This is a genomic window from Haloarcula rubra, assembly GCF_019599465.1.
GTDB classification, from domain to species: Archaea; Halobacteriota; Halobacteria; order Halobacteriales; family Haloarculaceae; genus Haloarcula; species Haloarcula rubra.
This window is the reverse complement of record NZ_RKLR01000002.1, coordinates 390,140-441,986: the sequence shown is the minus strand read 5'-3', so window position 1 is coordinate 441,986 and position 51,847 is coordinate 390,140. Positions and strand designations below refer to the sequence as shown.

Here is a 51,847-nt window from a genome sequence, read left to right as displayed (position 1 = left end):
CGGCCTCGCGGAACGCCTCGCGGTACTCGGCGGCGCTCCAGCGAGTCATCGGCACCTCGACCAGTTCGTCCCACGCGTGGGAGTGGACGTTCTCCTCGTAGTAGTTCACGGCGCAGTGGAACGTGCCCCCGGGGCGGAGGACGCGGGCCACCTCGTCGAGGACGGCGTGGGGGTCGCCGGCGTAGTAGAACGCCTCCATCGAGAAGCAGTGGTCGACGCTGTCGGACTCGAACGGGAGGTGTTCGAAGTCCCCGACGAGGAAGCCGACGTCGGCGTCGTCGGTGTACGACCGTGCGTTCTCGGCCATCGCCGGCGAGGCGTCGATGCCGTAGGTCCGGCCCGCGTCCTTCGTCTCCTTGAGAGCGCGGCCGGCGTAGCCGCTCCCACACCCCAAATCGAGGACGGTGTCGCCCGCTTCGACGGGCATCCGGGCCAGTACGTGTTTGGCGGTGTGCCAGTGGCGGTCCTCCATCCCGCGGTCCTTCCCGCGGGCCGCCCAGTCGTCGAACTCGTCGCTGACGCTCATGGCCCAGTGTGGGAGTGGCCCGGCCAAACACCCTTCGACTCGGCCGCCGACTCCGAGACAGTTATCCGACAGGACCGTGCACGGACGGGTATGCGCCGGCGTCGCCCCCGTTACCGTGTCGCGGACACCGCCCAGCAAGTCGTGGGTGGGTTCCTGCTGGCCGGCCCGTTCGTCGTCACCGAGGAGGTGTGGGTGCTGGCCGCGAACATGACGACGGTCCACGCCGCACTGGTGGCCGGCATCGTCTTCGCCATCGGGTACGGCGCCCTCTACAAGGCCGACGCGGACCGCGACATCGACCGGGAGGCCGAGGTCGCCGGTATCCCGATACGGTTCGTCTCGTTGATGGTTGTCGCCTTCGGGTCCGTCGCCGTCCTCGCACTCGTCTTCACCGCCCCCGACACCTTCCTCGTCGAGGGCGGCATCCTCCCGGACCCGACGCCGGCGGCCGTCGCCGTGACGACGCTGAAGGCGACCACCGTCGGCGCCATCTTCAGCGTGGTCGGCGCGGCGACGGCCGACAGCGTGTTCTGAGCGGGACCCGCAGACTTAATGACTGTCGCCCCGCTTTCTCGGCTACATGGAGTATACGCTGGCCATCGACAACACGCCGGACGCCGTCGAGGGCGGGACGGGTATCCTTCTCCTGCACCCCAGCACCGGCGAGACGGACCGACTCGACACGGACTTTCTGTCGACGGACACCGACGCGATGCTGGTCATCTCGACGCGGACCACCGCTCGCGAGGTCAAGCAGAAACTGGAGTACTACGAGGTCGACGAGGACAGCGCGACCATCCTCGACACGCTGTCCGTCGAACGCGGCTACACCCGTCGACAGTCGGAGAACGTCCGCTACGCCTCCGCACCCGACGACCTAGAAGGCATCGTCGCCGAGACGGAGACGTTCCTGCAGGACCACGACGGCAAACTGCGCGTGAGTTTCGACTCGCTGACCGAACTCATCTACTACGCCGACGAGGACCAGGCCAAGGAGGCCGTCGAAGACATCCTCGAACTGCTGGCGGAGTACGACGCCGTCGGGATGTTCCACCTCGCGGAGGGGGTCCACGACGACGAGACAGTCGACGAGTTCCGCGCCCTGTTCGACGGCGTCGTCGAACTCGGCGAGGACGGCACGGTCACGAGCGAGTTCTGAGCGCGTCGTCGACACCCAATCGCCGGGTGTGCCACGAACTACCAAGGCACCAACAATTAAGACGCTATAGACCGTCGTTCGTACCTGTATGCCGGAATGCCAGAACTGCGGCAATTTTGTAACGGCCGACTACGCGCGTGTCTTCACGCCGAATGGGGTCGAGAAACCGCGGGTCTGCCCGCAGTGTGAAGACAAGATTCGCGACGGGGCCGACGTCCGCGAGGCCCGGTCGACCCGACGCGGGTAATCGAACTGGGGGTCGAGCGCTCGATTCGTTCGCCCGGGCCGTCTCTCTCCGGGCGTTCTCCGCCGGCCGCGAGTCCCGACAGCGTCAGGCCCGCGCGTCGGCCAACAGGTCCCGCGCCGTCGTCAGCACTTCGTCGGCCCGGTCGGCGTCGCGGGCCTCGGCGGTGACCCGGACGAGGGGCTGGGTCCCGCTGGCCCGGAGGAGGAACCACGCGTCCCCGAGGTCGACGCGCACGCCGTCTAACGTGGTCACGTCGTCGAACTCGTCGAGCACGCGGTCGCGGACCCGGTCCATCACCGCGCCCTTGTCGTCGACCTCGACGTTGTCCCGCCGGATGGGGTACTCCGGCACCTCGGCGGCCCGGTCGGCCAGCGGTCGGTCGGCGTCCAGCGTCACCGCGGTACAGGCCGCCAGCGGGCCGTCGGGACAGAGCGTGTGGTCGGGCCATATCCACGCACCGCTGGGTTCCCCGCCGAAGGCGACGCCGTCCTCGCTGGCGGCCTCCGCGACGTAGACGTCGCCGACCGGCGTGTACTCCACGTCGACGTCGATTTCGGCGAGGTGGTCGGCGACGGCGAGACTCGTGTCCACCGGGACGGCGACCCGTTCGCCGGGACTGGCGGCCGCCCGCGCGAACAGTGCGAGCAGGACGTCCCCGGAGAGGTAGGTGCCGTCGCCGGCCACCGCGCGCATCCGGTCGGCGTCGCCGTCGTGGGCGATACCCACGTCCGCGTCGGACTCGGCGACCAGCGTCGCTAGCGACTGGCAGTTCTCGGGGGTCGGTTCGCTCGGACGACCGGGGAACGCGCCGTCGGGTTGGCCGTTCAGCGTCTCGACGTGACAGCCCATCGCCTGCAAGACGTCGACGGTGACGCCGCCGGCACCGTTGCCCACGTCGACGACGACGTGACTGGCGAGGGTCTCGCGGTCGAGTTCCGAGCGAATCGCCTCGGCGTGGCGGGTGCGAGCACCCCGCTCCCACGAGTCGATGGTCCCGCCCTCGTCCCAGTCGGCCGGGTCGAACGCACCGTCTTCGAGGCGCTCCTCGATGGTCTCGCGCCGCGCCGTGTCGAACGCCTGCCCGGACGGTTGCCAGAGTTTGATGCCGTTGTCCTCGGCCGGGTTGTGACTCGCCGTGATGGAGACGCCGGCGTCGGCGTCGCGCCACCCGACGGCCCGCCCGACCGTCGGCGTCGACGCCAGTCCCACGTCGACCACGTCCGTCCCGCTCTCGCGCAGGCCCGCGACGAGCGCCGACCGGAGGAACTCGCCGCTCTCACGCGGGTCCCGGCCGACGACCACGCGGTCGCTGTCGACGCCCAGTGCTCGCCCGACAGAGAGCGCGAGGTCGGCGGTCACGGTGTCGCCGACCGGTCCTCGAATGCCACTCGTCCCGAATAGTGTCATACCGGGTGCGCGAGGGGAGACGGAAAAAGAATGTCGGCACGGGAACCGACGGTCACTCCGGCGACCACTCGCAGGCCGCACCCGTCGTCAGGCCCGCCTCGTCGACGTGGGCCGACAGACAGCCGTAGTTGCAGAACTGCGCCGTCGGCGCGCCACTCGGCTCGTCCGAGAGGTACACCGGGTCGTGGTCTTCGACCGGACTGCCGCAGTACGTACACTCCATGTCCGAGCCGAGCGCTCGGAGCAACAAACGTTTTGTCCGCGTCTGCGGCATCTCCGCACATGAAACAGGGCGGCTCCGACGCGGCGAAGCGCGCGGCCGGCGAGGCGGCGGCCGAGACAGTCGAGGACGGCGACGTAGTGGGCCTCGGGACTGGCAGCACCGCGGCCCACGCCATCCGGGCCGTCGGCCGGCAGGTCGACGCCGGACTGGACGTGGTCGGCGTCCCGACCTCCTTCCAGTCCCGCGAACTCGCCCGCGAGGCGGGGATTCCGCTCGCCGACTTAGACGCGGTGCGCGTCGACCTCGCCATCGACGGCGCCGACGAGGTGGCCGGCGGCGACCTCGTGAAAGGCGGCGGGGCAGCCCACGCCCGCGAGAAGATAGTCGACGCGAGCGCCGACCGCTTCCTCGTCGTCGCTGATCCCACGAAGGAGGCCGAGACGCTGTCGTACCCGGTGCCGCTCGAGGTCCTCCCGGCGGCCCGGACCACCGTCGCCGATTCGGTCCGAGAGCTCGGCGGCGACCCCGACCTGCGGCGGGCCGAACGGAAGGACGGCCCGGTCGTCACCGACAACGGCAACCTCGTGCTGGACTGTGCGTTCGGCGAGATAGCCGACCCGGAGGCGCTTGCGACGTCACTGTCGGCACTCCCGGGCGTCGTCGAACACGGCCTGTTCGTCGGCGTGGCCGACGCCGTCTACGTCGGGAGCGAGGACGGCGTCACGGTCAGAGACCTGTAGCTGTCGCTGGCGGAGAGCGTCGAAAGAAAGACTGCTCGGAGACGACCTTACAGGTCGCGCGGCTGAACGGTCTTGCGGTCGTTCTCCTCGGCTCGGCGAGCTGCGTCGGCGAGCAGCTCCTCGACCTCGGCGTCGAGGGCATCGTAGAAGTCCGAGGCCACGTTCATGTCATCGAGCTCTTCCTTGACGGCGGCTTTGACGATTAGGTCTGCCATACAAGCCGTTGTAGCGTAGGGGTTGCTTATATACTTTCCCCAATGCGATTGCTCTCGCCGGTATTCACGGGGGTTTGAGAGGTTTTTGGCCGTTGGCCCCTATATAAATAGCCCCGCGAGCGGATATATCAGGGTCGACGGACCCGTCTCCGGCGGGAATCGGACCGAGATACGCCGAGCGTCGGCGTCTGGGGCGCTCGCGCGCGCTCACCGCGGACCGACGGATAGGAGTAGCCGGCCCCCCGAGAGGCGGGCATGCGCGACCTACTCGAAGCAGTCGCGGCGGGCGAGGTCACCCCCGCCGAAGCGGAGGCGGAACTCGCCGGCTACGCCACCAGCGGCGCGGGACGGTTCGACGCGGCCCGGGAGACTCGCTCCGGCGTCCCCGAGGCGGTGCTCGGCGACGGCAAGACGCCCGCCGAGATAGCCGACCTCACGGCGACGGCCGTCGAGACGACGGGCAGGGGTATCGTCACCCGAATCGACCCGCCGGCGGCGACGGCCGTCCGACGGGAACTGGCCGCACAGGAACCCGAGGCCACGGTCCGGTGGTCCGAGCGGTCGAACTGGCTGGTGGCGACGGCACCGGGCTTCGAGCGCCCGGAGTTGGACGCCGGTGTGGGCGTCGTCACCGCCGGCACCTCCGACGCCGTCCCGGCCGGCGAGGCGGCGATGATTGCCACGGAGATGGGAGCGACGGTGACCCGCATCTCCGACGTGGGCGTCGCCAGCATCGCCCGGACCATCGACGCCGTCGACCGTCTGCGCGACCAGGACGTACTGGTCGTCGCCGCGGGCCGGGAGGGGGCGCTCCCCACCGTCGTCGCCGGCCTCGTCGACACCCCGGTCATCGGCCTCCCCGTCTCGACTGGCTACGGGCACGACGGCGAGGGTGAGGCGGCCCTCTCGGGGATGATTCAGTCCTGTACCACCCTCTCGGTCGTGAACATCGACGCGGGCTTCACGGCGGGCGCACAGGCGGGCCTCGTCGCCAGACAGGTCGACGACGCACGGGCCGAGGATGCGTAGGGCCGAACGTGTAGTTGGGCGAGAATACCCACACATTTGGGTAAACGAATATCCCTCAGGCACCCCTCGGAACATACGTCGGCGGTGGTGTCGCCGACGAACACGATGCCTGAATGTGACCATTGCGGCGCGCACGTCTCAGACCAGTTCGCCCGTGTGTTCGCTGACGAGCGCGGACACATCAGGGCCTGCCCGAACTGCTCGGCGAACGCTGGCATCGCCGAGGTATCGAGAGAGCGCGCCCACGAAGTGTGAGGCCCACTGGGCCGCCCGCATCGTGCGATGACCACCACGCGGAGCCCTGTTCACTACGCCTACGTGCTGCGGTGTAGTGACGGAAGCTTTTACACCGGCTACACGACGGACGTCGAGCGCCGGGTGCGTGAACACGACGCCGGCGACGGGGCGAAGTACACCCGTGGCCGGACGCCAGTCGAACTCGTCCACGTCGAGGAGTTCGAGTCCAGATCCGCGGCGATGAGCCGCGAGTACGACATCAAACAGCTCTCCCGGGCCGAGAAGGAACGGCTCGTGGAATCCTCGGACGCCGAGGCGGCGTTCGACCCGTGAGACGACGCGAGAATTTTTCACATCTCGCCGAGAGGTATCCAGCATGGACGAGGACGACGCCGCGGCGATAGCGTTCGGGACCGACGGGTGGCGAGCGACGTTAGACGAGTTCACCGCACCGCGCGTGCGGATGGTCGGGCAGGCAGTCGCGACGGCGCTCCGGGAGCGAGGCGAGAGCGGGACGGTGGCCGTCGGCTACGACGCCCGCGAGACGTCGCGCGGGTTCGCCGAGGAACTGGCCCGCGTGCTGTGTGCCAACGGGTTCGACGTGCTCGTCCCGGACCGTGACACGCCCACGCCCGTCGTCGCGTGGACGGTCAGAGAGCGCGGCCTCGTCGGGGCGCTCCAGATAACGGCCAGTCACAACCCGCCGGAGTACAACGGCGTGAAGTTCGTCCCCGGGTCGGGTGCGCCCGCGCTCCCGGATGCGACCGAGGATATCGTCAAGAACCTCGGCGACCCGGACCCCCTCCCCGAGGACGAGTGGGGGTCGGTCACCGAGGGCGACCTCGTCGCCGACTACGCCGACCACGCAATCGACTACGCCGACACCGACCTCTCGGGCCTCTCGGTGGCCTACGACGCGATGCACGGGAGCGGTCGGGGCGTCACCGACGCGCTCCTCGAACGTGCCGGGGCCGACGTGACCGCCCTGCGGGACGAGCAGGACCCCGAGTTCGGCGGCGGGTCGCCGGAGCCAGCGGCCGAGAACGTCAAGGAACTGATTTCACGCGTGCGCGAGGGCGACGCCGCCCTCGGCATCGTCAACGACGGCGACGCCGACCGCATCGGTATCGTGACGCCGGAGCGCGGCTATCTGGACGCGAACCTCTTCTTCGCGGCGCTGTACGACTACCTGCTGGAGTCGCGGTCCGGCGACGTCGTGCGGACCGTCTCCACCTCCAGCATCGTCGACCGGGTGGCCGAGGCCCACGGCCAGTCTGCCCACGAGGTGGCGGTCGGGTTCAAGTGGGTCGCCGAGGCGATGGCCGACCACGACGCCCTGATGGGTGGCGAGGAATCGGGTGGGTTCGGTCTGACCGACCACCTCCGCAACAAGGACGGCGTGTTGCTGGCGCTCGTGGCCGCCGCCGCCGAGGCCGAGGAATCGCTGGACGCCCGCGTCGACCGCTTGCTCGACGAACACGGCGAGATTCATCAGGGCCGGGTCAGCGTCGACTGCCCGGACGAGCGCAAGGGCCCGGTGCTGGACGCGCTGGAGGACGAACTCCCCGACTCGGTGGCCGGCGTCGACGTGGCCGGCGTCAACACCGTCGACGGGTTCAAGATTCGGCTGGCCGACGACACGTGGGTACTGGTCCGCCCCTCGGGGACGGAACCGAAACTCCGGGTCTACGCAGAGGCCGGCAGCGACCAGCGCGTGACGGAACTCCTGCGCGCCGGCCGCGAACTGGTCGTCCCGCTGGTTTAACTCGCCGGGCCGCGTTGGTCCGGCATGGACCCCGACGTCGAGTTCGCCTACACCGAGGGGCTGACCGAGGCCGAAGTCGAGAGCAGACTGCGCGACGCCACGAGCGGCGTCCTCGCGCTGGCCGACGACGGCGACGCCTACGCGATTCCGGTGTTTCACCACTACGAGGACGGGTCGCTGTACGTCCGACTGGGCGAGACGCCCGACAGCAGGAAGGCCGCCTACGTCGAGACGACGGACACCGCGACGTACGTCGTCTACGAGGCCGAAGCCACGGGCGACGACGCCGAACAGCACGGCTGGAGCGTCCTCGCCCGTGGGCCGATTCGAGTGGTTCCGCCCGACGACCCGGCCTACGACGCCGTCAGTATCAACGACCGGTTCGCCCCCATCCGGGTGTTCGACGAGGCACTGGACGAACTCGAGTTGACGCTCTACGAGTTGCGTATCGAGGAGTTGGCGGGCCGGGCGAACTGAGCGGGCGCCGTCGCGCTACCGGCGGTTACACCTACCGCTCGCCCCGCCAGCGGCCGGGTTCCTCGACGGGTTCGACCGTGAACCCGAGGCCCTCGTAGAACGGTTTCACGTCGGCGTCGAACGTGGCGGTGAGTCGTTCCCGCCGGTCTGCGGCGGCCTCGACCAGCGCCGTCCCGATGCCCTGTCCGCGGCGACGACGGCGGACCGCGACGGCCGCGACGTGTTCGCCGTCGAGGACGAGCGAACCCAGCACTCGCTCGCCGTCCTCGGAGACGACCACGAGAACGCCGTCCTCGGCGATGCTCTCTCGGACCGTCGCGACGTCGATAGAGAGCGCCGCGCCGTCGAGCACGTTCATCACGTCCGGCAGGTCGGCGACCGTGGCCTCGCGCACGAACATCGTCAGCGAGTCCGGGCGTCGTCGATGGCGTCCAGCAGGTCGTCGACGCCGGGCCGGTCGAACGTCGACTTGCTCCGGTAGGACCACACTACCTCGGGGCCGTCCCGCAGGTCGACGAGGACGGCCTCGGGCATCCGGCCGAGGAAGTCGCTCCAGTCACCCAGAAAGCCGAAGCGGACCGGCTGGTCGTACGCATCGCCGGCCGTCGCATCGGGGTCGGCGACGAGCGGATACGGTAGGTCGTAGCTGTCCTGCCACTCCCGTACGCGGTCTTCGGGTTCCGGCACGATGGAGACGACTTCGGCGTCCCGGTCGACGAACTCGTCGTACCGCCCGGCGACGGTCTGGACCTGCTCCCGGCAGTTCGTACAGTAGTGGTCCCGCTGGAACAGGAGGAGGGCGAACTCGTGGTCTGCGGCGAGCGCCGACAGCGAGAGCGGGTCCGGGCCGGGGCCGACGTTGGGCAGGGAGAAGTCGGTCGCCTCGAGAGACATACCGTAGCGTGGGGTTCGACGGGCAAAAACGGGCGGTTCCGACCGCCGGGTCAGCCGCCCTTGATGAGACGGACCACGCGCACGTGGTCGTCCTCGACTGGCTGGTTCGTCGGGACCGTCCGGTCGTCGACGAGCACCGACACCGCGTGCGGCGAGAGGTCCAGCGGCTTCAGCAGGTCGGCGTAGGTGGCGTCGTCCTCGACCGTGAGGTCGTGGGTCTCCTCGCCGGCCACCTCCACGGTGACGTCCATACCTCCGTGTATCGGGATGGACGGCTTGAGTGTGTCGGCTGGGGAGACGCGAAACCGGACCGCATATCGCTCGGAGTTCGGCTACGTACGGCCAGAGAGCCCCGGGCGTCTCGGCTCGCGCGCCCCGTGGACCAACCGAGCGGGCGGGACCGAAGAGGGGCGGCCGGCTACGCGAACCCCGGCGAAGTAAGGACCGCAGGAACGAACGCAGTGAGTGACGAGGACCACAGCGAGCCGCGGAAGCGTAGCCGGCCGAGGCTTTCTGGCGGTTCGCAGGCGATACTACTCCGTCACTGACGCCGAGTCCGAACACTGCTAGCGGGGCGTTTAAGGCTAGCCCGCGCCTCCGACCGACCATGAGTGAGGCCGAGTCCGAGTCGCGGGCGGGACGCGAAGAGGTGTGGATAGAGAAGTACCGTCCGGACTCTCTGGACGACGTGATGGGCCACGAGGACATCGTGGGCCGACTACAGAGCTACGTCCGGCGCAACGACCTCTCGCACATGTTGTTCTCGGGGCCGGCGGGCACCGGCAAGACCACCTGTGCGACGGCCATCGCCCGCGAGTTGTACGGTGAGAACTGGCGCGAGCACTTCCTCGAACTGAACGCCTCCGACGAGCGGGGTATCGACGTGGTCCGGGACCGCATCAAGAACTTCGCGCGGACCAGTTTCGGGGGTCACGAGTACCGCATCATCTTCCTGGACGAGGCCGACGCGCTGACCAGCGACGCCCAGTCCGCGCTGCGCCGGACGATGGAGCAGTTCTCGAACAACGTCCGCTTCATCCTCTCGTGTAACTACTCCAGTCAGATCATCGACCCCATCCAGTCCCGCTGTGCCGTCTTCCGGTTCTCGCCGCTGTCGGACGACGCCGTCGAACAGGAGATTCGCCACATCGCCGCCGAGGAGGACATCGAACTCACCGACGACGGCGTGGACGCACTCGTCTACGCCGCCGCCGGCGACATGCGCAAGGCCATCAACGGCCTGCAGGCGGCGTCGGTCAGCGGCGACGTGGTCGACGAGTCGGCGGTGTACGCCATCACCTCCACGGCCCGGCCCGAGGAGATTCACGACATGGTCCAGTCGGCGCTCGACGGCGACTTCACCGCCGCCCGTGCGACCCTCGACAGACTGCTCACCGAGGAAGGCATCGCCGGCGGCGACGTCATCGACCAGTTACACCGGTCGGTGTGGGAGTTCGACGTCGACGACGAGGCGGCGGTGCGCATCCTCGAACGCGTCGGGGAGACGGACTACCGCATCACGCAGGGGGCCAACGAGACGGTGCAGTTGGAGGCGATGCTGGCCACCCTCGCGAAAGGCCAGTAGCTAGTCCCGACCCGAAACCGTCGTTTTCACCCGCGATAATTGCTCACGCAGGTTTATACGAGAGTAGTCGGCTAGCTATCAGTAACTGAATGAACAGTTCGAGCAACCGACGCCGGGGTGAGCGCGGGCAGGTGGGTATCGGGACACTCATCGTCTTCATCGCGATGGTGCTGGTCGCGGCCATCGCCGCCGGCGTCCTCATCAACACGTCGGGCTACCTGCAGAGCTCGGCGGAGGCGACCGGACAGGGGGCGAGCGACTCGACGACGAACCGGGTACAGGTGGTCAGTACGACCGGGAGTCACTTCGAGAACAACGCGGTCGGCGTGGTGAACATCACGGTGAAGAAGGCCCCCGGAGCGGGCAACGTCGACCTCGGGCAGGCGACGGTGCAGTGGGTCGGGCCGAGCGGGTCGTACTACCAACTGGCCGAGAACGGGGCCTCGGGGAACCCCGACGGCCGGTTCGGCGTCTCGGTGGTTCAGGACGACGACTCACCCGCGTCGTCGCCGGTGCTGGACTCGACGGAGGACCGCTTCACCATCACGCTGGACTTAGAGAGCGCCGACGTCCTCGACAGCGAGGACGTGTTCGGCCAGCGACTGTCCGAGGGCGAGACGGCGACGGTCCGCATCACGACCGCCTCGGGTGCGACGACGGTGAAGCGAATCGTCGTCCCGAAGACGCTCTCCGGCGAGTCGGCCGTCACGGTGTAGCCCCCCTTCGGAACTGTTTTACCCGCTGCTGGGCCAACACTACGCCAATGAGTGACCTCGACGAGGCCTACCAACTCGACTACTTCGACGAGGCCGGATTCCGTCGACAGGAGTGCGCGGAGTGTGGCGACATGTTCTGGTCGCGCGCGGACCGCGACACCTGTGGCGAACCGCCCTGTGCGGAGTACGGCTTCATCGACAACCCCGGATTCGACGAGGAGTTCACCCTCTCGGAGATGCGCGAGGAGTTCCTCTCTTTCTTCGAAGCGCGCGACCACACCCGCATCGACCCGTATCCGGTCGCCGCGAACCGCTGGCGCGACGACGTCCTGTTGACCCAAGCCTCGATTTACGACTTTCAGCCGCTCGTCACGAGCGGGACGACGCCCCCGCCGGCGAACCCGCTGTGTATCTCCCAACCCTGTATCCGGATGCAGGACATCGACAACGTCGGCAAGACGGGCCGGCACACGATGGCCTTCGAGATGATGGCCCACCACGCGTTCAACGCGAAGGAGGACATCGAGGACCCCGAGGAGTACGCCTACGAGGGTGAAGTCTACTGGAAGGAAGAGACGGTCGCGTACTGCGTCGACCTGTTCGAGGAACTGGGCGCCGACGTGGACGAACTCACCCTCATCGAGGACCCGTGGGTCGGCGGCGGCAACGCCGGGCCGGCCTTCGAGGTCATCTACGAGGGCGCGGAACTGGCGACGCTCGTCTTCATGTCCCTGGAGCAGGACCCCGACGGCGAGTACGAGATGAAGGACGGCAACCGCTACTCGGAGATGGACACCTACGTCGTCGACACCGGCTACGGGCTGGAGCGGTGGACGTGGGTCTCACAGGGCACGCCCACCGTCTACGAGGCCGTCTACCCCGACATGATACAGTTCCTCAAGGACAACGCCGGGGTCGAACTCACCGACGAGGAGGAGGCCATCGTCCACGACGCCGCGAAACTCGCGGGCCGGATGGACATCGACGAGGCCGAGGACATCGAGGCCGAACGTGACACCATCGCCGACCACGTCGGCGTCAGCGTCGAGGAACTGCGCGACCTGACGGGGCCACTTGAGGACATCTACGCCATCGCCGACCACTGCCGCACGCTGGCGTACATGCTCGGCGACGGCATCGTCCCCTCGAACGTCGGGACGGGCTATCTGGCTCGGATGGTCCTCCGCCGCACCAAGCGACTGGTCGACGGCGTGGGCGTCGACGCCCCGCTGGACGAACTGGTCGACATGCAGGCCGAGCGGCTAGACTACGAGAACCGCGACACCATCCGCGACATCGTCCGCACGGAGGTCGAGAAGTACCGCGAGACGCTCGACAGGGGCGGCCGCCGCGTCCGCCAACTCGCCGACGAGTACGCCGAGACGGGCGAGCCGATTCCGACCGACGAACTGGTCGAACTGTACGACTCCCACGGCATCCAGCCAGACATGGTCGAGGAGATAGCCGAGGAGCGCGGCGTCGCCGTCGACGTGCCCGACGACTTCTACTCCGTCGTCGCGGACCGCCACGGCGGCGAGACGGCCGCGACCGACGAGACCGGCGTCCCCTACGCCGACCGACTGACCGAACTGCCCGACACCGACCGACTCTACTACGAGGACCAGCAGCGCACCGAGTTCGAGGCGGTCGTGCTGGAGGTGTTCGACCGCGACGACGGCAAGTTCGACGTGGTGCTCGACCAGACCATGTTCTACCCCGAGGGCGGTGGCCAACCGCCGGACCACGGGACCCTCTCGACGGACGACGTGACCGCCGAAGTCGAGGACGTCCAGCGCCACGACGGCGTCGTCCTCCACACCTGCGACACCGACCCCGGGAAGGGTGAGTTCGTCCGCGGGCAGATAGACGCGACCCGCCGCAAGCGCCTGATGCAACACCACACGGCGACGCACATCGTCGTCCACAGCGCCCGGCAGGTGCTGGGCGAGCACGTCCGGCAGGCCGGTGCCCAGAAGGGCGTCGACTCCTCGCGCATCGACGTCCGGCACTACGAGTCGGTGACCCGCGAGCAGGTCAAGGAGATAGAGCGGTACGCGAACGACCTCGTCCAGGACAACGTCCCGGTCACCCAGCAGTGGCCCGACCGCAACGAGGCCGAGGAGAAGCACGGCTTCGACCTGTATCAGGGCGGTATCCCGGCCGGCGAGCAGATTCGACTCATCCAAGTCGCCGACGACATCCAGGCGTGTGGCGGCACCCACGTCGCCCGTACCGGCGACATCGGGAGCATCAAACTGCTGGGCACCGAGCGGATTCAGGACGGCGTCATCCGCCTGACCTTCGCGGCCGGCGACGCGGCCGTCGAGGCGACCCAGCGCACCGAGGACGCCCTCTACGAGGCCGCCGACGTCCTCGACGTCGCGCCCGAAGAGGTCCCCGACACCGCGGCCCGGTTCTTCGACGAGTGGAAGGCCCGCGGCAAGGAGATAGAGGACCTCAAGGAGCAACTCGCCGAGGCGCGAGCGTCCGGCGGCGCCGACACCGAGGAGGTGGACGTCGACGGGACCACCGCCGTCGTCCAGCGCATCGACGCCGACATGGACGAGTTGCGCGCACAGGCCAACGCCCTCGTAGAGAAGGGCCAGATAGCCGTCCTCGGGTCCGGCCGCGACGGCGCACAGTTCGTCGTCGCCGTCCCCGACGGCGTCGACGTGGACGCCGGCGAAGTCGTCGGCGAACTCGCCGGCCGCGTCGGCGGCGGTGGCGGCGGCCCCTCGGACTTCGCACAGGGCGGCGGCCCCGACGGCGACGCGCTGGACGACGCCCTGGACGACGCGGCGGAGATTCTCCAGTCCGTCGCGAACGTCTGAGCGGCGCCGTCCGACACGGTCCGGGGTTAGTACCACGGTCCGTCAGCGGGGAAAGAACGATACCCCTGCCCGCTAGACAGTATCGCATATGCCGTACTGTACGGCCTGCGGGGCCACCGTCCGGACCGCCGACGCCTTCTGTCCCGAGTGTGGCACGAAGCGCCACGACCCCGGCAGCGAGTCGGCGGCGACGCCACCCGACGAGCGAGTGGAGCGGACGGCCACGGAGACTGCCGAGTCGGCCCACGAGTCGGTGGCCGAGGCCTCCGACGAGACGGACCCGTTCGAGCGTAGACGCCTCTCTTTTGCCCTCTCGTACCCCGCTCGGGACGGCTACGAACCGTTCCTGCTGGGGAGCATCTTCGCGCTCGTCGGGTCGGTGGTGCCGCTTCTGGCCCTGTTCACGTACGGCTACACGTTCCGGGTGACCGGGGCCGCCGCGGACGGGCGGACCGACCCGCCGGAGTTCGACGACTTCCTCGGCCTGTTCGTCGACGGCCTCAGAGCCACCGTCGCCCTCCTCGTCCTCGGCGGCGTGACCGTCGCCGTCGGGGCCTCCGTCGCGGCGGTGGCCGAACAGGTCGGCCTCGCCGGAGGCGTCCGTGCCCTCGCCGTGGCGCTCGTCGCGTTCGGCGGTCTGTATCTCACGCCGGCCGTGCTGACCGCCTACGCCGCGACCCGGCGGTTCCCCCGGGCGTTCTCCAGTCGCTACGCCGGGGCCTTCGCCACCTCGACGCGGTATCTGGAGGCGTTCGCCGCGTGGGTCCTCATGCTGTTCGGGGCGGCGGTCCTGTGGCTGGTGTCGATACTCACGCTGGTCGGGCCGGCGTTCGTCTCGACGTACGCGGGCTACGTCTGCGGGGCGTTCTGGGGCTATCAGTACCGCGAAGCGGCCGACGCGGGTGTCGTCCCCGCCGTCGACCGGGCGGCGGACGAGGAGACGGCGGCAGACGAGACGGACGTACCGCCGACCGCGCGGCCGCCCTGACGCCGACCGAAAGAGCCACCGGCGGGCCGGGCGAACCTCGCCCGATGCCGACTGCAACGAACCGCGACGTGTCGCTGCACTACGAGACCGACGGCGACGGGCCGACCGTCGTCTTCGTCGGCGACGTGGGCTACGGCGCGTGGCTCTGGGGCTGGCACTACGACGCGCTGGCCGGCCCCTACGAGACGGTGGTCTGGGACCTGCGCGGCACCGGAGACTCCGACACACCGGCGGGGCCGTACGACGTGGCGACGCTGGCGGCCGACCTCGAGGCCGTCCTCGCCGACCACGGCGTCGGCAGCGCACACCTCGTCGGCGCGGGCCTCGGCGGCATGATAGCGCTCCGGTACGCCCACGAGTACGCCCGGGCACGGACGCTGACGCTGTACTGTACGGCGGCCTCGGGCGACGCCGTCGACGGCGACGCGCTCCGCTCGCTCTCGCTGGACGCCGGCGACACGGCGTCGCTCGACGGCGCGTTCTCCCCGGCGTTTCGCGAGGCCGACCCCGACCTCCTCGACCGCATCACCGAGTGGCGGCGGGCCGACGACGCGACGGGCGAAGCGTTCGGGGCACAGGCCGCCGCAGCGACCGGATTCGAGGCCCCGCCGCTGTACGAGGTGACCCAACCGGCGGAGGTGTACTACGGCGTCGACGACCCCGTCGTCCCCGTCGCGGCGGCCGAGTCACTCGCGGACGACCTGCCCCGTGGGACCGCCGAGGCCGTCGAGGGACGGCACTGCTGTTACGTCGAACACGCACGGGCGGTCACCGACCGTCTGACGGCGTTCCTCGACGAGCACACCGACCACGAGTTTTAACCCGTGCGCTGTCGATTGCGGTAGATATGTCCCCTGCCGACGACGCTCCCTCCGACGACGAGGACCCGGCGGACGAGACGCCGGACGAGAGAGCGACCGCCCCCGACCCCGAGGAGCGCGAATCGGCCGACGAGACGGCGGACACCGCCTCGATGGCCGAGTACGACCCCGAAACCGAAGAGCGACTCGACGAACCGGCGGGCGACGACTCGAAGTACTGCCACGCCTGCGGGACCGAGATCGCCGCGAGCGCGGCGTACTGCCCGGACTGTGGCGCCCGACAGGACGACGTGACCGACGCGGGGGAGTCGGGCGACGGACGCGACGTGGACCGAGTCACCGCGGGCATCTTCGCCATCCTGCTCGGCGGCCTCGGCGTCCACCACTTCTACCTCGGGAACGTCGGGTTGGGAGTCCTCTACCTCTGTTTCTCGTGGACCTTCATCCCGGCGCTCGTCGGCGTCATCGAGGGCATCGTCTACCTCACGAAGACCGACGAGGAGTTTCAGCGCCAGTACGGCGGCGACTGAGGCGGCGAGCGTGGACCGCCGTCGCGAACTCCGTCGCGGACTGGCCGCGACGCTCCCGTTCCTCCTCTCGCATCACACCCCCGCGGAGCGGCATCGCTGTCACCGGCTCTCGGTCGGTGGACGGACGCTCCACCTCTGTGCCCGCTGTTCGGGCATCTACCCCGGTATCGCGCTCGGGGTCGGCGTCTTGCTGCTCGGTGTCGGCCGCGGAGCGTGGCTCCCGGTCGTCGCGTTCGGACCGCTCCCCGCGCTCGTCGACTGGGCAGCGACGACGCTCGGCGAGCGGCGGGGCTCGAACGCCGTCAGGACGGCGACGGGCGGACTGCTCGGCGTGGCGTACGGCCTCGCGCTCCCGTGGGTCCTGACCACGTGGCGACCCGCCCTGCTGGCGATTGCCGTCGGATACGGCGCGCTGGCGGGGGTCGGTCTGTGGCTGGCGTCCGAGTGAACGGCAGTTCCTGCCGTAGATGCAGGCATTTTTGGTCGTCCACACGTTCCCTAGAAGCGATGAGTCTGCGCATCGCCATGCTCAACGCGGCCCACGACGGCGAGGACAACCGCCGGAACTTCCGGCGGGAACTCGACGCCGACCTCGTGGAGTACGACGTGACCGAACGCGAACTGCCCGACACCTTCGCGTTCGACGGCTGTCTGCTCACTGGCTCGCGGGCCTCCGTCTACTGGGACGAGCCGTGGATCGCCGACCTCGAAGCGTGGGTCGGCGAGGCCGTCGACCGAGGGGTGCCGTTCCTGGGCGTCTGTTTCGGCCACCAGTTGCTCGCCCACGCGCTGGGCGGCCGGGTGGAGGCGATGCCGGAGTACGAAATCGGCTACCGGACCGTCGAACACGACGGGGAGAACCCGCTTCTCGACGGCGTCGACGAGGAGTTCACCGTCTTCACGACCCACTCGGACCACGTCGCCGAGATTCCGCCCGGGGCCGAGCAGTTCGCCGAGAACGACTACGGCGTCCACGGCTTCCGGAAGGGCGACGTCTTCGCGGTGCAGTTCCACCCCGAGTACGACCCCGAGACGGCCGAGACGGTGACGAAGGGGAAGGACCTCCCCGACGAGCGCATCCAGCGAGTGTTGGACGGCATCACCGAGGCGAACTACCGGGCGGCCTGTGAGGCCAAGCAGGTGTTCGACAACTTCACCGACTACGTGCGGACCCGGCGGGCGGCGGAGGGCGACGCCCCGCGCGTCGCCAGCGACGACTAGCCGCCCAGTCGGGTCAAGAGGGCCTGTTCTGCGACGAGTACGGCGACGGCGAGGACGATGATACCGGCCTGTAACGGCGAGGAGAGGATGCCGAGACCGACGATGAGCGTCGTCGCGCAGGCCGGCGCGTGCCCGGTGTCGGTGACGAGCATCCCCGCCGTCGTCAGCGCGACGGCGACGACGCCGCTGGCAGCGAGTCGAAACGTTCCGACGGTGCCGGCACCCATCGACGCGGTGATGACGACGCCGCCCGCCACGACGTGATACGCGAGGAGGCCGGCGAGGACACCGACCGTGTGACCACCGAGCACCCGTCGCGCCGACGACTCCGGGGCGGCCGGCCGCGTCGCGAAGAGGTACGCCGTCGGGCCGAGACTCGGAAAGAGGAAGGGGAGGCCGCTGAGCCAGACCACCGCGCCGAGCGCAGACAGTAGCGCACCCACTCTGGTGCCCTGTCGAATCCACGCCCGACGGGTGTACGGTTCGACCACGGTGCCCGAACGTCCCCGTCGTCGGACAAAACGGTGACGTTCCGCTACGGGCCACTCGTCGGGCCGAACGGCCCGTCACGGCGGCAACGCCGTACCGCCGCTATCGTCGGAGAATCGCGATAGCCAACGGGACGGCGACGAACAGCGTGACGAGGGCGAACACCGGCGAGAAGACGGCGACGACGGCGACGAGCAACACGAGGGTAATCAGGGCGACGAGTTTCTGACCGATGGAGAGCATCGGCCACAGCGTCGGCGGCCCGACACGTAAGTCTAGGTGAACCGGCCGGTCTGGGCGTCACACTCCGTGCAGAGGGTCACGAGCGCGTCCCGGTCCGCCGTCATCTCGATGCGCTGGGTCGTCCGCTCGCCGCAGTCCTCGCAGTGGCGGACCATCTCCGTCTCGCTGGTGTCTTTCGGCGCGCCCATCGCCAGCGCGACGACGCGTTCCTCGCCGTCGTTGCGTCCGAGTTGCCACTCGCCGGGAGCGAACCGAATCGCCTCACCGGCGTCGACGGCGACGTCGCCGTCTTCCGTCTCGAAGGTGGCGGTGCCCGACTGGACGTAGAACACCTCCTCCTGTTCGGGGTGGCGGTGATACCCGAACCCGAACGTCTCACCCGGGTCGAGTTCGTAGTAGTTGAGCGCCAACGCTGTCGTGTCGAGGGCGTTCGAGAGGGCGCGCTTGACGGTGGCGGGCCCCATCCGGTCGTCGACGGCGTCGAGACTGACCTGCTCCATGGTCGAGCCTGTGCAGGAGGCGACAAAATAGTGGTCCGTCCGACCGGGCCGGAGTGTGGGGAGGGCGACGGCACCGTCTCGGTCCCACGAGGGTACCGACTTACTCCCGCCGGTCGATGTCGAGTTCCTCGTCGAGTTCGTCGAGCCAGTCGGCGTCTTCGAGTTCGGCCATCTGCTCGCGGAAGTGCGTCTTGCAGACCCCGACCTTGACGCCGTCGCTCTCGACGGCGATGTCCGCGTCGTGGTCGCAGTAGTGACACTGCATGCACGGTAGTTGGTTCCCGAAGGCATTGAACCCTCGGGTTGCGTGTGCCGCGTGTCAGACGATTTCGTCGCGGACGCGGTGCCACGCGGCCGCGTCCAGTCCCGCGACCCCCAGCGTCTCGTCGTGGGCGTCGCTGCCGCCGGTGGGGACGAGGTCGTAGTGCTCGACGGCGTCCTCGACGAGGGCGAGGTCGGCCGCGAAGCCGTACGGGTAGTCGACCTCGACGGCGTCGAGGTGTGCGCAGTGGTCCAGCGCGCTCTCGGGGTCGTCGTAGCGGCAGGGGTGGGCCAGTCCGACGAGGCCGCACGCCTCGGTCAGCAGGGCCACCCCGCGCTCGAAGTCGGGGACCTCGCGGGCGACGAAGCAGGGGCAGTCCGACCCGACGAGGTGCTCGAACGCGCCCTGATAGGAGTAGTCGGACACCTCGGCGATGGCCCGCGCGATGTGGGGGCGACCCAGCCCCGCACGCGGTTCGACGGGGAGCGCGACCCCGAGTCGGTCCTCGACGCACTCGATGATGCGCGCGCCGCGCTCGCGGCGGTTCCGCTGGATGCGGTCGCACTCGGCGACGAGCGCGTCGGTCGGGTCGACGCCGTAGCCCAGCAGGTCCAGTCGCTGCCGGTCGGCCTCGACGCGCAGTTCGATGCCGTGGACCACCTCGACGCCGTCGTGGGTGGTCACCGGCCCGTCGAGGTGCGGATTGACCCGGTCGTGGTCGGTCACCGCGACGGCGTCGAGGCCGGCCGCGCGGGCGGCCGCCGGTACGTCGTCGAACTCGAGCGACCCGTCGGAGCGCGTGGTGTGGACGTGGAGGTCCGCGACGACCATACGGGACGGTACGGCCCCAGCGACAAGCCACTTCCTCCCGAGGCGTGGGTCGTGTGAGCGTCCCTCGCGTGTGCCTTAAACGCACTAAGGTGTATTAACATTATCAATAGTGAAGGTTTATTATCTACCATGTACTTCTCCGCAGTATGCGAATGATGTCAAACGCGGCAGAGGCGTTCGAAGCGTACGACTACCCCATGACCACCGAAGAACTCATCGAGGCCGAAGGCGACATGACACTGGAGTTGCCCAACGGCACGGAGACGCTGCGTGACGCGCTCAGCCGGTCCGCACCGGAGACGTTCGAGACGGCCGAAGACGCGCGGCTGACCGCGTACGCGGGCGTCTCCAGCAAGGCCATCGGCCGGAAGGGGTACTCGGACCGCGACCCCATCTGCATGGGCGAGGACGGCCCCGAAGAAGTCTCGTTCTGAGGCCACACCGCCCAGTCGGACCCCAGCTCAACCCTTTTCGCGCGCTCACCGCCGAGCGGTCGCGCCGTTCAGAAGCCGAACTCGTCGTCGTCCCGGAGGGCGGGGTCCTGCTGTTCGGCCGCCGTCTGGCCGAACATGTCGTCTTCCATGGTCGTCTCGGACTCCTCGGTCGTGGTGTTGTACGCGGAGATACCGCGCGCGAGGAGGTCCTCGACGGCCTGGTCGCGGTTGAGGAACTCGCCCTGTTCGACGAGACGCTGGATGTCGGAGTCGACCTGGTCCGGTAACTCGACCTTGATCTTGCTCATACGCGCCGGCTTGTCCGGTCTAGTTTATAATCTTGTTGGGGCCGTGCGCTACCGCTCCAGAAAGTCCGGCCGGTCGACGGCCTCGGTGCTGTCGACTGACTGCCGGTCGAGCAGTTCCGTCGGTTCCAGCGCTCGCGGGAGGCCGTCGCGGCCGCCAGTCGGCGCGTCGTCGGGTTCGACGAACGTCTGTTCGCCCTCGACCAGTTCGGCCCAGACGGCGTCGGCGTCGTCGGCGCCGCTCTCGGCGGCCGCCTTGGCCTCGTTGCGTCCCTCGTCGTACGCGAGTTCGACCATGCTCCGGTGGTACGCCGAGTCCATCTCGGCGTAGATGGCCTCCAGTTCCTCCCGGTTGTACTCGCCGAGGCGTTCCGCGACGCCGATGGCGTAGGCCCGGTCGGTGGCCTCGTCCTTGCCCAGCGTCGCCCAGTCGGCGTCGAACTCGCGCTCGTATCGGCTCATGCGTCGACCTTCGTGTCGGCGTGGACCTGCAGGCCGTGGTCGCTGAAGGAGATCTGGCGGATGTCACAGTCGATTGCGGTGCCGCGCATCTTGATGACCTGCACGCCGCGGGTCATGCTCCCGCCTTCGAGGAAGTTGTGGAAGAAGACGACCCCGTGTGCGAGGTAGTGTTCGTCGCTGTACGAGGAGGGGTCGGTCATCTCCGAGATGAGCAACGTCGTCGCCTCGGTCTGTTTCAGCGCCGAGAGGAAGCCCGTAATCTCGCTGTCGACGTCGTTCATGAAGTGCTGGAGGAGCATCGTCGAGTCGATGACCACACGCTGGATGTCGTTCTGTTCGATGTAGGCGACCAGTCGGTTGGTCAGGCCGCCGTCGGTGCCGAACTGCGTGATGGTCCGTTTGCCGCTCTCGGTGACGAGGTTGAGGAACTGGACGGCGTCGGACTGCATCGCCCGGTCGAAACCGAAGTCGTAGCCGGCCATGTCCTGCATCAGTTCTTTCTTCGTCTCGTGCATCGTCACGTAGAGACAGCTCTCGCCCTCTTTGGCCCCCTGCGTGATGAACTGCGAGCAGAAGGTCGTCTTGCCGCTACCCGGTGGCCCGCTGACGACGTACAGGCGGTCGGTGAGCAACCCACCCTGTACGAGTTCGTCGAAGCCGGGCACACCGCTGGAGATACGCATACCACCAGCGTGCGCACGTCTGGACATATGTCTTGGTACTCCGTTTTCACCCGTGATAACTCCCCCGGCCGGGTCAGCGCTCAACAGCGCTCGGGTGGTCGTCCGTGAGGTCCAGCAACGTCTCCGTCCCCGACTCGTCGAACCGCATCGGGCGGCGCCACCACGGCCCTTTCCCCGAGTCCGACGAGCGCTCGGTGACCAGCCAGTTGGCGTCCGTCCCGCCGGTCGGTTCCGACAGCGGGACGACCGTCTCGTACAGTCGCGAGTCGTCGGGGTCACCCAGCACGAGGACGCGGGCGTCGAACTCGGCGCGTCGCACGTGGGCGTTCGAGGCGAAGACGGCCCGCTCGTCGGCCGGAAGCGAACGGTACGCCTCGCCCGTGACGGCGTCCCGGGCCAATCTGAAGTGGCCGACGAGGAAGGCGCCCCACGACGGCGGCGCCCAGTCGGCGTCGCCGGTGGTCGACAGCGTGGCGTAGAAGAAGAGGTAGTCGCCGGCCCGCAACTCGGAGATGGGGCCGGCCTTCACCCCGTGTTCGTCGCCGTAGGTGTAGCGCTCGCCGCCGGCTTCGGGGAACTCGGGGTCGAAGTGGACCGGTCGGTCGGCGACGCTGCCGACGTCCGTCTCCAAATCGAGGTCGGCGTAGGTCGGCACCGGGACGGCGGTCGGTTTCGACTCCGGAATCGGGATATACTCGAAGGTCCCGTCGGGGTACAGCGGCCCGCGAAAGCCGGGTTCGTTGGTGTTGGCCCCGACGTTGATGGCGACGCTCCGCATACACGTTCGTCGCGGCGAGCGAGCAAAGGGCTACCGGAGCGACTCGGTGCAGGACCGGCAGTACCGGACCATCCGGTGGGCCTCGTTGTCCGTGCCACAGTGGTCACAGTGGACGACGCCCTGCGAGTCGGGCGCCTGCGGCCCGGGGCCGCCCGTCCGGTCGACGCGTCCCTCCGTGGTCTCGGGCGATGGGTCGCCCCGCCGGAAGTACCGGTAGAGCAGGACCTGCAACAGTCCGAACCCGACGACGTACGCGGTGAGCCACACCCAGGTTTCCATACGCGTCCTCCGTCGAACTGCTACTTCGGTGTTCGGGCCGCAGTTTCAGGAGTGATACTGACAGAACCGTCCGTTCGGTGTGGCGTCGGGACTCAGCGGTCCGGCGGCGTGAGGTTCCGCTGGAACTCGTCGAAGGGTCTGAAGTCCTCGGGGAGGTCGTAGTCGAGTCGTCGTTCCTCGCGGCGGTCGACGTTCGCGTCCTCCAGCGGGTCGGCCACCGACTCCCACCCGTCTTTGATGGCGATGGACTTGGCCGGCGTCCCCGCGGCGATGTGGTGGGCGGGGACGTCGCTGCCGGCGATGGACTTGGCGGCGAGGATGGCGTTCTCGCCGACGCGGACCCCGGCCCGGACCATCGAGTCGTAGGTCAGGCGCACGTCGTCCTCGATTATCGTGTGGTAGTTGTCGACGTGGGTCTGGTCGACGACGTCGTGGTCGTGGCTGTAGATGTGCGAGTCGTCGGAGATAGAGACCCGGTCGCCGATGGTTAGTTTCCCGCGGTCGTCTAAGTGGACGTCGTCGTGGACGACGGCGTTGTCGCCGATTTCGATGTTGTGGCCGTACGTGAAGGAGATACCCTTGAAGAAGCGGCAGTTCTCCCCGCAGGACTCGAAGAGGTGGTCGGCCAGCATCCGCCGGAAGCGGAGCGCGAACTCGACGTTGTCGGCCATCGGCGTCGCGTCGAACTGCCGCCAGAGCCACTGGAGGTGTTTCGAGCGCTTGAACCGCTCCTCGTCCTTCTCTGCGTAGTACTCGCTCTCCAGCGTGGTGTTGCACGGGTCGTACCCCTGCAGACGGACTCTCTCGGCCGGCGAGACGTCTTCGCCGGACTGCCAGCGTTCGTACGCGTCCCGGTCCCCGTGGAGGTCGACGAGGACGTCCGTGACCACGTCGCAGGTGTCCTCGTCACCCGAGAGCCGTTCGTCGACTTCGTCGATGAACGCTCTGAGGCCCTCCTCGGCGAGCGGTGGTAGCGACACGTGGCGCTTGGTCATGTCCCGTACGTCGCCGTCGGGAAAGATATGGGTTTCCGTTACGTGTCCGATAGCCGGTGACACCGGTGTCACCACCACGTCGTCGCCCGGTCCGGGAGCCAACAGTATAAACCGACGCCGGCCGACACCCCGGCATGGTCAGGTCGGACTTCATCATGGAGGTACGGGGCTACCTCGTCAACCCCGCGGAGCGACGGTTGCGCACGCCGTGGCGCCTCGTCGTCTGGGCCTTCACCGCCGGATTCGTCGTCATCGTCTTCAGTGCCCTCTTCGGGGTTGTTCCCGCCCCGGAGCGCGCGACAGGGTTCACGCCGGCCCTCTACGCCATCGCCGAGCAGACGTGGGGCTTCCTCGTGCTGTCGGTCGGTGGTCTCGGCGTCGGCTACCTCCTCGACCGACGGACGCTCGCGGACTACGGCCTCGCGCCGGACCGCCAGTGGTGGCGCGACGCCGGGTTCGGCCTCGCACTCGGGTTCGGACTGCCGACGCTCGCACTCGTCGGACAGGTCGCCGTCGGGTTCACCACCGTCACGGGCGTCCTGCCGACCAGTCCCAGCGACACGTTCGCGTTCGGGTCGACCGGGGCGCTGGTCCGACTCGCCCTGCTCGCCCCGTTCTTTCTGGTACAGGCCTCAACCGAGGAGATTCTCGTCCGCGGGTACCTCCTGACGAACCTCGCAGAGGGACTGGCCGGCACGCTCGGGAAGTGGCGCTCGGTGGTCGTCGCCACCGTGGCCACGGGCGCGCTGTTCGGCATACTCCACTTCGCCAACCCGAGCGCCTCGCTGCTCAGTACCGCGAACATCACCCTGTACGGCGTCCTGCTCGGCGCGTGCTACGTCCTCACGGGCCGACTCGCCATCGCCTGTGGCTTCCACGTCGCGTGGAACTACACCCTCTCGCTGTGGAACTTCCCGGTCAGCGGCCTCGACACCGGCGCCGCACTCCTCGGGACCGAGTCGACCGGCCCGGCGCTCGTGACCGGCGGGTCGTTCGGCATCGAGGGCGGCCTCGTCGCGCTCCCCTTGCTCGTCGTCGGGACGGCGGCGCTCGCGTGGTGGGTCCGCCGGGAGTACGGCGCCGTCGAGGTGCTCGAGGCGGTGGCCACGCCGGAGTTGCGGATTCGGACGCGCTCGATAGACGGCTGACGCGGGCGTCGCTGGTGAACCACGACGGATAAGTGCGGAGACGCCCAACACGGTACTATGAAGTACGATACCCTCGGGAATTCGGGCGTCGAGGTCTCGGAAGTCGGGTTCGGCGCGTGGGTCGTCGGCACGGACTGGTGGGGCGACCGCACGCGCGAGGACGCCGTCGAGATGGTCCAACACGCCGTCGACAGCGGCGTCACGTTCGTCGACACCGGCGACGTGTACGGCCACGGCGACAGCGAGGAACTCGTCGGCGAGGCGCTGGCCGAGGTCCGGGACGAAGTGACCGTCTCCACGAAGGTGGGCTACGACTTCTACAACAACCCGCAGGCCGGCCACGGCGAACTGCCGAAGAAGGTCACGCCAGAGTGGGTTCGCACCGCGCTGGACCGCTCGCTCGACCGGCTGGACATGGACCACGTCGAGGTGCTGATGCTCCACAACGCCAACGTCGACGAAGTGGACGAAGACGTCTTAGAGACGCTCGACGAACTCCGCGAGGAGGGGAAAGTCGAGGCCATCGGCTGGGCGCTCGGCCCCTCCATCGGGTGGCTGGCCGAAGGCGACGCCGCCGTCGCCGAGGAGTTCGACGTCCTCCAGACCGTGTTCAACCTCTTCGAGCAGACGCCCGGCCGGCACTTCGTCGACACTATCCGGGAACGGGACGCCGACACCTCCATCGTCGCGCGCGTCCCCCACTCCTCGGGCCTGTTGAACGAGCAGGTCACGCCCGAGACGGAACTGGGCGAGGGCGACCACCGCGCGCACCGCCCGACCGAGTGGTACGAGACCGGGTGGGAGAAGGTCGAGTCCATCCGGTTCCTCGAACGGGACGGCGAGCGAACGATGGGACAGGCCGCCATCCAGTGGCTCCTCGCCCACGACGAGGTCGCCTCCGTGACGCCGACGTTCCGCACCACCGACGACATCGACGAGTGGGCCGCCGCCCCCGACACGCCGCCGCTCAGCGACGAGGAGTTCCAGCGCGTGCAGGACCTGTACGCCGACAACTTCGGCGTCGACCGCGACGACGGGATGGACGCCCTGCGCTCCTCGGTCGGCGGCGAGGACCTCGAAGACACCGGCACGAAGTCGGCCGGCGACTGACCTCCCCGCGCCTCCCCACCGAGCACCGACGACCGCGTTCTCGGACGGCCGACCATCCCGAGTGGACGTACCAGAATCTCCAGACGACGACGTAGCCCTCGGTCACGGGTGGAATCGGGCCGTCGTCGTGTGGTTTTCTCCCACAACCCCCTCGTTTCGACAGGAGATGTACAGCCCTCTGGCGATTCGTCGTCACCTGATTCACTTTCACTCCGGTGCGTCTGACGCCCGACAGACGCCCGACGGGAGCGGGTTCGAGGTGAAACGAGGGGGTTCGGGTCTCGGGGACGTCTCACACGCTCGCCCCGCCTCGGTCGGTGGTCGCGGCGCTGGTCGGTACCGAACGCGAAAAGGGGACTGCGAGGCCGAACCGGGCTGGCGGCCTACTCGTTCATCAGGCCGCCTTCCTCGACGCGCATGACGCCCTCGCCGTCGGGCAGGTTCGGCGCGTCGACGAGTTTGACGATACGCTTGTCGCCCTTGGACTTCCGGAGATAGATGCGGAAGGTGGAGGTGTGGCCGAGGATGTTCCCGCCGATTGGCTGGGTCGGGTCCCCGAAGAACGAGTCGGGGTTGGAGGCGACCTGATTCGTGACGACGACGGCGGTGTTGTTCAGGTCGCCGACCCGCATCAGGTCGTGGAGGTGCTTGTTGAGTTTCTGCTGGCGTTCGGCGAGTTCACCGCGGCCGACGTACTCCGCGCGGAAGTGTGCAGTGAGCGAGTCGACGGCGAGCAAGCGGACCGGGAACTCCTCGTCTTGGGTCTCGCTGGCTATCTCCTGGGCCTTCTCGGCGAGCAGAATCTGGTGGTTGGAGTTGAACGCCTTCGCGACGTGAATCTTGTCGAGGACCGACTCGACGAGGGCGTCGAGCATCGCCTCGTCGGTGGCGTCGGCCTCGCCCTCCTCGGCGACGCCGTGGAGGACCATCGTGTCTTCCAGCACCTCGTCGGTCTGGCCCTTGACCATCTGTTCGATACGCTCGGGGCGGAACGTGTCCTCCGAGTCGATGAAGATGGCGCTACCCTCCAGCCCGCCGTGTTCGGCGGGGAGTTGGACGTTGACCGATAGCTGGTGGGTCACCTGCGACTTGCCGGCCCCGAACTCGCCGTACACCTCGGTGATGGACTGGGTCTCGACGCCGCCGCCCAGCAGGTCGTCTACCTCGTCGACGCCCCACGTGAGCTTCCCGATCTGCTCGCGGCGTTCGAGGACCGTCGCGCCGGTCTCGAACCCGCCGATGTCGGCGGCGTCGCGGGCGGCGTTGATGATGTCGGCGGCCGACGACTCGCCGATGTCGGCCGTGTTCGACAGTTCGCCGGGGGAGGCGACGGCGATTCCCTGATAGGAGTCGAAGCCGTTCTCTTTGAGTTTCTCTGCTGTGGCCGGACCGACGCCCGGCAGGTCTTCGAGGTCCTCGCTTGCGGACATAGATACGAGTTCTGCCCGGTGGCATATAAACCTCCGTTAACAGCGCGGTGAAAGTGAAACAGAGGGACGGCGACGGGACAAGGAAGAGCGGTATCGGGACGTTTAGAAGGGAAGGGGGCGGCCGACCGATAGCGACGCGGCGGCGTCGGTGTCAGAGACGCCCGCTCCCGATGTAGACCAGCGCGAGACCACCGACGACGATGAGTGCGCCGGCCTGCAGCCCGGACAGCGAGAGCGCGTCCGATCCGAACTCGCCGGCGAGCAAGAGCGCGAGCGCGGCCGTCGACAGGAGCGGGCGTTCCGCGAGCGTCTGGACGAAGGCGCGGGCCGACCAGTAGAGGCCGTCGAGCGACGAGCGGACGACGGCCTGCCGCGACCGATTTCCGTCCGGGTTCTCGGCCGCCTCGAACCCCGAGAGGGCGGCGGTCGGGACGGTCACTACCTCGCCCGTGTGCCGCCGCCGGCCGTCCGCGTCGCCGACCCGGAGGAGCGTCACGCCGTCGGCGTCGGTGCCGACGACGCGGTAGACGCCGTCGGGGTAGTCGGTCCCGCTCGGTCGGTAGTGGTCGTAGACGGCAGGGGTGTCAGCCACGCACTACTCCCACGGGTGGTCCCCGGAACGGTCGGGCCACAGCGGGTACCAGAACTCCTTGTCCCCTTCGACGGTGAGTTCGCCGTCGAGGTTGCTCTCTAACTTGAACTCCGCCGTCGTGTTGCGCTCGTGGTCCCGGTCTGGGCCCGGGGCGAACGGGTAGTACGCCCCACGGCGGAAGGAGTACACCCAGTAGACGGGGTCGCCGGTCCGCCCGTCCTCGAAGCCGAAGAGCGCGGCCAACAGCCGCGACCCGTAGCGTCGTTCGATGAGCGTGTCGGCGGCGAAGTGGATAGAGGTGACGAGGTCCTCGAAGTCGTCGTCGTGGAGGACGACCCACTGGTAGCCGTGGCCGTCCTCGGTGAACTCCGCGACGGTGCCCGTCTCGGCCTCCCCGGCTTCGAGGATGGTCTCCACCTCGTCTTTGGCGTCCTGGAAGTCCGTGCTGTCCACGTCGCCGAAACAGAGAGCGGCGTCGCCGGTGGGTTCGTAGCCGAGGTCGGCCTCCATCGTCACGTAGGCCGTCGACATCCCGAAGAGGTCCTCCGGGTCGGCGTCGCGGGTGGCGTCGGCCTCGGCCTTCACGCCGAGGACGCTCTTGAGTCCGTCCAACAGTCCCATACCCGTACGTGGTCGGCCGGGGATAAGGCGGTTTTCGTGCTAGCAGCGTCGTGAGTCGACGGGAACGGCCAGAAAGCCCCCAGTCGCTCGGCTACTGCGACTCGCTGCGCGCCTCGCTCCGCACGGTGCTTACTTCGTCTCGAACGCCGAGCGACTGGCCCCTTTCGGTCCCACCAGCCGGACGTTCCACTGGGCTTTCTGGCTGTAGAGAGTCGTGACCACCACGGCGAGAGCGACGACGCCGGTTCCTCAGCGACCCTCTAGTTCGCGTTCCATGTCCCGGAGGCGGTCGATGCGCTTCTCGGTCTGGGGGTGGGTGCTGAACAGGCGGCCGATCCAGCCGATGCGGATGGGGACGATGAAGAACGCGTTCATCTCCGACTGGCCGCGCAGGTCGTCTTCCGGCACCTTCTCCATCCCGCTGTCTATCTTCATCAGCGCCGTCGCCAGCGCCGAGGGCTTGCCGGTGATGGACGCCCCGCCGCGGTCGGCGGCGAACTCCCGGTAGCGGCTGAGCGCCCGAATCAGGAGGAACGACACTATCCACACCACGAGCGAGGCGAGGATGGCGACGAAGACCGGGGCCTGTTGCTGGCCGCCGCGGTCGCGGCCGCCGGCGAAGAGCCACCCCCAGCGGACGATGAGGAAGGCGATGGTCGAGAGGAACGAGGCGATGGTCATCACCATCACGTCGCGGTTCTTGACGTGCGCGAGTTCGTGGGCGACGACGCCCTCCAGTTCCTCGTCGTCGAGCATGCGCATGAGGCCGGTTGTCACGCAGACGGCCGCGTTCTTCTGGGACCGACCGGTCGCGAAGGCGTTGGGGGTGCGCGAGTCCGCGACGGCGACCTTCGGCTTGGGCAGGTCGGCCTGCTGGGAGAGGCGGTCGACCATCCGGTGGAGTTCGGGGTACTCGTCGGGGTCGACCTCGCGGGCGCCCATCGAGTACAGCGCCAGTTTGTCGCTGAAGAAGAACTGCGCGCCCATGAACAGCGCCATCACCAGCACGATGGCGGCGAAGTTCGTGAAGTACAGACTGAGGAGGCCGATGAAGACGATGTACAGCCCGAACAGCAGGAACATCGTCAAGGCCATCCGACCGCGGAGTCCCCAGTCGGTTTGCCACTGCATACCCGGAGGTATGCGATGGACGGTCTAAAACCCCGCTATCGTGTGTCCTGCTGGCACACGGCGGCGAGACGACGCCGTGTGCCGGTGTCCCTACGCATTTGTGCGAGCGGCCGTAACGACGGCTATGACCGAGACAGTCGTCGTCACCGGCGGCCGCGGCCGCTCCGGGCGCTGGATATGTGACCACCTCGCGGGCGAGTACCACGTCGTCTGCGTCGACCTGGACCACCCGGGCTGGGAAGTGCCCGAACGCGACCACGTCGAGTTCAAAGCCGTCGACGTCACCGACGGGGCGGAGGTCCGTGACCTCCTCGCGGAGTACGCCCCCGAAGCCGTCGTCCACTGGGCGGCGATTCCGGCCCCCGAACGGCACGCCGGGACGCGCGTCTTCGACACCAACGTCTCCGGCGCGTACAACGTGCTGGACGCCGCCGGACGGGTCGGTGCCGACGTGGTGTGGGCCTCCTCCGAGAGCGCCTACGGCCTCGCGTTCGCCGAGGAGACGCCGCTGCCCGCGTACCTCCCCATCGACGAGGACCACCCGATGGCTCCCGAGGACCCCTACGGCACGTCGAAGGTGGCCGGCGAGGAGATAGCGAAGATGGTCGTCCGGCGCGACGGCGTCGACGTGGCCTCGATTCGCCCCTCGTGGATTCAGTATCCCGGCGAGTACACCTGCCGCGACGTCGCCGAGGGAGACCTCGCCGGCGGGGCGGGCAACTGCTGGTCGTACGTCGACGTGCGGGACGTGGCCTCGCTCGTCGCCGCGGCACTGGAGGCCGACCTCGGAGGCCACGAGGCGTTCCACGCGGCCGCCGCCGACAACTACGTCGGCCGGCCGACCGCCGACCTCGTCGAGGAGTTCTGGGGCGAACTCCCGGCCGAGTGCGAACTCGACGGCGACCAGTCGGCGCTCTCGACGGCGAAGGCGCAAGGGCTGCTGGCGTGGGAGCCGACACACTCGTGGCGCGAGGCCGCCGACGCCGACGTTCCGGCGCCGAGTCTGCTCGGGGAGTAAGCCGACGTCCCGCCAGAGCGGAACGCAATACGTAACCGCCCGAGTCCAGTATCCGGAGACAATGAGTCGGTCTGGAGCTTTCTGCCCGCGCTGTGGCGACGAGATGGCGGAGCCACCCGAGGACCGCCCCGACCTCCCGGGCGCTCAGCGGGACTCCGAGCGCGTGCTGTGTGACGCCTGCTACTTCGACGAGTTCGACCTCGTGGACGCGCCCGAGGAGATACAGGTCCGCGTCTGCTCGCAGTGTGGCGCGGTCCACAAGGGGAACCGCTGGGTCGACGTCGGCGCCGAGGACTACACCGACGTCGCCGTCGAACAGGTCAGCGAGGCGCTGGGCGTCCACGTCGACGCCCAGTCTATCGCGTGGCAGGTCGCCCCCGAACAGGTCGACCAGAACAACATCCGGATGCACGCCGAGTTCTCCGGCGTCGTCCGCGAGACGCCAGTCACCGAGGAAGTCGTCGTCCCCGTCAGCATCTCCCGGCAGACCTGCGAGCGCTGCGGGAAGATAGCGGGTGGCTCGTTCGCCAGCGTCGTGCAGGTGCGGGCCGACGAACGGGACCCGACAGACGAGGAAGTCGAGCGCGCGAAGACCATCGCCGAAGAGTACATCGCCACCCGAGAGGATACCGGGGACCGCAACGCGTTCATCACCGAGAAGAAGGAGGTCCCGGAGGGGCTGAACATGAAGATTTCGACGAACCAGATGGGGCTGGGCATCGCGAAACGCATCACCGCCCAGTTGGGTGGCTCGTACTCCGATTCGAAGCGCCTCATCACCGAGGACGAGGACGGCCAGAAGCTCTACCGGATGACCTACGCCGTCCGCCTCCCCCGCTACCAGCAGGGCGAGATAATCGACCCCGAGGACGGCGACGGCCCGGTCCTCGTGCGCTCCGTACAGGGGAACCTGAAAGGGGTTCGACTGGCGACGGGCGAGCACTACGAGGCCAGTTTCGAGGCGGGGGAGGCCCCCGACGGCGAGCGACTGGGCTTTCGCGAGGACGGCCAGACGACGACGCTCGTCGCCGTCGAGGACGAGAACGCCGTGCAGGTGCTGGACCCCGACACCTTCGAGAGCGTGACGATTCCGCGCCCGGACTATCTGGACACCGACGCCGACGAACTGACGGTGTTCAAGAGCGCCGCCGGCCTGCACGTCCTGCCCGAGAACGGGACCGGCGACGATGGCTGAAGACGACGCCGACCGCGGCCAGCGTCTCGCCGTCGTCGTGGCGAAACCGCGGGCCCAGACCGTCGTCGACGCGCTGACCGACGAGGGCGTCTACGACCCGGACCGGAGCGTCCGCTCGTGGGACACGGACAGCGTCGCCGTCCCGGTGACGGCACCGCCACGGTCGGTCGGGGTGCGCGACGTCGTCCAGCAGGTCGGCGAGCCACGCCTGCGGACGCTCGACGATCACCTCCGGGACCGTGGCTGGACCGACGACGAACTCGACGCTGCACCGTCCTCGTGGGCCGTCGTCGGAAGCGTCGTCCTCGTCGACGTGGGCGACGCCCCCCGTCCCGAAGAGGTCGGACAGGCGTTGCTCGCCCTGCACGGCGAGGCCGACACGGTGCTGGACCGGGGCGGCATCGCCGGCGACCACCGCGAACCCGACGTCACCGTCGTCGCCGGCGAGGGCGACACCGAGACGGTCCACACCGAACACGGCACCCAGTACGGACTGGACCTCGCCGACGTCATGTTCTCGCCGGGGAACAAGGCCGAGCGGGCGCGGATGGGCGACGTGGTTTCGGCCGGTGAGCGCGTCCTCGACATGTTCGCGGGCATCGGCTACTTCACGCTCCCGATGGCCCGCGCGGGCGCGAACGTCACCGCCGTCGAGCGCAACCCGACGGCCTTCCGCTATCTGGTCGAGAACGTGATGCGAAACGGCGTCGACGGGAACGTCCAGCCCTACCGGGCAGATTGCCGGGACGTCGTGCCGGAGTTCGCGAGGGAGGCCCGCGCCGACCGCGTGATGATGGGGTACTACGACGCATACGAGTACCTCGACAGCGCACTCGAAGCGCTGGCCGCCGGCGGCGTCGTCCACATGCACGAGGCGACGCCCGAGGCGCTGGTCTTCGAGCGCCCTCTCGAGCGGTTGGAAGCGGCGGCGAACGACGCCGGTCGCTCGGTCGAGATTCTGGACACCCGGCGCGTGAAGGGGTACAGCGAGGGGGTCGCCCACGTCGTCGTCGACGCCCGGGTCGAGTAACCGACCACAAACTATTCACCAACCGTCCGACAGGTGTCGGTATGCGACGCCGCCAGTTCCTCGCCGCCGTCGCCGTCGGCGCGACCCTCCCCCTCGCTGGCTGTTCGGACCCCCGTGGGTCCATCCGCCTGACGGACGTGAGCGAGGACACCACGCTCGCCGCGCAGTGGGCTTTCCCCGCTGCCGATCTCCCCGACTCGTACCGTGACCTCACCGTCGGCGCAATCGAAGGCGACGCCGACCGCGCGACGGTGACCGACACGCACCCGCCGTTCGAACCGAGCGACCCCATCGAGTACGAGGGGTCGTACTACGACGTCAGCTACGAGGAGACCGACGTTCGCACCGAGACGCGGTACAACGTCGAGGCGACGTTCGACCCGGACCCTGCCCCCGAGAACACCGTCGCGTTCACCGACTTGCCGAGGGTCGACAGAGAAAGAATCGGACACCTGCTGAACCCCGACACCGGACGGGACTCTGGGGCGACGTTCGGCGTCAGCGTGCACTACACGGACGCCGAGGCCGCCGACTCCGTCGTCGTCCCCGAACCCGAGTACGACGGTGTCACGCGCGACGGCGAGACGTTCGGCATCGCCGTCCCCGAGAGCCGTGACGTCGAGGTCGCCGACTACCGGTACCGCGCCGAATTGCTGGCCGAAGACGAGACCGGACTGGCCAGCATCGCACGCGAGCGCTTCCGGTTCTCGTTCGGCGCCCTGCCCGCCGACCAGCGGGCCATCCTCGACGACGCCAAGAACGGCGAGGCCGAGTCCGAGGACCCGCCCTCGGAAGCGTTCACGGCGCTCGTCGAGCGGTTCCGCGACCACGACGACGTGGCCGTCGAAGTGTCCGAGTACAGCGGGACGTGGCTCCTGCGCTACGACGACGCCGACTGGTGGGCCGAGGTCCGGTATCCGGAGGAGATGCGGGGTTAGAACAGCGGTTCGAGGTCGCCCTCGGGCGCCGACAGCAGGTCCGCGAGCTTCGTCTCCGAGCGATCGCTCAACTCGCGCATCGACTGCTGGGTCTCGATGGCGATGCCCTGCAGTTCCTTGACGCGCGGGACGTCGCTGACCCCCGAGAGGACCACCGCGGCGGCCACCTCGTCGGCATCCGGGACCGGGAAGTCCCCGCCCCGGACCTCCATCGTCCCCGTCGCCTCCTCCAGCCAGTTGCGGGCCTTCTCGACGCCCTGCCGGCTCAGCAGTTCCGGCGGCCCGGCGACGACGACGAGTGCGCGCTCGGCGCTCGTTATCTCGCAGGGCAGCGAGAGGCGACCCAGCGTGGCCTGCCGGACCGTCGAGAGGATGCGTGGCGTCGCGTCGGAGGGGTCGGCGGCCTTCTTCCCGCCGAAGAACCCCCGCTTGCGCTCGACGGGCGAGGCCGCGTAGCCGAACGAGGAGACCCCGCCACAGGCGAGCGTGTTGATGATCTCGCTGGCGTCGACCACCTGTTCGGGGACCACCCGGCCGTCTGTCTCGCCGGCGGCGAGGAGGACGCCGAAGCGGCGGGCGAGTTGCTCGTTGGCCCGTGCGAACCCGCTGGCGAGACTGTCTCCGGCACCGCTCATCGTCTCGTTGTCGTAGACGACGAGGTTGTCCACCTCGCGGACGAACGTCATGAACGACCGGGCGGCGTTGAGCATGTAGATGCCGCCCTCGTCCTTCGCTGGGAGCAGTCCCAGCCCGTACACCGGTTCCTCGTACCGCCGGCCGAGTTCCTTCGCGAGGTACGGCGCGACGCCGGACCCGGTGCCGCCGCCGAGGCCGGCGACGAGCATGAAGGCGTCCACCTCGTGGGTCGGGACGTCGGCGACGGCGTCCAGCACCTCCTCGCTGTCGGCCTGCGCGATTTCGGCGCCCAGTTCGTTGTCGGCGCCGACGCCGTGGCCCTTCACGCGGTCGGTGCCGATGAGTAGGCGGTTGCCGACCGGGACCCGCTGGAGGCCCAGCAGGTCCGCTTTGGCGGTGTTGACCGCCAGCGCGTCGACGACGATATCGCTGTCCGTCCGGTCGGCGTACTCCAGAAAGGCGTCCGTGACCTTGCCACCAGCCTGACCGACCCCGATGAGTGCGAGACGCATGCCTGATTGTACGGTAGGGTCGTCTTAACAGTATGCCCGCGTCCGTGGCCCGTCGTAACGCCTAATTAGCCGTCAGCCGAACGGCGTGCATGGACAGACAACAGGTGATGGCGGTCTTTCTGGCCTTCCTGATGGTCGGGTCGGCCGTCGTCTACGGACTCGCGTTCGCGTTCTTCTAGTCCCACACGTCCGAGAGGGGGTGACTGCCGCCGCCCGACCGCGAGCGAGAGCGGTCGTGCCGGCGTTTCGCGCTCGCACTGACGCCCGAGAGCGCCCGGTCCGGCGCGAAGTCGGGCAGGTCCGGTTCGGACATCCGCACCACCTGTTCGTCGAACCAGTCGGGCATGTCGTGACGGGCGCGTTCGAACAGGTCCAGTAACGACGTGTCGGCGAGGTACGTCGCGCCGTAGTCGTCGGGTGCCCGCACGACGCGTCCGCAGGCCTGAATCACCGTTCTGAGTGCCGTCCGGTAGTACCAGCCCCACTGGCCGTCCTCCAGTCGCCGGGCGACCCGCGAGTCCCGCGTGTTCGGGTAGGGGGCCTTACAGAGGACCTGCCAGCGACACAACTCGCCCTCCAGGTCGAGTGCCTCCTCCATCTTCACCGAGAGGAACACGTCGGGGTTGTCGCTGCGCTTCCAGGCCGCCAGCGCACCGTCCCGGTCTTCCTTGTCGTGGCTTCGGACCCGCGGGCCGACGCCGAAGTCGGTCAGCAGGTCGTCCAACTGCTCCTGAATCGCGTAGGAGTGACAGTGTATCAGTCCCTTCTCGTCGGGATGTCGGGCCATGATGCGGACGATCTGCCGGGCGACCTTCGGGAGCGTGTCGTCGCGGTGGTCGTAGGTCATCTTCCCCTGCGTGACGTCGTACAGCGGGCGGTTCTCGACGGGGAAGGTGTGGCCCACCTCGACGAGAGCGACGTCCGACGGGTCGAGGCCGACGTTGGCACAGAAGGCGTCCTTGTTCAGAATCGTCGCCGAGAGGAGGGCGAACTTGTTGCCCCGGTCCCAGACGGTGTGTTTCAGGTACCGCTCGGGGTTCATCGGCTTGATGGTGACCGGCGATCCCTCGCCGTCGGCCTGATCGACCACCCACGTCGTCGCGCTCTCCGGGTCGCGGTAGTCCTCCTGGAACCACGAGAGGTCGCTCCGGAGTTTGTTCAGCGAGTCGCGTTCGGCCACCTCGTCGGGGGTGAGTTCGGCGTTGCCCCGCAGTTCCTTCACGCGGCGTTCGGTGACGTGTTCGAGGCGCTCGGCGAAGGAAACGGCCTCGTCGAGGCCGTCGAGGTCCGGCACGTCGAGGTCCGACCACATCGGGATAGTCGACGGCGAGAGGTCGATGGTGGCGTACATCTCCGCCCACTCGCCGAGGCCGTGGGCCTCGTCGACGACCACCACGTCCCGTTTGCCGAACACGTCGCTACCGGCCGTCTGCATGAAGTACGCGAGCGTCATGGCGGCGATGCGGCGGTTCGAGGCGATGGCGCGGTCCGAGAAGTACGGACAGCGGTGTTTCACCTGACAGTCGAACTCCCGTTCGCGCACGCAGGGGGCCTGATTGACCGGCGTGTCCGTCTCGCCGGGGAGGATGCAGTCGTAGTTGTTCTTCCCGCGGATGACACAGAGGTCCTCTAGGAGGGCGTCCTCGGCCACGTCGTCGAGTTGCGACACCTGCGGCGTCGTGTAGTAGGCGTCGACGACCTGTTCGGCGCTCGCTTCCCCCGCGGTGCGGGCACACCCCGCGATGGCGCGGGCGAGCAGCGACTTGCCGCTTCCCGTCGGCGCGCGCACGAGGACGACGTCTTTCCCGCTCTCGAAGGCCGCACGGACGTCCGAGAGGCCCTCCTTCTGGTTACCGCGGTAGCTCGGAGCGGGGAACTCGTCGTGAATCCGCGCCGGGTACACGCGAGAAGGCAACGCACCGGTGGGGGTAAACCTTTCCTGTCAGGTGCCGGCAGCGTCGGGCGACGGGTCCCGCCCCATCGACGGCGTGAGGCGTGTTCACACCCTGACGGTCGTGTGAGTGGTACCCTCGGAAGCCTTATACATATACCCCCTGTATGTTTGTTTGCAATGGCAAACGGTAAGGTTGATTTCTTCAACGACACAGGCGGTTACGGTTTCATCTCGACTGAGGACGCGGACGAGGACGTTTTCTTCCACATGGAAGACGTCGGCGGCCCGGACCTTGAGGAAGGCGAGGAGATCGAATTCGACATCGAACAGGCCGACAAGGGCCCCCGCGCGACGAACGTCGTCCGCAACTAACGCAGATTTCCGGTCGCGTTAGCGACCACGTCTGACGCGTTTTATCGAACACTACGTCCAGAGCGGCAGCGTCGCGCCGACGACGACAACGAGCGACAGCGAGCGACGGCGATTCACGACTCCTCGGAGAGCGCCGCCACGTCCTCGGCAGTCACCTCGGCGTCGTCGGGAAGCCTGTCGATACAGTCGTAACAGAGGAAGTGTTCGGTGCCGTCGCCGAGTTCGAGGACGATACCCTCGGTCGGTCTGCTCTCCTGTGTCCAGATGTTGGCGATACCGCCACCTATCGAGACGCTCTCGCCACAGCCGTCACAGGGCTGTGATGCCATAGGTTCTCTAGCGAGGACGGCGATAAGGGCCTTTTCTTTTTGCCACACGACACCGAAGCACACGGTATGGAGGTCGACTGCGAAGGGTGCGCGGGGTGTTGCATCGACTGGCGCCCGCTCACCGGCCGAGACATCGACCACGAGCGGCGCGGGCCGTTCGAGCCGCTCGACGACACGTACAACCTCGTCCCCCTCTCCCGCGAGGAGGTTCGCGGGTTCGTCGACGCGGGGTACGGCGACGCCCTGCGCCCGCGCCTCTGGCGGGCCGAGGACGACGACCGGAGCGTCACGCTCTCCGGCGTCGACGTGGCCGCCATCGACGGCCGCCCCGTCTTCTTCGTCGGATTGCGCAAGCCGCCGAAGCCCGTCGCGCCGTTCGACCGGCCGCCGACGTGGCTCCGGACCTGCGCGTTCCTGGACCCGACGACGCTCCAGTGTCGCATCCACGACAGTGAGCACTACCCCCACGCGTGCAGTACCTATCCCGGGGAGAACCTCCTCTTGGAGACCGAGACGGAGTGTGAACGCGTCGAGTCCGTCCACGGGGGCCGCCGCTTGCTCGACGACGACCCACCGGACGTGACGCCGCTGTTCGGTCCGGGCGCGGTGGGTGAGCGCGTGTTCGCCCACCCGGAACCCGACCGCGTCTCGGGCGCCGTCGAGCGGTTCCGCGACGACGCCCTCACCGCCGCGGACCGCGCGGAGTTCGTCGCCGTCGCCACCGCGTCGAGTCCGGGGACGCTCGTCGTCAACGACGAACGGTACGAGCAGACGCTGGAGACGGTGCTGGCCGCCGACTCGTGGGCCGGCCGGGCCATCGACCGGTGGGCCGAGGCGGCCGACGGACTCGGCGAGCGAGCGCCGGACCCCGGAGTAGCGCGGGACGTCGAGGACGACGACGGCGCGCCGCCGACGCCCGGGTGGTGACCGGACACCGGGGCACCGACCCGTCCGCGTGACCCGTTCGCACGACAGGGATGCATTTTAACCCCTTGCCGTGCTGTGAGTGGAGCATGCACGTGCTGGTGACCGGCGCGACGGGGTTCGTGGGGAGCCACCTCGTCCCCGCACTCCGCGCCGCCGGCCACGACGTCCGCGCCCTCGTCAGGGACCCGTCGACGTACGACCCGCCCGACGGCGTCGACGTGGCGACGGGCGACCTGCTGGAACCGGGCAGTTTCGAGGCCGCACTGGACGGCGTCGACGCCGCCTACTACCTCGTCCACTCGATGCGGGCCGGAGACGACTACGCCGAGCGTGACCGTCGGGCGGCCAGAAACTTCCGGGCCGCGGCCGACGACGCCGGCGTCGACCGGGTCGTCTATCTGGGCGGCCTCGGCGAGGACGAGGAGATTCGCTCGGAGCACCTCCGGTCCCGGCGCGAAGTCGAGTACCTCCTCGCCGACGGTGCGTACGACCTGACCGCGCTCCGGGCCGCCATCGTCATCGGCACCGGGAGCGCGAGTTTCCGTCTCATCCGGGAACTGAACGCACGGCTCCCGCTGATGTTGACGCCGCAGTGGGTCCGCACGGACTGTCACCCCATCGCCATCGAGGACGTGGTCGAGTACCTCGTCGGCGTCCTCGAGACCCCGTCGACGGCGGGCGAGACGTACGAAATCGGCGGCCCCGAGGTGATGACCTACGCCGAGATACTCCGCCGCACCGGCGAGGTGATGCACGACGCGGAGCCACGCATCGTCCCGATACCGATACTGAGTCCGCGGCTGTCGGCGCTGTCCATCGGACTGGTGACCGACGTCCCCTCGACGGTCGCCAAGCCGCTCATCCGTGGCCTGAAGACGCCCGTGGTGGCGAGCGACGACAGCATCCAGCAGGCCGTCCCGGTGACGCTGACACCGTTCGACGAGGCCGTCGGCCGGGCGCTCGACGGCACCAGAGGGACCCGGCGCGTGCCCGCCGTCGCCGACGGCGGCGGGCGGGCCGATGGGCAGCGGCCCTCGTCGGACCGACCGCCAGACGGCAGCGAGTCGCGGACACGAAACTCGCCGGCGTCCCGCTCTGAGGGCGGTGAGTCCGAATGAGCGGTGAGAGTCCGCACCCCGAGTACGGCGAGACGTGGGTGTACGAGAGCATCGTCGGTGCGCTTCCGGGGATTCGGCTGCCGACGTGGGCGGCACTGGCCATCCAACTGGTCGTCTTCGAGGTGGCCGTCGTCGGGCTATCGTGGTACTACGACGTCTGGAACGCCGCCATCGCGGCGACGGCCGTCGTCTTCGTCGCCACCATCGGGAGCGTCGAGATGCTGCGCATCAGCACGCTCATCCGCCGCATCGACGTCCCGCCCACCTACCGGGCGCTGCTGTTCTCCTCGAACATGGAGGTGGTGCTGTCGGTGCTCGCGTACATCGCGATGCTGACCCACCTGTTCGTCTTCGACCCACAGACCAGAGAGATGCCGCTGGTGACGACGCTGTTCGGCGAGGACCCCCCGGTACTGGTGGTGTACCTGACGCTGCTCATCCTCTGGGACGTGAGCTACCGCATCGGCACGGGGTGGTGGGCCAGCGTCACCGGCCTCTGGCGGTCGCTGCGCTTCCGGTTCGACCCGGAGACGGCACGGGTCTTCCAGCGGGCCGACCTGGAGACGTGGGGGTTCGGCGTCCTCCAGCTCGTGCTCGTGCCGTTCGTCCTGAACCAGCCGGTGTTGCTGGCGGCGCTGCTGGCACACGTCGCGGCCGTCACGGTGGTCACAGCCGTGTCGGTGACGTTGCTACAGGTCCGGTCGAGAAGGGCCGGCGTTACTCGGAGTTGATCTGCTTGAACTGGTCCAGCAGTTCTTCGGTGGACTCCCCGCTGTCGTAGTCGACGGTCCCGTGATACGCTGTGCGGTCGTCGTCCTCCGACAGGTCGACCTCGTTGTTCTTGCGCTCACGGCGTTCGTGTTCGTCGTCGTCATACGCTCCCATAGACATACGTTACCACACTCGAACTTGCATGTTAGTACGTATCAATGTAACGGTCGTTCAGATAGTGGCCGCTCGGGCGCTCTCGACGCCGTTCGCTGCCGTTCCGGCCCATCCGACGCCGGGATGCGGAACGCACAAGACCACCGACCGACTACTGACGGCCGTGGCTGGCCCACTTCGATTTCGCTACTCGACCGAGCGCTGGAGCGAGGACCGCGTCCGGCGTGACCTCCTCTCTCCGCTGCAGAACACCTTCGGCGCCGAACTGAACGGCCCGTGGTTCGCCCCGCCCGAGGGGTGGGCCGCCCGCCGGCTAGAGATGGACAACGGCGACCTAGCCCTGTTCTGCTGGAACGGGACCGAGGCCTACTGGCTGGGCAACACACAGACGCCGGAGACGCTCTGGCGGACGAACAAACGCACGTTCGACGAGGCGCCCGACCCCATCTCCGAGTGGGCCCAGCGCGAACTGCTCGCCCAGTTAGAGGTCGAGGACCCGTGGCTCACCGAGTACGAGGCGGTCGCGCACTTCTTCCTCCCCGTCTTCCTCTCGAAGGACGGCCGGGAGTCGACCCGCACGTTCTTCCGCGACCACGCCGGCGGCTTTCCCGACGCCAGTCAGTCCGAGGGACTGCAGTTCTACGACGACTTTCTCGCGACCGGCGTCTTAGACGAGTACCGCTACACGATGGCCAGTAAACTCGGCACCAGCGAGGGGTTCGACCTCTCGCGGATGCAGGCGACGATGGGGGAGTTCAACACCGCGAAACTGCTCGTCGACTCGGGCAACGCCATCGAACCCGAGATAGAACTCGGGTCGGGCCACTCCGTCGACTTCCGCGTCGAGGACACCCTCGTCGAGGTGACCCGGCCCCGGCCGCCGACCCGCCGACAGGTCGACACCGCCATCGGGGCGCTGAAAGCCTCTGGCGACGCGAAGACACGCGACCAACTGGCCGCACACCCCGGGGCCGTTCTGGTCGTCGACTGCACCTCGTTCCACGACGACGAGTGGCGACGAGTCCACGCCGAGAAGCCGAGCGTCGGGTACGAACCCCTCGTCGTCTTCCGCTACCGCCCCGACGGCCGCGTCGAGGGGTACTCGCGTGGGTCGGTGCCGTTCCCGCTCCCGTTCTGACGCCCGCTGGTGGCGTCTCTCTCGGCCGCCGAACGGTAACCGACGACGGTCGGCGGGAGAAGGGTTTCAACGCCCCGCGTCGAACCGGTGCTCGTGGCCGAGCACTCGGCCCCGATACCATGGACGTCGACAAATTCATCAGCGCGAACCGACCGGACGAGGGCGGCGACACCTTCCAGCTAGAGAACGACAAACTCCTCGACGTCGCCGTCGACGGGACCGTCCTGACGAAAGCCGGCGCGATGGTCGCCTACGACGGCGACCTCACCTTCACCGGGAAGTCGAACGCCGAGGGCGGCCTGACCGGCTTCGTCAAGTCGAAAGCGACCAGCGAGGGGACCCCAGTGATGGAGGTCGAAGGGACCGGCCACCTCTACGTCGCCGACCAGGCCAAGGAGATACAGATAATGGACCTGAACGAGGGCGAGTCCATCTCCGTCAACGGGAACGACGTGTTGGCCTTCGAGTCGAGCGTCGACTACAGCATCTCCACCATCGGGAGCCTCGCCGGGTCGTCGACCGGCGGCCTGACGAACGTCTTCCTCGAAGGCCCCGGGAGCGTCGCCATCACGACCCACGGCGACCCGCTCGTTCTCACCCCGCCGGTCAAAACGGACCCGGCGGCGACCGTCGCCTGGAGCGCCGACAACTCCCCCTCCAGCAGCGTCAACCGGAGCCTCTCGGACATGGTCGGCCAGTCCTCCGGCGAGCAGTACCAACTGGAGTTTACGAACCCCGACGGCTTCGTCGTCGTCCAGCCCTTCGAAGAAGTCGGTCCCCAGCAGTAGCCCGACGACCCGTTTTTACCCGCGGGCGCTGTATCCCGCTCCATGCCCAACATCGCCGATACCCACATCGTGAACCGGGAGCGCGTCCAGCCGACCCACGCCAACAACTACGAGAGCGCCCACGGGGGCATCGTGATGAAGTGGATGGACGAAATCGGCGCCATGTCCGCGATGCGCGCCGCCGAGGAGACGTGCGTCACGGCCCAGATGTCCCGCGTCGACTTCGAGCGTCCCATCCCCATCGGCGACACCGCGCTCGTCGAGTCGTACGCCTACGCGACCGGTCGGACGAGCGTGCGTGTCCGCATCGAGGTGTCCCGGGAGGAACCACGGACCGGGGAGACGGAGGAGACCACCAGCGCCTACGCCACCTTCGTCGCCGTCGAGGACGGCACACCGGTCCCGGTGCCCGAGTTGACCGTGAAGGGGAAGAAGTGCGAGGAGTTGCGCGACCGGGCGCTGGCCAACGAACCAGAGCGGGAGTGAGACAGGGCGGCAGGCGACGTCTCGGCCGAGATTTCGGCGACGCGAAGACGGCCCCTCACTCCGTTCGCGCTGCGGCATCTCTCGGTTCGAATCCCGCTGCCGGGGTCCCCGACCACAGCGGTCGCTCGGCGACGGAGCGCCTCGCAGAAGTGTGGTCGGGAGAAGCCTAGGCCGGAATTTGAATCCGGGGTCTCGTCCTTACCAAGGACGCGCTTTACCGCTAAGCTACCCAGGCGCAGTTCGATGTACCCGGCAATTGTCTTTAGGCGTTTCGATTCGGTGCCGGCGTGGCGATTGTTCTCAGTGGTCGGCGGCGGCCTCGGTCCCGTCGCTCTGGGGGTGGTCGGTCCGGGTGTGGGCCGTCAGCGCGTCCGTGACGTCCTCGCCGACGAGGTGGCCGTTCTCGGGCAGGCCGTCGCTCCCGAGGCCGGTCGCGAACTCCCGGAGCGTCGGCGTGGGGTGGACGCCGCCGGCGGTGACGCCGGCGACGACGGCGAGTTCGCAGATGTCGACCTCCAGTTCGGCGTCGAGGCTCTCGTCGCCGGTGGTCCGCTGGACCGTCTGGTCGTGGCCGAACGAGCGGACGACCTGCACGGCGGCGTCGGCGGCCTCCGTGCGAGCGAGCAGGTAGAACCCACGCGAGACGAGGATGTCGGCGATGAGGATGTCGAGGTCGGCGGCGTCGCGGTCGCCGTCCGTCCACGGGTCCTCGTGGGCGAGTTGGCGGGTGAGCCGGAGTCCCTCGTAGATGAGTTGCACGCCCGCGGCGCGGTCGGCGTCGCCGTCAGAGGGGTCTGCCGGGTGCTCCCGGGCAGCGCTGGCGCTGACCAGCGTCAGCACGCCTGGCGAGAGCGAGGCGTCGTCGAGGCGTGCCGTGATGCGTTCGCGGAGACGTTCGGGCTCGACGTCGTCGACCGCCGCCAGCGCGGCTTGGCGGACCGCCGCCACTTCCTCCATTGGTGCGACCTAGCGGCGGCAAGGGCAAAGACCTTTGGAAACAGCGGAGTCAGACTGCGCATGGTCCGGACGACGGCCGACGGCGACGTACGCGTGGTGACCCTCGACCGGCCGGCGCGACGCAACGCGCTCGACCGCGAGGCGCTCCGAGACCTCGAGACGGCCGTCGAGGCAGCGACCGAAGCAGTCGTCTACCTCCACGGCGCCGGCGACGCGTTCTGTGCCGGGGCCGACCTCGACGTCGTCCAGTCGCTCGACGGCGACGACGCCGCCGAGTTCGCCGCGCTGGGCCAGCGAGTCGCCACCGCCATCGAACAGTACGACGGCGCTGTCGTCGCCGGCGTCGACGGGGCGGCCCGCGGCGGCGGCGTCGAGCTGGCGCTGGCCTGTGACATTCGCGTGGCGACCCCCGACGCGACGTTCGCGGAGACGGGCGTCGAACTCGGCCTGTTCGGCGCGTGGGGCGGGACGGGGCGACTCCCACGAATCGTCGGCGAGGGCGAGGCGCTGGACCTCGCCCTGTCGGGCCGCACCGTCGACGCCGAGGCCGCACTCCGGATGGGGCTGGTCTCGCGCGTCGTCGACGACCCGCGAGCGGTCGCCGACGAGGTGGCCGCCGTCGACCACGGGGCGCTCCGGGAACTGAAGGCGCGGATGCGCGACGAGTCGGCCCAGCAGACGATAGAGGAGCGCGAACGGGCGGCGTTCGCGCGACTGGTCGAGGCCGCCGACTTCGGGAGCGCCGATGCCCACGACGGCGAGTAACGCGCCGGCGGTCGGAGCCCGCCCGCCGGAACGAGATTTATAGTCACGCGCCACCTAGCGGAGTGCGTGAATCGCACGGCAGCGCTCGACGCCGTCGTCTTCGGGGTGGACATCCAGAGCGGCGACGTGCGCGGTGACGCCCCCTCCTACGCGCTGGTGGTGTTCGACGGCGAAGAGATAGAGCGGGACGTGGTCTCCCGACGGAAGCTCCGGCGGCTCGTCGACGACGTGGAGCCGGACATCCTCGCGACGGACAACATGTACGAACTGGCGGCCGACAAGGACCAGTTGGTCCACTTTCTGGGCTCGCTCCCCGACGAGACGAAACTCGTGCAGGTGACCGGCGACGAGCGCCCGGAACCGCTCTCGCGGGTCGCCAAGCGCCACGGCGTGCCGTACGGGAAGAAGCCCATGAAGGAAGCGGAGGCCGCGGCCCGACTCGCCGCCGCGAACGTCGGACAGGAGGTGTCGGCCTTCACCGACACCACCGAGGTGAAGGTCTCGCGGGGGCGCTCGACCGGAAAGGGCGGCTGGTCGGAGGACCGCTACACCCGACGCATCCACGGCGCCGTCAAGAAGCAGGCCCGCGACGTCGAGTCCGAACTCGACGGGGCAGGGCTGGCGTACGAACGCGACGTCACCGAGAAGTACGGGGGGTTCTCCAGCGCCGTCTTCCGCGTGCAGGCCCGGCCACAGGACATCCCCGTCTCCACGCACCGCTCGGGCGACACCCGCATCGAGATAGAGCGGGTCCGCCGGGACGGCATCGAGTTCCGGCCGCTGGCCAAACGCCGGGACCACGTCGTCGTCGGCGTCGACCCCGGGACGACCACCGCCGTCGCCATCGTCGGCCTCGACGGCGAGGTGCTCGACGTCTACTCCTCGCGGACCAACGACCGGGCCGACGTAATCGAGTGGATAATCGAACGCGGGCGGCCGGTCGTCGTCGCCGCCGACGTGACGCCGATGCCCGAGACGGTCGAGAAGTTCCGGCGGTCGTTCGACGCCGCCGGGTGGGAACCGGAGCGGGATTTGCCCGTCGACGAGAAGAAACATCGGACCCGCGAGGAGGCCTACGACAACGACCACGAACGCGACGCGATGGCGGCGGCGCTGTACGCCTTCGACCACCACGAGAGCCAGTTCGAGCGCGTGGCCGGGAAGGTCCCCCCACAGCACGAGGTCGGGCCGGTCGTCGCCCGCGTCGTCGCCGGCGACGAGTCCGTCGAGTCGGTGTTGCGGGACATCGAGGGCGACGACGAGAGCGACGACGAGTCGTCGAGCCACCAGCCCCGCGAGTTGAGCGACGAGGAGAAGGAGATAAAACGGCTGGAGGCCCGCATCGACCGCCTCGAATCCCACGTCGACGACCTGAAAGACACCATCCAGCACAAAGACGAGCAGTTACGCGAGAAGGACGAGCAACTGGAGAAGGCCAGACAGGAGGGCCGCCGGGAGGTCCGCAAGGACCGCGAGGTCACCAGACTCGAACGGCGCAACGAGGCCCTCGAACGGAAAGTCGAGGACGAACGGGCCAAACGCGAGGAACTGGCCGACAAACTCGACCGCCTGAAGTCGCTGTGGAAACTCGACCACTCGAACTTCGCCGACGTCGCCGACGAACGGGCCGGACTGGTCCCGGTGAAAGTCGTCGAGCAGTTCACTCGGGACGCCATCGAGGCCGCCGACGACCAGTTCGGCCTCGTGGCCGGCGACGTCGTCATGCTCCGTGACGCCTCCGGCGCGGGGCGGTCGACGGCGGAGCGACTCGCCGAAGTCGACCCCCGCGTCGTCCTGCGGGACGGTAACCTCTCGGACGCCGCCGACGAGGTGTTGTTCGACCACGACGTCCCGGTGGCGCCCGTCGAGATGGTCACCGTGCAGGAGATAGACGAACTGGCCGTCGCTCGCGAGGCGGAGGTCGAGGCCGCCGTCACCGACTGGGAGGACCGGGCGGCGGACCGGGAGCAAGCACAGAAGGCGGAGATGGTCGACCAGATAATCAGCGAACACCGGGCCGACAGACCCGTAGAGGAGTAGCGAGAGCCAGAACGAAGTGACGGGTCCGGAGTGCGGACGGTGAGCGGAGCGAACCGTGAGTAGCGAGGGGCGCGGGAAGCACGGCCCTCGAAGCGACGCGGTGGCCGGCGAGACACGGTTGGGAGCGACGGTCCGCCTCGGAACAGCCGACCCCTCCCGTGAGCCGTCAGCCGACGAATACCGGCCCGTTGACGGCTCAGGATGTGATTTAGAGAGAAGTGTTAAGAGCGCCTGCGGTCTACTTGTCGTATGGTGGGGGACGGACAGGTTCTCGAACGCGCGTTAGACACGCTCGACGACGTCTTCTACGTCTACGACGAGAGCGGGCGGTTGAGCCACTGGAACAGCCGGTTGAACGACCTCTTCGGGCTGAGTGACGACGACCTCGACGGCATGTTGCCGATGGACTTCTTCGAGGAGGCCGACCGGCCGGCGGTCGAAGACGCCCTCGACGAGATCTTCGAGACCGGCGAGACGTCGGTCGAAGCGTGGGGCCAGACCACGGAGGGGCGCATCCGCTTCGAGTTGACCGGGCGACTCGTCACCGACGACGACGGGTCGGCGCTGGGCTTCGCCGGCATCGGCCGGGACGTGACCGACCGGTACGAACAGACCTGGCACCTCGCGAAACAGAACGAGCGGTTGGAGGAGTTCGCCGACATCCTCGCCCACGACCTGCGCAACCCGCTGGCCGTCGCGGACGGCCACCTCGCGCTGGCGCGGCAGGAGTCCGACACGGAGGCGCTGAGCGCCGTCAGTGCGGCCCACGAGCGGATGGCGCGCATCGTCGACGACGTGCGAACGGCGTCCAGAGAGGGGATGCTCGCGGCCGACGTCGAACCCGTCGACCTGCCCACGCTCGCGGCCGACGCGTGGGCGACCGTCGAGACGGGCGACGCCGTCCTCGCCCTGCCGCCGTCGCTGTCGGTCGAGGCCGACGCGGACCGGATACGGCGGTTGTTCGAGAACCTGTTCCGGAACGCGCTCGAACACGCCGGCCCGGACGTGACGGTCACGCTGGCGGCGACGGACGACGGGTTCGCCGTCGAGGACGACGGCCCCGGCATCGACCCCGCAGACCGCGAGTCGGTGTTCGTACCGGGCGTGAGCGGCGCGTCCGAGGGGACGGGGTTCGGGTTGTACATCGTCCGCACCATCGCGGAAGCCCACGGCTGGACGGTCGAGGCGGGCGAGAGCGAGGCCGGCGGGGCGCGCTTCGAGTTCGACCTGCGGGCCGCCTAGGGCATCCCGCCGCCCATCCCCATGCCGAAGGAGGCCAGCAGACTCGTGACGAGGCCGTAGACGATGAGGCCGAGGCCGCCGACGACGAGGGCCAGACCGGCCGCGAGAATCAGGTTCTGCCACGCGACGAGACCGATACCGCCGAACAGAACGACGACGCCGGCGACGCCGGAGAGACCGAGTTTGTCGAGCATACCCGAGTTCGCCCGTCCGGCGGACAAAAGCCCGTCGGTCAGTACTCGAACTCGGTGTCGACGCCCTGTGCTGCGCCGACCATCTCCGCGACGGCGTCCTGTCGGCGCAGGAGCGTCATCGTATTGCCGGTCACGTCGAAGGTGCCGTTCATCACGGACTCGGAGACGTCCAACTCGCCCTGCAACATCGCGGTCCACGCCTCGTAGGGGCCGCGCAGAGCGAAGTCGTAGTCGGCGTCGCCGTCGACGACGTGGGCGTCCGTGCAGGCCCCGTCGCCGATAGTGACCAGAAACCGTATCGGGTCGCCGTCGTAGACCTCGTCGGTCTGAATCTCGAAGCAGAACGTCGCGTCGAAGTCGGCGGCCGCCTCGGCGAAGCCCTCGCGGTCGTTGATGCGGTCGCGCCACGCCTGCGCCCAGTCGTCGGCATCGGCGGGCAACCTGAGAGTCATGGACGCCGGTTACCGTGGCCGGACCTTGTGCCTTACCACTCGGGCGTGTCGCCGGGCGACTGGTAATCGTACAAAACTTAACCCTCCCGGGGCCGAACACTCTGCTATGAGCGACAACGAGGGCCGAAAAGACCTGCGGATGCCGGACGACGACGAGGTGTTCGCCGTCGTCACGAACATGCTCGGTGCGAATCGCGTCAAGGTACGCTGTATGGACGGCGTCGAACGCACAGCCCGGATTCCGGGCAAGATGCAAAAGCGCATCTGGATTCGCGAGGACGACGTCGTCCTCGTCTCGCCGTGGGACTGGCAGGACGAGAAGGCCGACATCACGTGGCGCTACGAGAAGCAGGACGCCGACCAGCTCCGCGAGGAGGGACACATCCAGGAGTAGCGCCCTGATGCACCGCGTGCCAGCGCCGACGGAGGCTCAGCAGTGAGCGACAGCGAGGCGGAGTTCGGCCTGCTCGACACCGACGAGGCCGAGGGCGTCGGCGACGAGTGGGAGGAGATAGACGTCTCCGACACCGAGGCCGACCGCATCGCCCGGAAGCGGGACCGCGAGTTCAACGAGTTCCGGAAGCGAATCAAGGACGCCGACCAGTTCAAGGTCGAGGCCAGCGTCTTCGACGACGCCACCTACGGCGCGCTGTACAAACTGGTACAGGACGGCCACATCGACGCCTTCGGCGGCCCCATCTCGACCGGGAAGGAGGCCAACGTCTACACCGCGCTCTCGGGCGACGACGAGGTGGCCGTGAAGGTGTACCGTATCAACGCCTCCGACTTCAAGGACATGCGGGGCTACCTCGACGGCGACCCCCGGTTCGAGGGCATCGGCTCGGACAAGAAGAAGGTCGTCACCGCGTGGGTCCGCAAGGAGTCCTCGAACCTCAAGCGCGCCCGTCGTGCGGGCGTCCGGACGCCCGAACCCATCGCCGTCGAACGGAACGTCCTCGTGATGGAGTATCTCGGCACCGAGGAGGGGCGGGCCAAACGCCTCAACGAAGTCCACATCGAGAACCCGGAGACGGCCTACGAAGTCGTCAAGGAGTACGTCAGACGGCTCTACGACGCCGGTTTGGTCCACGGGGACCTCTCGGAGTACAACGTCGTCTTCCACGAGGGACAACTGTACATCATCGATTTGGGACAGGCGGTCACCATCCACCACCCCAACGCCGACGAGTTCCTCGAACGGGACTGCCGGAACGTCGCGAACTTCTTCGCCCGGCAGGGCGTCGACGCCACACCCGACGAGTTGCTCGCCTACGTCAGGGAGTACGCGACGCCGAAAGACGACGAGGACACCGCCCCGGGGAGCGACGACGACGCCGTGCCACAGGGGACGCCAGAGGACCGACGCGAGGGGTGAGTCGGGCGGTTTGCTGGTGGCTTTGCAGTCGGCCGTCTGCCCGGCGACACTGCCGAAACTAGACGCCGAAGTCTTAAACAGGCAGAACCCCGTACTCGGAAGCATATTATGAAACACGTGAAGATTCCGCAGGACCGAATCGGCGTGCTGATCGGCGAAGGTGGTGAGACCATGCGCGAAATCGAGGAGCGGGCGGAGGTCCGTCTGGACATCGACTCCGAGGACGGCACCGTCAAGGTCGAGTCCGTCGGCGACCCCGTGACGGCGCTGAAAGGGCCGGACATCGTGAAGGCCATCGGCCGCGGGTTCGCCCCCGAAGACGCGCTGGCGCTGCTGGACGACGACATGATGATGTTCGAGATGATAGACATCGAGGCCGCCGCCCGGAACAAGAACGACCTCCGCCGCCAGAAGGGGCGTCTCATCGGCGAGGGTGGTCGGACCCGGGAACTCATGCAGGAACTGACCGGTGCCGCCGTCGTCATCTACGGGTCGACGCTGGGCATCATCGGCGGGCCAGAACAGGTCGACGCGGTCCGCGAGGCCGCCGAGATGTTACTGGACGGCGCACCCCACGGCTCGGTGTACTCCTTCCTCGAACGCAAGCACAACGAGATGAAGCACAAGGGACTTGAGTACCACCAGTTCACCGGGTGAGCGGGCGACGCGGCTTTTTCCTCCGGTCCGGGCGTAACATATAACGCCGCGGCCCGTCAACCACAGTGAAGAACCACCGTGTCAGACGACAGCGACGGCGCCGGCGGGACCGACACCGGCAGCGAGAGCGGCCAGACCGTCGGCGACGTGATGGACCGGCTGGAGCGGCTTCGGGCCGAGGATGACGAGCGCTCGGCGTCGGTGTCCGAGGGCGTCCTGCTGGACCAGTTACGGGAGGTCGAACAGCGCCTGCTGGCGTTCGGCGAGGCGCTGGGCGGCGACCCCGAGGACGTGACGGACCTCCCGTTCACCGAGGAGGCGGGGCTGGACCACATGCCCGAACCGCTGTACGTCCGCCACGACACGGCGATGCTGAACCAGGTCACCTCGTGGCTGTTGCAGGACCAGCACATCGGCCTCGTGAGTCCCTACGGCACCGGGAAGTCGGCGTTCCGTGAGATCGTCCTCCGGGACCTCTCGCAACACGACGACTTCGTCGTGACGCATCTGGACAACCCCCGCGAGACGACGGCACGGGCGCTGTACCAGACGGTGCTGGAGGCGGCCTACGCCGACGGCTTCTCCGTCGACTTCGGGCGCTACTCGCAGGTTCGCAACGGTATCCCGTGGGCGACGGCGGAGGCGAAGACGGCGCTCCGTGAAGTCGTCCAGCGGGTGCGCGAACACGGGAAGACGCTCCTGCTGGTCGTCGACGAGATAGAGGTGCTAGAGGCCGACCTGCTCTCGCCGTTGCAGGTCGCCGGCGACGCCGGCGTCCGCCTGTTCCTGACCGGGACCCCCGAAGGGAAGCGCCGGGTCGCGGAGATTCGCGGGACGCTGGACTCTCGACTGCGCTACTATGAGAACATCGAACCGTTCGGCCCGGACGACGTGGCGGAGTACGTGGCTCGCTCGCTGGCGTACTTCCGGGGTGAGCCCTACGACGGCGAGGCCCCGGACCTGTTCACCCGGGCCGCTATCGAGGACGTCCACGA

At 68.4% G+C, this 51,847-nt stretch carries 67 protein-coding genes and 1 tRNA gene (2 of these 68 cut by a window edge); 38 read left to right on the top strand and 30 right to left on the bottom strand.

The genetic code is table 11. The features are described 5' to 3' along the window. A protein-coding gene (locus tag EGH21_RS06965) for a class I SAM-dependent methyltransferase (RefSeq protein WP_220617748.1) crosses the window boundary here: on the bottom strand, window positions 1-526 show its 5' portion. The gene continues 155 nt to the left of window position 1, outside the view; 526 of the gene's 681 nt are visible here — the first part of the coding sequence; its start codon is at window positions 524-526; the stop codon falls past the left edge of the window. A 90-nt stretch (window positions 527-616) separates the two neighbouring features. On the opposite strand from EGH21_RS06965, the gene EGH21_RS06960 reads away from it, so the two are divergent. The 3 genes from EGH21_RS06960 (at window position 617) to EGH21_RS06950 (ending at window position 1,932) form a co-directional block, all read left to right on the top strand. Then, entirely contained in the window at window positions 617-1,060 is a 444-nt protein-coding gene (locus EGH21_RS06960) for a DUF2391 family protein (RefSeq protein WP_220617747.1), read from the top strand. 46 nt (window positions 1,061-1,106) lie between these two features. Then, window positions 1,107-1,685 (top strand): DUF7090 family protein, encoded by a 579-nt coding sequence (locus EGH21_RS06955; protein ID WP_220617746.1) that lies wholly within the window; start codon window positions 1,107-1,109, stop codon window positions 1,683-1,685. Between the two features lie 88 nt (window positions 1,686-1,773). Then, a complete protein-coding gene (locus EGH21_RS06950) occupies window positions 1,774-1,932 on the top strand; it encodes a DUF7563 family protein (protein ID WP_044952319.1) in 159 nt (52 codons plus the stop codon). An 84-nt stretch (window positions 1,933-2,016) separates the two neighbouring features. Here EGH21_RS06950 and glmM read toward each other — a convergent pair whose 3' ends face one another. Beyond that, window positions 2,017-3,339 carry a phosphoglucosamine mutase gene (gene glmM, locus EGH21_RS06945; RefSeq protein ID WP_220617745.1) on the bottom strand — a complete coding sequence of 441 codons (1,323 nt, stop codon included), beginning with the start codon at window positions 3,337-3,339 and terminating at the stop codon, window positions 2,017-2,019. 52 nt (window positions 3,340-3,391) lie between these two features. After that, window positions 3,392-3,562, bottom strand: coding sequence for a hypothetical protein (locus EGH21_RS06940; RefSeq protein WP_236035436.1), 171 nt, complete (start codon window positions 3,560-3,562; stop codon window positions 3,392-3,394). A 59-nt stretch (window positions 3,563-3,621) separates the two neighbouring features. On the opposite strand from EGH21_RS06940, the gene rpiA reads away from it, so the two are divergent. Further along, window positions 3,622-4,302: a ribose-5-phosphate isomerase RpiA gene (rpiA, locus tag EGH21_RS06935; protein WP_220617744.1), complete on the top strand. Its 681-nt coding sequence runs from the start codon at window positions 3,622-3,624 to the stop codon at window positions 4,300-4,302. A gap of 47 nt (window positions 4,303-4,349) precedes the next feature. Here the strand turns inward: rpiA and EGH21_RS06930 are convergent, their stop codons facing one another. Next, window positions 4,350-4,517: a DUF1931 domain-containing protein gene (locus EGH21_RS06930; RefSeq protein WP_220617743.1), complete on the bottom strand. Its 168-nt coding sequence runs from the start codon at window positions 4,515-4,517 to the stop codon at window positions 4,350-4,352. A 255-nt stretch (window positions 4,518-4,772) separates the two neighbouring features. Between EGH21_RS06930 and larB the strand changes: the two genes are divergently transcribed. From larB to EGH21_RS06905, 5 genes are all read left to right on the top strand, one after another. Continuing rightward, window positions 4,773-5,546 (top strand): nickel pincer cofactor biosynthesis protein LarB, encoded by a 774-nt coding sequence (larB, locus tag EGH21_RS06925; protein WP_220617742.1) that lies wholly within the window; start codon window positions 4,773-4,775, stop codon window positions 5,544-5,546. Window positions 5,547-5,651: 105 nt separating this feature from the next. Next, window positions 5,652-5,801: a DUF7563 family protein gene (locus tag EGH21_RS06920; RefSeq protein WP_220617741.1), complete on the top strand. Its 150-nt coding sequence runs from the start codon at window positions 5,652-5,654 to the stop codon at window positions 5,799-5,801. Between the two features lie 27 nt (window positions 5,802-5,828). Next, a complete protein-coding gene (locus EGH21_RS06915) occupies window positions 5,829-6,116 on the top strand; it encodes a GIY-YIG nuclease family protein (protein ID WP_220617740.1) in 288 nt (95 codons plus the stop codon). A 43-nt stretch (window positions 6,117-6,159) separates the two neighbouring features. Continuing rightward, complete coding sequence (locus EGH21_RS06910; RefSeq protein WP_220617739.1) at window positions 6,160-7,548, top strand: phosphoglucomutase/phosphomannomutase family protein; 1,389 nt, start codon at window positions 6,160-6,162, stop codon at window positions 7,546-7,548. A gap of 24 nt (window positions 7,549-7,572) precedes the next feature. Beyond that, the gene (locus tag EGH21_RS06905) at window positions 7,573-8,025 is read left to right on the top strand and encodes a pyridoxamine 5'-phosphate oxidase family protein (RefSeq protein WP_220617738.1); all 453 of its coding nucleotides are present in this window, start codon (window positions 7,573-7,575) and stop codon (window positions 8,023-8,025) included. Between the two features lie 31 nt (window positions 8,026-8,056). On the opposite strand, the gene EGH21_RS06900 is transcribed toward EGH21_RS06905, so the two are convergent. From EGH21_RS06900 to samp2, 3 genes are read right to left on the bottom strand one after another with little or no spacing between them, the layout of a single operon-like run. Further along, window positions 8,057-8,425: a GNAT family N-acetyltransferase gene (locus EGH21_RS06900; RefSeq protein ID WP_220617737.1), complete on the bottom strand. Its 369-nt coding sequence runs from the start codon at window positions 8,423-8,425 to the stop codon at window positions 8,057-8,059. Window positions 8,426-8,427: 2 nt separating this feature from the next. Then, window positions 8,428-8,919 (bottom strand): peroxiredoxin family protein, encoded by a 492-nt coding sequence (locus tag EGH21_RS06895; protein ID WP_220617736.1) that lies wholly within the window; start codon window positions 8,917-8,919, stop codon window positions 8,428-8,430. Between the two features lie 50 nt (window positions 8,920-8,969). Further along, window positions 8,970-9,170: a ubiquitin-like small modifier protein SAMP2 gene (gene samp2 / locus EGH21_RS06890; RefSeq protein ID WP_220617735.1), complete on the bottom strand. Its 201-nt coding sequence runs from the start codon at window positions 9,168-9,170 to the stop codon at window positions 8,970-8,972. 356 nt (window positions 9,171-9,526) lie between these two features. On the opposite strand from samp2, the gene EGH21_RS06885 reads away from it, so the two are divergent. The 8 genes from EGH21_RS06885 to EGH21_RS06850 all read left to right on the top strand — a co-directional run bounded on the left by EGH21_RS06885 (window position 9,527) and on the right by EGH21_RS06850 (window position 17,611). Continuing rightward, window positions 9,527-10,504 carry a replication factor C small subunit gene (locus EGH21_RS06885; RefSeq protein ID WP_220617734.1) on the top strand — a complete coding sequence of 326 codons (978 nt, stop codon included), beginning with the start codon at window positions 9,527-9,529 and terminating at the stop codon, window positions 10,502-10,504. Window positions 10,505-10,593: 89 nt separating this feature from the next. Then, a complete protein-coding gene (locus tag EGH21_RS06880) occupies window positions 10,594-11,220 on the top strand; it encodes an archaellin/type IV pilin N-terminal domain-containing protein (protein WP_220617733.1) in 627 nt (208 codons plus the stop codon). 47 nt (window positions 11,221-11,267) lie between these two features. Continuing rightward, the gene (alaS, locus tag EGH21_RS06875; RefSeq protein ID WP_220617732.1) at window positions 11,268-14,051 is read left to right on the top strand and encodes an alanine--tRNA ligase; all 2,784 of its coding nucleotides are present in this window, start codon (window positions 11,268-11,270) and stop codon (window positions 14,049-14,051) included. An 88-nt stretch (window positions 14,052-14,139) separates the two neighbouring features. After that, window positions 14,140-15,039: a DUF4013 domain-containing protein gene (locus EGH21_RS06870; RefSeq protein WP_220617731.1), complete on the top strand. Its 900-nt coding sequence runs from the start codon at window positions 14,140-14,142 to the stop codon at window positions 15,037-15,039. 44 nt (window positions 15,040-15,083) lie between these two features. Further along, window positions 15,084-15,860, top strand: a complete 777-nt coding sequence (locus EGH21_RS06865; protein WP_220617730.1) for an alpha/beta fold hydrolase — start codon at window positions 15,084-15,086, stop codon at window positions 15,858-15,860. Window positions 15,861-15,886: 26 nt separating this feature from the next. Then, window positions 15,887-16,390 (top strand): NINE protein, encoded by a 504-nt coding sequence (locus EGH21_RS06860; RefSeq protein ID WP_220617729.1) that lies wholly within the window; start codon window positions 15,887-15,889, stop codon window positions 16,388-16,390. Between the two features lie 10 nt (window positions 16,391-16,400). Further along, window positions 16,401-16,838: a DUF2085 domain-containing protein gene (locus tag EGH21_RS06855; protein WP_220617728.1), complete on the top strand. Its 438-nt coding sequence runs from the start codon at window positions 16,401-16,403 to the stop codon at window positions 16,836-16,838. A gap of 59 nt (window positions 16,839-16,897) precedes the next feature. After that, a complete protein-coding gene (locus EGH21_RS06850; RefSeq protein ID WP_220617727.1) occupies window positions 16,898-17,611 on the top strand; it encodes a type 1 glutamine amidotransferase in 714 nt (237 codons plus the stop codon). Here EGH21_RS06850 and EGH21_RS06845 read toward each other — a convergent pair. The 5 genes from EGH21_RS06845 to EGH21_RS06825 all read right to left on the bottom strand — a co-directional run bounded on the left by EGH21_RS06845 (window position 17,608) and on the right by EGH21_RS06825 (window position 19,936). Further along, a complete protein-coding gene (locus tag EGH21_RS06845; RefSeq protein WP_328765469.1) occupies window positions 17,608-18,102 on the bottom strand; it encodes an HPP family protein in 495 nt (164 codons plus the stop codon). The two genes, EGH21_RS06850 and EGH21_RS06845, sit on opposite strands and share 4 nt — an antisense overlap. Before the next feature lie 100 nt (window positions 18,103-18,202). Next, complete coding sequence (locus EGH21_RS06840) at window positions 18,203-18,343, bottom strand: hypothetical protein (RefSeq protein WP_220617726.1); 141 nt, start codon at window positions 18,341-18,343, stop codon at window positions 18,203-18,205. 32 nt (window positions 18,344-18,375) lie between these two features. Beyond that, complete coding sequence (locus EGH21_RS06835) at window positions 18,376-18,843, bottom strand: cupin domain-containing protein (protein ID WP_220617725.1); 468 nt, start codon at window positions 18,841-18,843, stop codon at window positions 18,376-18,378. Between the two features lie 100 nt (window positions 18,844-18,943). Beyond that, window positions 18,944-19,108 (bottom strand): DUF6757 family protein, encoded by a 165-nt coding sequence (locus EGH21_RS06830; RefSeq protein ID WP_220617724.1) that lies wholly within the window; start codon window positions 19,106-19,108, stop codon window positions 18,944-18,946. Between the two features lie 54 nt (window positions 19,109-19,162). Further along, the gene (locus EGH21_RS06825) at window positions 19,163-19,936 is read right to left on the bottom strand and encodes a PHP domain-containing protein (protein ID WP_220617723.1); all 774 of its coding nucleotides are present in this window, start codon (window positions 19,934-19,936) and stop codon (window positions 19,163-19,165) included. Between the two features lie 146 nt (window positions 19,937-20,082). Here EGH21_RS06825 and EGH21_RS06820 point away from each other — a divergent pair, with 146 nt between their 5' ends. Further along, a complete protein-coding gene (locus EGH21_RS06820) occupies window positions 20,083-20,370 on the top strand; it encodes a DUF5789 family protein (RefSeq protein WP_166967708.1) in 288 nt (95 codons plus the stop codon). A 68-nt stretch (window positions 20,371-20,438) separates the two neighbouring features. Here EGH21_RS06820 and EGH21_RS06815 read toward each other — a convergent pair whose 3' ends face one another. From EGH21_RS06815 to EGH21_RS06790, 6 genes are all read right to left on the bottom strand, one after another. Then, on the bottom strand, window positions 20,439-20,678 hold the full coding sequence (locus EGH21_RS06815; protein ID WP_220617722.1) for a DUF7120 family protein: 240 nt from the start codon (window positions 20,676-20,678) through the stop codon (window positions 20,439-20,441). Window positions 20,679-20,726: 48 nt separating this feature from the next. Then, entirely contained in the window at window positions 20,727-21,137 is a 411-nt protein-coding gene (locus EGH21_RS06810; RefSeq protein WP_220617721.1) for a DUF8057 family protein, read from the bottom strand. After that, window positions 21,134-21,820, bottom strand: a complete 687-nt coding sequence (locus EGH21_RS06805; protein ID WP_220617720.1) for an RAD55 family ATPase — start codon at window positions 21,818-21,820, stop codon at window positions 21,134-21,136. The genes EGH21_RS06810 and EGH21_RS06805 overlap by 4 nt, the downstream gene beginning before the upstream one ends. 73 nt (window positions 21,821-21,893) lie before the next feature. Continuing rightward, on the bottom strand, window positions 21,894-22,598 hold the full coding sequence (locus EGH21_RS06800) for an Nmad3 family putative nucleotide modification protein (RefSeq protein WP_220617719.1): 705 nt from the start codon (window positions 22,596-22,598) through the stop codon (window positions 21,894-21,896). Between the two features lie 30 nt (window positions 22,599-22,628). Further along, entirely contained in the window at window positions 22,629-22,877 is a 249-nt protein-coding gene (locus tag EGH21_RS06795; protein ID WP_220617718.1) for a DUF7577 domain-containing protein, read from the bottom strand. Between the two features lie 92 nt (window positions 22,878-22,969). Then, the gene (locus EGH21_RS06790; protein ID WP_220617717.1) at window positions 22,970-23,872 is read right to left on the bottom strand and encodes an acyltransferase; all 903 of its coding nucleotides are present in this window, start codon (window positions 23,870-23,872) and stop codon (window positions 22,970-22,972) included. A gap of 134 nt (window positions 23,873-24,006) precedes the next feature. Between EGH21_RS06790 and EGH21_RS06785 the strand changes: the two genes are divergently transcribed. Both EGH21_RS06785 and EGH21_RS06780 read left to right on the top strand, forming a co-directional pair. Further along, the gene (locus tag EGH21_RS06785; RefSeq protein ID WP_220617716.1) at window positions 24,007-25,020 is read left to right on the top strand and encodes a CPBP family intramembrane glutamic endopeptidase; all 1,014 of its coding nucleotides are present in this window, start codon (window positions 24,007-24,009) and stop codon (window positions 25,018-25,020) included. A 57-nt stretch (window positions 25,021-25,077) separates the two neighbouring features. Next, window positions 25,078-26,130 carry an aldo/keto reductase gene (locus EGH21_RS06780; RefSeq protein WP_220617715.1) on the top strand — a complete coding sequence of 351 codons (1,053 nt, stop codon included), beginning with the start codon at window positions 25,078-25,080 and terminating at the stop codon, window positions 26,128-26,130. Between the two features lie 383 nt (window positions 26,131-26,513). Here EGH21_RS06780 and radA read toward each other — a convergent pair whose 3' ends face one another. From radA to htpX, 4 genes are all read right to left on the bottom strand, one after another. Continuing rightward, complete coding sequence (gene radA, locus EGH21_RS06775) at window positions 26,514-27,560, bottom strand: DNA repair and recombination protein RadA (RefSeq protein ID WP_220617714.1); 1,047 nt, start codon at window positions 27,558-27,560, stop codon at window positions 26,514-26,516. 151 nt (window positions 27,561-27,711) lie between these two features. Then, window positions 27,712-28,152: a hypothetical protein gene (locus tag EGH21_RS06770; RefSeq protein WP_220617713.1), complete on the bottom strand. Its 441-nt coding sequence runs from the start codon at window positions 28,150-28,152 to the stop codon at window positions 27,712-27,714. A 3-nt stretch (window positions 28,153-28,155) separates the two neighbouring features. Further along, complete coding sequence (gene pspAB, locus EGH21_RS06765; protein ID WP_220617712.1) at window positions 28,156-28,773, bottom strand: PspA-associated protein PspAB; 618 nt, start codon at window positions 28,771-28,773, stop codon at window positions 28,156-28,158. Between the two features lie 249 nt (window positions 28,774-29,022). Then, window positions 29,023-29,904 (bottom strand): zinc metalloprotease HtpX, encoded by an 882-nt coding sequence (gene htpX, locus EGH21_RS06760; RefSeq protein ID WP_220617711.1) that lies wholly within the window; start codon window positions 29,902-29,904, stop codon window positions 29,023-29,025. A 124-nt stretch (window positions 29,905-30,028) separates the two neighbouring features. Here htpX and EGH21_RS06755 point away from each other — a divergent pair, with 124 nt between their 5' ends. The 4 genes from EGH21_RS06755 (at window position 30,029) to EGH21_RS06740 (ending at window position 34,085) form a co-directional block, all read left to right on the top strand. Next, the gene (locus EGH21_RS06755; protein WP_220617710.1) at window positions 30,029-30,922 is read left to right on the top strand and encodes an NAD-dependent epimerase/dehydratase family protein; all 894 of its coding nucleotides are present in this window, start codon (window positions 30,029-30,031) and stop codon (window positions 30,920-30,922) included. Between the two features lie 61 nt (window positions 30,923-30,983). Continuing rightward, entirely contained in the window at window positions 30,984-32,117 is a 1,134-nt protein-coding gene (locus EGH21_RS06750; RefSeq protein WP_220617709.1) for a 60S ribosomal export protein NMD3, read from the top strand. Beyond that, window positions 32,110-33,147, top strand: coding sequence for a class I SAM-dependent methyltransferase (locus EGH21_RS06745; RefSeq protein WP_220617708.1), 1,038 nt, complete (start codon window positions 32,110-32,112; stop codon window positions 33,145-33,147). Before EGH21_RS06750 ends, EGH21_RS06745 begins: the two co-directional genes overlap by 8 nt. Window positions 33,148-33,188: 41 nt before the next feature. Continuing rightward, window positions 33,189-34,085: a hypothetical protein gene (locus EGH21_RS06740; RefSeq protein ID WP_220617707.1), complete on the top strand. Its 897-nt coding sequence runs from the start codon at window positions 33,189-33,191 to the stop codon at window positions 34,083-34,085. Here EGH21_RS06740 and EGH21_RS06735 read toward each other — a convergent pair. Both EGH21_RS06735 and EGH21_RS06730 read right to left on the bottom strand, forming a co-directional pair. Next, complete coding sequence (locus tag EGH21_RS06735) at window positions 34,082-35,233, bottom strand: tubulin/FtsZ family protein (protein WP_220617706.1); 1,152 nt, start codon at window positions 35,231-35,233, stop codon at window positions 34,082-34,084. The genes EGH21_RS06740 and EGH21_RS06735 overlap by 4 nt on opposite strands. A 175-nt stretch (window positions 35,234-35,408) precedes the next feature. Then, complete coding sequence (locus tag EGH21_RS06730) at window positions 35,409-37,136, bottom strand: helicase C-terminal domain-containing protein (RefSeq protein WP_220617705.1); 1,728 nt, start codon at window positions 37,134-37,136, stop codon at window positions 35,409-35,411. A gap of 168 nt (window positions 37,137-37,304) precedes the next feature. Here EGH21_RS06730 and EGH21_RS06725 point away from each other — a divergent pair, with 168 nt between their 5' ends. Further along, window positions 37,305-37,499 (top strand): cold-shock protein, encoded by a 195-nt coding sequence (locus EGH21_RS06725; protein ID WP_166967680.1) that lies wholly within the window; start codon window positions 37,305-37,307, stop codon window positions 37,497-37,499. A gap of 113 nt (window positions 37,500-37,612) precedes the next feature. Here the strand turns inward: EGH21_RS06725 and EGH21_RS06720 are convergent, their stop codons facing one another. Then, window positions 37,613-37,828, bottom strand: coding sequence for a DUF7561 family protein (locus EGH21_RS06720; RefSeq protein WP_220617704.1), 216 nt, complete (start codon window positions 37,826-37,828; stop codon window positions 37,613-37,615). 66 nt (window positions 37,829-37,894) lie between these two features. On the opposite strand from EGH21_RS06720, the gene EGH21_RS06715 reads away from it, so the two are divergent. The 3 genes from EGH21_RS06715 to EGH21_RS06705 all read left to right on the top strand — a co-directional run bounded on the left by EGH21_RS06715 (window position 37,895) and on the right by EGH21_RS06705 (window position 40,604). Beyond that, complete coding sequence (locus EGH21_RS06715) at window positions 37,895-38,755, top strand: YkgJ family cysteine cluster protein (protein WP_220617703.1); 861 nt, start codon at window positions 37,895-37,897, stop codon at window positions 38,753-38,755. An 86-nt stretch (window positions 38,756-38,841) separates the two neighbouring features. Beyond that, window positions 38,842-39,873: an NAD(P)H-binding protein gene (locus EGH21_RS06710; RefSeq protein WP_220617702.1), complete on the top strand. Its 1,032-nt coding sequence runs from the start codon at window positions 38,842-38,844 to the stop codon at window positions 39,871-39,873. After that, window positions 39,870-40,604 (top strand): DUF7530 family protein, encoded by a 735-nt coding sequence (locus EGH21_RS06705; protein WP_220617701.1) that lies wholly within the window; start codon window positions 39,870-39,872, stop codon window positions 40,602-40,604. Before EGH21_RS06710 ends, EGH21_RS06705 begins: the two co-directional genes overlap by 4 nt. On the opposite strand, the gene EGH21_RS06700 is transcribed toward EGH21_RS06705, so the two are convergent. Next, entirely contained in the window at window positions 40,591-40,764 is a 174-nt protein-coding gene (locus EGH21_RS06700) for a DUF5786 family protein (protein WP_220617700.1), read from the bottom strand. The genes EGH21_RS06705 and EGH21_RS06700 overlap by 14 nt on opposite strands. A gap of 157 nt (window positions 40,765-40,921) precedes the next feature. On the opposite strand from EGH21_RS06700, the gene EGH21_RS06695 reads away from it, so the two are divergent. The 3 genes from EGH21_RS06695 (at window position 40,922) to EGH21_RS06685 (ending at window position 43,170) form a co-directional block, all read left to right on the top strand. Further along, the gene (locus EGH21_RS06695) at window positions 40,922-41,896 is read left to right on the top strand and encodes a DUF5784 family protein (RefSeq protein WP_220618004.1); all 975 of its coding nucleotides are present in this window, start codon (window positions 40,922-40,924) and stop codon (window positions 41,894-41,896) included. A gap of 119 nt (window positions 41,897-42,015) precedes the next feature. Then, a complete protein-coding gene (locus tag EGH21_RS06690) occupies window positions 42,016-42,684 on the top strand; it encodes an AIM24 family protein (protein ID WP_220617699.1) in 669 nt (222 codons plus the stop codon). 42 nt (window positions 42,685-42,726) lie between these two features. Further along, window positions 42,727-43,170 carry an acyl-CoA thioesterase gene (locus tag EGH21_RS06685; protein WP_220617698.1) on the top strand — a complete coding sequence of 148 codons (444 nt, stop codon included), beginning with the start codon at window positions 42,727-42,729 and terminating at the stop codon, window positions 43,168-43,170. Between the two features lie 163 nt (window positions 43,171-43,333). On the opposite strand, the gene EGH21_RS06680 is transcribed toward EGH21_RS06685, so the two are convergent. Continuing rightward, a tRNA-Thr gene (locus tag EGH21_RS06680) sits at window positions 43,334-43,405 on the bottom strand. Between the two features lie 65 nt (window positions 43,406-43,470). Further along, window positions 43,471-44,127, bottom strand: coding sequence for a DUF7114 family protein (locus tag EGH21_RS06675; protein WP_220617697.1), 657 nt, complete (start codon window positions 44,125-44,127; stop codon window positions 43,471-43,473). A gap of 60 nt (window positions 44,128-44,187) precedes the next feature. Here EGH21_RS06675 and EGH21_RS06670 point away from each other — a divergent pair, with 60 nt between their 5' ends. From EGH21_RS06670 to EGH21_RS06660, 3 genes are all read left to right on the top strand, one after another. Next, the gene (locus EGH21_RS06670; protein ID WP_220617696.1) at window positions 44,188-44,892 is read left to right on the top strand and encodes an enoyl-CoA hydratase/isomerase family protein; all 705 of its coding nucleotides are present in this window, start codon (window positions 44,188-44,190) and stop codon (window positions 44,890-44,892) included. Between the two features lie 66 nt (window positions 44,893-44,958). After that, window positions 44,959-46,932, top strand: a complete 1,974-nt coding sequence (locus EGH21_RS06665) for a DUF460 domain-containing protein (protein ID WP_220617695.1) — start codon at window positions 44,959-44,961, stop codon at window positions 46,930-46,932. 249 nt (window positions 46,933-47,181) lie between these two features. Beyond that, on the top strand, window positions 47,182-48,174 hold the full coding sequence (locus EGH21_RS06660; protein ID WP_220617694.1) for a sensor histidine kinase: 993 nt from the start codon (window positions 47,182-47,184) through the stop codon (window positions 48,172-48,174). Here EGH21_RS06660 and EGH21_RS06655 read toward each other — a convergent pair. Together EGH21_RS06655 and EGH21_RS06650 are read right to left on the bottom strand one after the other, a co-directional pair. Beyond that, on the bottom strand, window positions 48,171-48,368 hold the full coding sequence (locus EGH21_RS06655) for a DUF7470 family protein (RefSeq protein WP_220617693.1): 198 nt from the start codon (window positions 48,366-48,368) through the stop codon (window positions 48,171-48,173). The two genes, EGH21_RS06660 and EGH21_RS06655, sit on opposite strands and share 4 nt — an antisense overlap. A gap of 38 nt (window positions 48,369-48,406) precedes the next feature. Continuing rightward, window positions 48,407-48,820, bottom strand: a complete 414-nt coding sequence (locus tag EGH21_RS06650; RefSeq protein WP_220617692.1) for an SCP2 sterol-binding domain-containing protein — start codon at window positions 48,818-48,820, stop codon at window positions 48,407-48,409. Window positions 48,821-48,926: 106 nt separating this feature from the next. On the opposite strand from EGH21_RS06650, the gene eif1A reads away from it, so the two are divergent. The 4 genes from eif1A to EGH21_RS06630 form a co-directional block, all read left to right on the top strand. Further along, complete coding sequence (eif1A, locus tag EGH21_RS06645; protein ID WP_220617691.1) at window positions 48,927-49,214, top strand: translation initiation factor eIF-1A; 288 nt, start codon at window positions 48,927-48,929, stop codon at window positions 49,212-49,214. A gap of 42 nt (window positions 49,215-49,256) precedes the next feature. Next, window positions 49,257-50,195, top strand: a complete 939-nt coding sequence (gene rio1 / locus EGH21_RS06640) for a serine/threonine-protein kinase Rio1 (RefSeq protein ID WP_220617690.1) — start codon at window positions 49,257-49,259, stop codon at window positions 50,193-50,195. Window positions 50,196-50,303: 108 nt separating this feature from the next. Next, window positions 50,304-50,852 carry a KH domain-containing protein gene (locus tag EGH21_RS06635; protein ID WP_220617689.1) on the top strand — a complete coding sequence of 183 codons (549 nt, stop codon included), beginning with the start codon at window positions 50,304-50,306 and terminating at the stop codon, window positions 50,850-50,852. Window positions 50,853-51,002: 150 nt separating this feature from the next. Continuing rightward, window positions 51,003-51,847: the 5' portion of an ATP-binding protein gene (locus tag EGH21_RS06630; RefSeq protein WP_220618003.1), read on the top strand. It continues 151 nt past the right edge of the window; only the first 845 of its 996 coding nucleotides appear in the window; its start codon is at window positions 51,003-51,005; its stop codon lies beyond the right edge, outside the window.

What these genes read in the sequence shown, in the direction of transcription:
- EGH21_RS06715 (WP_220617703.1), top strand. Translation starts at nt 37,895, where the DNA reads ATGGAGGTCGACTGCGAAGGGTGCGCGGGGTGTTGCATCGACTGGCGC.
- EGH21_RS06930 (WP_220617743.1), bottom strand. Translation starts at nt 4,517, where the DNA reads ATGGCAGACCTAATCGTCAAAGCCGCCGTCAAGGAAGAGCTCGATGAC.
- htpX (WP_220617711.1), bottom strand. Translation starts at nt 29,904, where the DNA reads ATGCAGTGGCAAACCGACTGGGGACTCCGCGGTCGGATGGCCTTGACG.
- samp2 (WP_220617735.1), bottom strand. Translation starts at nt 9,170, where the DNA reads ATGGACGTCACCGTGGAGGTGGCCGGCGAGGAGACCCACGACCTCACG.
- EGH21_RS06910 (WP_220617739.1), top strand. Translation starts at nt 6,160, where the DNA reads ATGGACGAGGACGACGCCGCGGCGATAGCGTTCGGGACCGACGGGTGG.
- EGH21_RS06825 (WP_220617723.1), bottom strand. Translation starts at nt 19,936, where the DNA reads ATGGTCGTCGCGGACCTCCACGTCCACACCACGCGCTCCGACGGGTCG.
- EGH21_RS06755 (WP_220617710.1), top strand. Translation starts at nt 30,029, where the DNA reads ATGACCGAGACAGTCGTCGTCACCGGCGGCCGCGGCCGCTCCGGGCGC.
- EGH21_RS06815 (WP_220617722.1), bottom strand. Translation starts at nt 20,678, where the DNA reads ATGAGCAAGATCAAGGTCGAGTTACCGGACCAGGTCGACTCCGACATC.
- EGH21_RS06795 (WP_220617718.1), bottom strand. Translation starts at nt 22,877, where the DNA reads ATGGAAACCTGGGTGTGGCTCACCGCGTACGTCGTCGGGTTCGGACTG.
- EGH21_RS06805 (WP_220617720.1), bottom strand. Translation starts at nt 21,820, where the DNA reads ATGCGTATCTCCAGCGGTGTGCCCGGCTTCGACGAACTCGTACAGGGT.
- EGH21_RS06840 (WP_220617726.1), bottom strand. Translation starts at nt 18,343, where the DNA reads ATGCTCTCCATCGGTCAGAAACTCGTCGCCCTGATTACCCTCGTGTTG.
- rpiA (WP_220617744.1), top strand. Translation starts at nt 3,622, where the DNA reads ATGAAACAGGGCGGCTCCGACGCGGCGAAGCGCGCGGCCGGCGAGGCG.
- eif1A (WP_220617691.1), top strand. Translation starts at nt 48,927, where the DNA reads ATGAGCGACAACGAGGGCCGAAAAGACCTGCGGATGCCGGACGACGAC.
- EGH21_RS06895 (WP_220617736.1), bottom strand. Translation starts at nt 8,919, where the DNA reads ATGTCTCTCGAGGCGACCGACTTCTCCCTGCCCAACGTCGGCCCCGGC.
- EGH21_RS06655 (WP_220617693.1), bottom strand. Translation starts at nt 48,368, where the DNA reads ATGCTCGACAAACTCGGTCTCTCCGGCGTCGCCGGCGTCGTCGTTCTG.
- EGH21_RS06960 (WP_220617747.1), top strand. Translation starts at nt 617, where the DNA reads ATGCGCCGGCGTCGCCCCCGTTACCGTGTCGCGGACACCGCCCAGCAA.
- EGH21_RS06865 (WP_220617730.1), top strand. Translation starts at nt 15,084, where the DNA reads ATGCCGACTGCAACGAACCGCGACGTGTCGCTGCACTACGAGACCGAC.
- EGH21_RS06700 (WP_220617700.1), bottom strand. Translation starts at nt 40,764, where the DNA reads ATGTCTATGGGAGCGTATGACGACGACGAACACGAACGCCGTGAGCGC.
- EGH21_RS06660 (WP_220617694.1), top strand. Translation starts at nt 47,182, where the DNA reads ATGGTGGGGGACGGACAGGTTCTCGAACGCGCGTTAGACACGCTCGAC.
- EGH21_RS06955 (WP_220617746.1), top strand. Translation starts at nt 1,107, where the DNA reads ATGGAGTATACGCTGGCCATCGACAACACGCCGGACGCCGTCGAGGGC.
- EGH21_RS06880 (WP_220617733.1), top strand. Translation starts at nt 10,594, where the DNA reads ATGAACAGTTCGAGCAACCGACGCCGGGGTGAGCGCGGGCAGGTGGGT.
- EGH21_RS06915 (WP_220617740.1), top strand. Translation starts at nt 5,829, where the DNA reads ATGACCACCACGCGGAGCCCTGTTCACTACGCCTACGTGCTGCGGTGT.
- EGH21_RS06740 (WP_220617707.1), top strand. Translation starts at nt 33,189, where the DNA reads ATGCGACGCCGCCAGTTCCTCGCCGCCGTCGCCGTCGGCGCGACCCTC.
- EGH21_RS06900 (WP_220617737.1), bottom strand. Translation starts at nt 8,425, where the DNA reads ATGTTCGTGCGCGAGGCCACGGTCGCCGACCTGCCGGACGTGATGAAC.
- EGH21_RS06905 (WP_220617738.1), top strand. Translation starts at nt 7,573, where the DNA reads ATGGACCCCGACGTCGAGTTCGCCTACACCGAGGGGCTGACCGAGGCC.
- EGH21_RS06850 (WP_220617727.1), top strand. Translation starts at nt 16,898, where the DNA reads ATGAGTCTGCGCATCGCCATGCTCAACGCGGCCCACGACGGCGAGGAC.
- EGH21_RS06820 (WP_166967708.1), top strand. Translation starts at nt 20,083, where the DNA reads ATGCGAATGATGTCAAACGCGGCAGAGGCGTTCGAAGCGTACGACTAC.
- EGH21_RS06780 (WP_220617715.1), top strand. Translation starts at nt 25,078, where the DNA reads ATGAAGTACGATACCCTCGGGAATTCGGGCGTCGAGGTCTCGGAAGTC.
- larB (WP_220617742.1), top strand. Translation starts at nt 4,773, where the DNA reads ATGCGCGACCTACTCGAAGCAGTCGCGGCGGGCGAGGTCACCCCCGCC.
- EGH21_RS06745 (WP_220617708.1), top strand. Translation starts at nt 32,110, where the DNA reads ATGGCTGAAGACGACGCCGACCGCGGCCAGCGTCTCGCCGTCGTCGTG.
- EGH21_RS06810 (WP_220617721.1), bottom strand. Translation starts at nt 21,137, where the DNA reads ATGAGCCGATACGAGCGCGAGTTCGACGCCGACTGGGCGACGCTGGGC.
- EGH21_RS06650 (WP_220617692.1), bottom strand. Translation starts at nt 48,820, where the DNA reads ATGACTCTCAGGTTGCCCGCCGATGCCGACGACTGGGCGCAGGCGTGG.
- EGH21_RS06685 (WP_220617698.1), top strand. Translation starts at nt 42,727, where the DNA reads ATGCCCAACATCGCCGATACCCACATCGTGAACCGGGAGCGCGTCCAG.
- EGH21_RS06790 (WP_220617717.1), bottom strand. Translation starts at nt 23,872, where the DNA reads ATGACCAAGCGCCACGTGTCGCTACCACCGCTCGCCGAGGAGGGCCTC.
- radA (WP_220617714.1), bottom strand. Translation starts at nt 27,560, where the DNA reads ATGTCCGCAAGCGAGGACCTCGAAGACCTGCCGGGCGTCGGTCCGGCC.
- EGH21_RS06705 (WP_220617701.1), top strand. Translation starts at nt 39,870, where the DNA reads ATGAGCGGTGAGAGTCCGCACCCCGAGTACGGCGAGACGTGGGTGTAC.
- EGH21_RS06710 (WP_220617702.1), top strand. Translation starts at nt 38,842, where the DNA reads ATGCACGTGCTGGTGACCGGCGCGACGGGGTTCGTGGGGAGCCACCTC.
- EGH21_RS06870 (WP_220617731.1), top strand. Translation starts at nt 14,140, where the DNA reads ATGCCGTACTGTACGGCCTGCGGGGCCACCGTCCGGACCGCCGACGCC.
- EGH21_RS06785 (WP_220617716.1), top strand. Translation starts at nt 24,007, where the DNA reads ATGGTCAGGTCGGACTTCATCATGGAGGTACGGGGCTACCTCGTCAAC.
- EGH21_RS06950 (WP_044952319.1), top strand. Translation starts at nt 1,774, where the DNA reads ATGCCGGAATGCCAGAACTGCGGCAATTTTGTAACGGCCGACTACGCG.
- EGH21_RS06720 (WP_220617704.1), bottom strand. Translation starts at nt 37,828, where the DNA reads ATGGCATCACAGCCCTGTGACGGCTGTGGCGAGAGCGTCTCGATAGGT.
- EGH21_RS06860 (WP_220617729.1), top strand. Translation starts at nt 15,887, where the DNA reads ATGTCCCCTGCCGACGACGCTCCCTCCGACGACGAGGACCCGGCGGAC.
- EGH21_RS06830 (WP_220617724.1), bottom strand. Translation starts at nt 19,108, where the DNA reads ATGCAGTGTCACTACTGCGACCACGACGCGGACATCGCCGTCGAGAGC.
- EGH21_RS06675 (WP_220617697.1), bottom strand. Translation starts at nt 44,127, where the DNA reads ATGGAGGAAGTGGCGGCGGTCCGCCAAGCCGCGCTGGCGGCGGTCGAC.
- glmM (WP_220617745.1), bottom strand. Translation starts at nt 3,339, where the DNA reads ATGACACTATTCGGGACGAGTGGCATTCGAGGACCGGTCGGCGACACC.
- alaS (WP_220617732.1), top strand. Translation starts at nt 11,268, where the DNA reads ATGAGTGACCTCGACGAGGCCTACCAACTCGACTACTTCGACGAGGCC.
- pspAB (WP_220617712.1), bottom strand. Translation starts at nt 28,773, where the DNA reads ATGGGACTGTTGGACGGACTCAAGAGCGTCCTCGGCGTGAAGGCCGAG.
- EGH21_RS06635 (WP_220617689.1), top strand. Translation starts at nt 50,304, where the DNA reads ATGAAACACGTGAAGATTCCGCAGGACCGAATCGGCGTGCTGATCGGC.
- EGH21_RS06750 (WP_220617709.1), top strand. Translation starts at nt 30,984, where the DNA reads ATGAGTCGGTCTGGAGCTTTCTGCCCGCGCTGTGGCGACGAGATGGCG.
- EGH21_RS06835 (WP_220617725.1), bottom strand. Translation starts at nt 18,843, where the DNA reads ATGGAGCAGGTCAGTCTCGACGCCGTCGACGACCGGATGGGGCCCGCC.
- EGH21_RS06670 (WP_220617696.1), top strand. Translation starts at nt 44,188, where the DNA reads ATGGTCCGGACGACGGCCGACGGCGACGTACGCGTGGTGACCCTCGAC.
- EGH21_RS06920 (WP_220617741.1), top strand. Translation starts at nt 5,652, where the DNA reads ATGCCTGAATGTGACCATTGCGGCGCGCACGTCTCAGACCAGTTCGCC.
- EGH21_RS06725 (WP_166967680.1), top strand. Translation starts at nt 37,305, where the DNA reads ATGGCAAACGGTAAGGTTGATTTCTTCAACGACACAGGCGGTTACGGT.
- EGH21_RS06885 (WP_220617734.1), top strand. Translation starts at nt 9,527, where the DNA reads ATGAGTGAGGCCGAGTCCGAGTCGCGGGCGGGACGCGAAGAGGTGTGG.
- EGH21_RS06940 (WP_236035436.1), bottom strand. Translation starts at nt 3,562, where the DNA reads ATGGAGTGTACGTACTGCGGCAGTCCGGTCGAAGACCACGACCCGGTG.
- EGH21_RS06735 (WP_220617706.1), bottom strand. Translation starts at nt 35,233, where the DNA reads ATGCGTCTCGCACTCATCGGGGTCGGTCAGGCTGGTGGCAAGGTCACG.
- EGH21_RS06690 (WP_220617699.1), top strand. Translation starts at nt 42,016, where the DNA reads ATGGACGTCGACAAATTCATCAGCGCGAACCGACCGGACGAGGGCGGC.
- EGH21_RS06800 (WP_220617719.1), bottom strand. Translation starts at nt 22,598, where the DNA reads ATGCGGAGCGTCGCCATCAACGTCGGGGCCAACACCAACGAACCCGGC.